This window comes from Burkholderia sp. GbtcB21 (genome assembly GCF_019091065.1).
Lineage (GTDB): Bacteria > Pseudomonadota > Gammaproteobacteria > Burkholderiales > Burkholderiaceae > Burkholderia > Burkholderia pyrrocinia_C.
Genome location: NZ_JAGXKA010000019.1, coordinates 57672 through 113387 on the forward strand (window position 1 = coordinate 57672; position 55716 = coordinate 113387).

56 protein-coding genes and 1 pseudogene (2 of these 57 running past the window's edge) are annotated in these 55716 nt (G+C 67.6%); 35 read left to right on the plus strand and 22 right to left on the minus strand.

Features of this window, described 5'->3' with window-relative positions:
• The 4 genes in view from KVT39_RS31390 to KVT39_RS31405 are tightly spaced (at most 26 nt apart) and all read left to right on the plus strand, a layout consistent with a single transcriptional unit that may run on beyond the window.
• Positions 1-932 carry the 3' portion of a glyoxylate/hydroxypyruvate reductase A gene (locus KVT39_RS31390; RefSeq protein ID WP_034179208.1) on the plus strand. The gene continues 10 nt to the left of window position 1, outside the view, so the window shows 932 of its 942 coding nt (coding positions 11-942); the start codon falls outside the window, past its left edge; it ends in the stop codon at positions 930-932.
• Positions 933-956: 24 nt separating this feature from the next.
• Positions 957-1889, plus strand: coding sequence for a hydroxymethylglutaryl-CoA lyase (locus KVT39_RS31395; protein ID WP_105389565.1), 933 nt, complete (start codon positions 957-959; stop codon positions 1887-1889).
• Between the two features lie 26 nt (positions 1890-1915).
• Positions 1916-2422, plus strand: a complete 507-nt coding sequence (locus KVT39_RS31400; protein ID WP_034179210.1) for a YbaK/EbsC family protein — start codon at positions 1916-1918, stop codon at positions 2420-2422.
• Positions 2419-2625: a DUF1289 domain-containing protein gene (locus KVT39_RS31405; protein WP_034179211.1), complete on the plus strand. Its 207-nt coding sequence runs from the start codon at positions 2419-2421 to the stop codon at positions 2623-2625. The genes KVT39_RS31400 and KVT39_RS31405 overlap by 4 nt, the downstream gene beginning before the upstream one ends.
• A 255-nt stretch (positions 2626-2880) precedes the next feature.
• On the opposite strand, the gene KVT39_RS31410 is transcribed toward KVT39_RS31405, so the two are convergent.
• Complete coding sequence (locus KVT39_RS31410) at positions 2881-3783, minus strand: DMT family transporter (RefSeq protein ID WP_105389564.1); 903 nt, start codon at positions 3781-3783, stop codon at positions 2881-2883.
• 112 nt (positions 3784-3895) lie between these two features.
• Here KVT39_RS31410 and KVT39_RS31415 point away from each other — a divergent pair, with 112 nt between their 5' ends.
• On the plus strand, positions 3896-4387 hold the full coding sequence (locus KVT39_RS31415; RefSeq protein WP_034179213.1) for an Lrp/AsnC family transcriptional regulator: 492 nt from the start codon (positions 3896-3898) through the stop codon (positions 4385-4387).
• Between the two features lie 30 nt (positions 4388-4417).
• Here the strand turns inward: KVT39_RS31415 and KVT39_RS31420 are convergent, their stop codons facing one another.
• Positions 4418-5314: an alpha/beta fold hydrolase gene (locus KVT39_RS31420; RefSeq protein ID WP_105389563.1), complete on the minus strand. Its 897-nt coding sequence runs from the start codon at positions 5312-5314 to the stop codon at positions 4418-4420.
• A gap of 279 nt (positions 5315-5593) precedes the next feature.
• On the opposite strand from KVT39_RS31420, the gene KVT39_RS31425 reads away from it, so the two are divergent.
• Positions 5594-6553, plus strand: coding sequence for a nitronate monooxygenase family protein (locus KVT39_RS31425; protein WP_034179215.1), 960 nt, complete (start codon positions 5594-5596; stop codon positions 6551-6553).
• Positions 6554-6676: 123 nt separating this feature from the next.
• Here KVT39_RS31425 and KVT39_RS31430 read toward each other — a convergent pair whose 3' ends face one another.
• From KVT39_RS31430 to KVT39_RS31440, 3 genes are all read right to left on the minus strand, one after another.
• Positions 6677-7639: a LysR family transcriptional regulator gene (locus KVT39_RS31430; RefSeq protein ID WP_034179216.1), complete on the minus strand. Its 963-nt coding sequence runs from the start codon at positions 7637-7639 to the stop codon at positions 6677-6679.
• Between the two features lie 183 nt (positions 7640-7822).
• Positions 7823-8899 carry a porin gene (locus KVT39_RS31435; RefSeq protein ID WP_105389562.1) on the minus strand — a complete coding sequence of 359 codons (1077 nt, stop codon included), beginning with the start codon at positions 8897-8899 and terminating at the stop codon, positions 7823-7825.
• 344 nt (positions 8900-9243) lie between these two features.
• Complete coding sequence (locus KVT39_RS31440; protein WP_034179218.1) at positions 9244-9738, minus strand: hypothetical protein; 495 nt, start codon at positions 9736-9738, stop codon at positions 9244-9246.
• Between the two features lie 347 nt (positions 9739-10085).
• On the opposite strand from KVT39_RS31440, the gene KVT39_RS31445 reads away from it, so the two are divergent.
• The 6 genes from KVT39_RS31445 to KVT39_RS31470 all read left to right on the plus strand — a co-directional run bounded on the left by KVT39_RS31445 (position 10086) and on the right by KVT39_RS31470 (position 17326).
• The gene (locus KVT39_RS31445) at positions 10086-11120 is read left to right on the plus strand and encodes a bile acid:sodium symporter family protein (RefSeq protein ID WP_217590924.1); all 1035 of its coding nucleotides are present in this window, start codon (positions 10086-10088) and stop codon (positions 11118-11120) included.
• Positions 11121-11511: 391 nt separating this feature from the next.
• Positions 11512-13362 carry a phosphodiesterase gene (locus KVT39_RS31450; RefSeq protein ID WP_217590925.1) on the plus strand — a complete coding sequence of 617 codons (1851 nt, stop codon included), beginning with the start codon at positions 11512-11514 and terminating at the stop codon, positions 13360-13362.
• Positions 13363-13753: 391 nt separating this feature from the next.
• The gene (locus KVT39_RS31455; RefSeq protein ID WP_111015955.1) at positions 13754-14773 is read left to right on the plus strand and encodes a LacI family DNA-binding transcriptional regulator; all 1020 of its coding nucleotides are present in this window, start codon (positions 13754-13756) and stop codon (positions 14771-14773) included.
• Positions 14770-16050, plus strand: coding sequence for an AGE family epimerase/isomerase (locus KVT39_RS31460; RefSeq protein ID WP_105389559.1), 1281 nt, complete (start codon positions 14770-14772; stop codon positions 16048-16050). The genes KVT39_RS31455 and KVT39_RS31460 overlap by 4 nt, the downstream gene beginning before the upstream one ends.
• Entirely contained in the window at positions 16047-16955 is a 909-nt protein-coding gene (locus KVT39_RS31465) for a carbohydrate kinase (RefSeq protein WP_034179223.1), read from the plus strand. The genes KVT39_RS31460 and KVT39_RS31465 overlap by 4 nt, the downstream gene beginning before the upstream one ends.
• A gap of 149 nt (positions 16956-17104) precedes the next feature.
• Positions 17105-17326 (plus strand): hypothetical protein, encoded by a 222-nt coding sequence (locus tag KVT39_RS31470; RefSeq protein WP_034179224.1) that lies wholly within the window; start codon positions 17105-17107, stop codon positions 17324-17326.
• A gap of 25 nt (positions 17327-17351) precedes the next feature.
• Here the strand turns inward: KVT39_RS31470 and KVT39_RS31475 are convergent, their stop codons facing one another.
• Entirely contained in the window at positions 17352-17546 is a 195-nt protein-coding gene (locus KVT39_RS31475) for a DUF2905 domain-containing protein (RefSeq protein ID WP_006484654.1), read from the minus strand.
• Between the two features lie 7 nt (positions 17547-17553).
• Positions 17554-18750 (minus strand): class I SAM-dependent methyltransferase, encoded by a 1197-nt coding sequence (locus KVT39_RS31480; protein WP_217590926.1) that lies wholly within the window; start codon positions 18748-18750, stop codon positions 17554-17556.
• A 13-nt stretch (positions 18751-18763) separates the two neighbouring features.
• On the opposite strand from KVT39_RS31480, the gene KVT39_RS31485 reads away from it, so the two are divergent.
• The 9 genes and pseudogenes from KVT39_RS31485 to KVT39_RS31525 all read left to right on the plus strand — a co-directional run bounded on the left by KVT39_RS31485 (position 18764) and on the right by KVT39_RS31525 (position 25928).
• On the plus strand, positions 18764-19507 hold the full coding sequence (locus tag KVT39_RS31485; protein WP_217590927.1) for an SDR family oxidoreductase: 744 nt from the start codon (positions 18764-18766) through the stop codon (positions 19505-19507).
• A gap of 75 nt (positions 19508-19582) precedes the next feature.
• Positions 19583-19987 carry a dihydroneopterin aldolase gene (locus tag KVT39_RS31490; RefSeq protein WP_217590928.1) on the plus strand — a complete coding sequence of 135 codons (405 nt, stop codon included), beginning with the start codon at positions 19583-19585 and terminating at the stop codon, positions 19985-19987.
• Positions 19984-20976 carry a tRNA 2-thiocytidine(32) synthetase TtcA gene (gene ttcA, locus KVT39_RS31495; protein WP_217590929.1) on the plus strand — a complete coding sequence of 331 codons (993 nt, stop codon included), beginning with the start codon at positions 19984-19986 and terminating at the stop codon, positions 20974-20976. The genes KVT39_RS31490 and ttcA overlap by 4 nt, the downstream gene beginning before the upstream one ends.
• A gap of 134 nt (positions 20977-21110) precedes the next feature.
• Positions 21111-22472: a bifunctional UDP-N-acetylglucosamine diphosphorylase/glucosamine-1-phosphate N-acetyltransferase GlmU gene (glmU, locus tag KVT39_RS31500; RefSeq protein WP_217590930.1), complete on the plus strand. Its 1362-nt coding sequence runs from the start codon at positions 21111-21113 to the stop codon at positions 22470-22472.
• Positions 22473-22526: 54 nt separating this feature from the next.
• Complete coding sequence (gene glmS / locus KVT39_RS31505; protein WP_105389554.1) at positions 22527-24344, plus strand: glutamine--fructose-6-phosphate transaminase (isomerizing); 1818 nt, start codon at positions 22527-22529, stop codon at positions 24342-24344.
• Positions 24345-24474: 130 nt separating this feature from the next.
• Positions 24475-24837: pseudogene (locus KVT39_RS31510) on the plus strand (type II toxin-antitoxin system RelE/ParE family toxin); the annotation flags it as partial.
• On the plus strand, positions 24833-25153 hold the full coding sequence (locus tag KVT39_RS31515) for a DNA-binding transcriptional regulator (RefSeq protein ID WP_034179231.1): 321 nt from the start codon (positions 24833-24835) through the stop codon (positions 25151-25153). The pseudogene KVT39_RS31510 and the gene KVT39_RS31515, both read left to right, overlap by 5 nt.
• A gap of 92 nt (positions 25154-25245) precedes the next feature.
• Positions 25246-25710 carry a hypothetical protein gene (locus tag KVT39_RS31520; protein ID WP_217590939.1) on the plus strand — a complete coding sequence of 155 codons (465 nt, stop codon included), beginning with the start codon at positions 25246-25248 and terminating at the stop codon, positions 25708-25710.
• Entirely contained in the window at positions 25710-25928 is a 219-nt protein-coding gene (locus KVT39_RS31525; protein WP_034179233.1) for a hypothetical protein, read from the plus strand. Before KVT39_RS31520 ends, KVT39_RS31525 begins: the two co-directional genes overlap by 1 nt.
• A 92-nt stretch (positions 25929-26020) precedes the next feature.
• Here the strand turns inward: KVT39_RS31525 and KVT39_RS31530 are convergent, their stop codons facing one another.
• The gene (locus tag KVT39_RS31530; RefSeq protein WP_217590931.1) at positions 26021-26857 is read right to left on the minus strand and encodes an FTR1 family protein; all 837 of its coding nucleotides are present in this window, start codon (positions 26855-26857) and stop codon (positions 26021-26023) included.
• Positions 26858-26869: 12 nt separating this feature from the next.
• Complete coding sequence (locus KVT39_RS31535; RefSeq protein WP_034179235.1) at positions 26870-27202, minus strand: cupredoxin domain-containing protein; 333 nt, start codon at positions 27200-27202, stop codon at positions 26870-26872.
• Between the two features lie 347 nt (positions 27203-27549).
• On the opposite strand from KVT39_RS31535, the gene KVT39_RS31540 reads away from it, so the two are divergent.
• Positions 27550-27750 carry a heavy-metal-associated domain-containing protein gene (locus KVT39_RS31540; protein ID WP_021162112.1) on the plus strand — a complete coding sequence of 67 codons (201 nt, stop codon included), beginning with the start codon at positions 27550-27552 and terminating at the stop codon, positions 27748-27750.
• A gap of 49 nt (positions 27751-27799) precedes the next feature.
• Here KVT39_RS31540 and KVT39_RS31545 read toward each other — a convergent pair whose 3' ends face one another.
• Both KVT39_RS31545 and KVT39_RS31550 read right to left on the minus strand, forming a co-directional pair.
• Positions 27800-29290 carry an aldehyde dehydrogenase gene (locus KVT39_RS31545; protein WP_034179236.1) on the minus strand — a complete coding sequence of 497 codons (1491 nt, stop codon included), beginning with the start codon at positions 29288-29290 and terminating at the stop codon, positions 27800-27802.
• An 83-nt stretch (positions 29291-29373) separates the two neighbouring features.
• Positions 29374-29925 carry a cupin domain-containing protein gene (locus KVT39_RS31550; RefSeq protein WP_034179449.1) on the minus strand — a complete coding sequence of 184 codons (552 nt, stop codon included), beginning with the start codon at positions 29923-29925 and terminating at the stop codon, positions 29374-29376.
• A gap of 413 nt (positions 29926-30338) precedes the next feature.
• Between KVT39_RS31550 and KVT39_RS31555 the strand changes: the two genes are divergently transcribed.
• The 11 genes from KVT39_RS31555 to KVT39_RS31605 all read left to right on the plus strand — a co-directional run bounded on the left by KVT39_RS31555 (position 30339) and on the right by KVT39_RS31605 (position 43252).
• Positions 30339-30563 (plus strand): hypothetical protein, encoded by a 225-nt coding sequence (locus KVT39_RS31555; protein ID WP_072437498.1) that lies wholly within the window; start codon positions 30339-30341, stop codon positions 30561-30563.
• Between the two features lie 292 nt (positions 30564-30855).
• Positions 30856-31641, plus strand: a complete 786-nt coding sequence (locus tag KVT39_RS31560) for a gamma-glutamyl-gamma-aminobutyrate hydrolase family protein (protein WP_105389552.1) — start codon at positions 30856-30858, stop codon at positions 31639-31641.
• A gap of 28 nt (positions 31642-31669) precedes the next feature.
• Positions 31670-33007, plus strand: a complete 1338-nt coding sequence (locus KVT39_RS31565; RefSeq protein WP_034179238.1) for a glutamine synthetase family protein — start codon at positions 31670-31672, stop codon at positions 33005-33007.
• Positions 33008-33045: 38 nt separating this feature from the next.
• Entirely contained in the window at positions 33046-34479 is a 1434-nt protein-coding gene (locus tag KVT39_RS31570) for an aspartate aminotransferase family protein (RefSeq protein ID WP_105389551.1), read from the plus strand.
• Between the two features lie 61 nt (positions 34480-34540).
• Positions 34541-35656: a polyamine ABC transporter substrate-binding protein gene (locus KVT39_RS31575; protein WP_034179240.1), complete on the plus strand. Its 1116-nt coding sequence runs from the start codon at positions 34541-34543 to the stop codon at positions 35654-35656.
• A 188-nt stretch (positions 35657-35844) separates the two neighbouring features.
• Positions 35845-36999 carry an ABC transporter ATP-binding protein gene (locus tag KVT39_RS31580; RefSeq protein ID WP_034179241.1) on the plus strand — a complete coding sequence of 385 codons (1155 nt, stop codon included), beginning with the start codon at positions 35845-35847 and terminating at the stop codon, positions 36997-36999.
• 10 nt (positions 37000-37009) lie between these two features.
• Positions 37010-37996 carry an ABC transporter permease subunit gene (locus KVT39_RS31585; protein ID WP_034179242.1) on the plus strand — a complete coding sequence of 329 codons (987 nt, stop codon included), beginning with the start codon at positions 37010-37012 and terminating at the stop codon, positions 37994-37996.
• Positions 37993-38832: an ABC transporter permease subunit gene (locus KVT39_RS31590; protein ID WP_034179243.1), complete on the plus strand. Its 840-nt coding sequence runs from the start codon at positions 37993-37995 to the stop codon at positions 38830-38832. Before KVT39_RS31585 ends, KVT39_RS31590 begins: the two co-directional genes overlap by 4 nt.
• Positions 38833-38933: 101 nt before the next feature.
• Positions 38934-40508, plus strand: coding sequence for a DUF3138 family protein (locus tag KVT39_RS31595; protein ID WP_217590932.1), 1575 nt, complete (start codon positions 38934-38936; stop codon positions 40506-40508).
• 112 nt (positions 40509-40620) lie between these two features.
• Positions 40621-41925 carry an FAD-binding oxidoreductase gene (locus tag KVT39_RS31600; protein WP_217590933.1) on the plus strand — a complete coding sequence of 435 codons (1305 nt, stop codon included), beginning with the start codon at positions 40621-40623 and terminating at the stop codon, positions 41923-41925.
• A gap of 25 nt (positions 41926-41950) precedes the next feature.
• Entirely contained in the window at positions 41951-43252 is a 1302-nt protein-coding gene (locus KVT39_RS31605) for an FAD-binding oxidoreductase (protein WP_217590934.1), read from the plus strand.
• 121 nt (positions 43253-43373) lie between these two features.
• Here KVT39_RS31605 and KVT39_RS31610 read toward each other — a convergent pair whose 3' ends face one another.
• The 9 genes from KVT39_RS31610 to KVT39_RS31650 all read right to left on the minus strand — a co-directional run bounded on the left by KVT39_RS31610 (position 43374) and on the right by KVT39_RS31650 (position 51402).
• Positions 43374-44039: a DUF799 domain-containing protein gene (locus tag KVT39_RS31610; RefSeq protein WP_034179247.1), complete on the minus strand. Its 666-nt coding sequence runs from the start codon at positions 44037-44039 to the stop codon at positions 43374-43376.
• A 10-nt stretch (positions 44040-44049) separates the two neighbouring features.
• Positions 44050-44493, minus strand: coding sequence for a DUF4810 domain-containing protein (locus KVT39_RS31615; protein WP_111015931.1), 444 nt, complete (start codon positions 44491-44493; stop codon positions 44050-44052).
• Between the two features lie 66 nt (positions 44494-44559).
• A complete protein-coding gene (locus tag KVT39_RS31620; protein WP_217590940.1) occupies positions 44560-45231 on the minus strand; it encodes a CsgG/HfaB family protein in 672 nt (223 codons plus the stop codon).
• Positions 45232-45625: 394 nt separating this feature from the next.
• The gene (gene gor, locus KVT39_RS31625; protein WP_217590935.1) at positions 45626-46981 is read right to left on the minus strand and encodes a glutathione-disulfide reductase; all 1356 of its coding nucleotides are present in this window, start codon (positions 46979-46981) and stop codon (positions 45626-45628) included.
• Between the two features lie 244 nt (positions 46982-47225).
• Positions 47226-47453, minus strand: a complete 228-nt coding sequence (locus KVT39_RS31630) for a hypothetical protein (RefSeq protein WP_034179450.1) — start codon at positions 47451-47453, stop codon at positions 47226-47228.
• Between the two features lie 374 nt (positions 47454-47827).
• Positions 47828-48949, minus strand: a complete 1122-nt coding sequence (locus KVT39_RS31635) for a porin (RefSeq protein ID WP_034179251.1) — start codon at positions 48947-48949, stop codon at positions 47828-47830.
• A gap of 521 nt (positions 48950-49470) precedes the next feature.
• Positions 49471-50193 (minus strand): YoaK family protein, encoded by a 723-nt coding sequence (locus KVT39_RS31640; protein ID WP_034179252.1) that lies wholly within the window; start codon positions 50191-50193, stop codon positions 49471-49473.
• 58 nt (positions 50194-50251) lie between these two features.
• Positions 50252-50779: a chromate transporter gene (locus tag KVT39_RS31645; RefSeq protein ID WP_034179253.1), complete on the minus strand. Its 528-nt coding sequence runs from the start codon at positions 50777-50779 to the stop codon at positions 50252-50254.
• A complete protein-coding gene (locus KVT39_RS31650; RefSeq protein ID WP_217590936.1) occupies positions 50776-51402 on the minus strand; it encodes a chromate transporter in 627 nt (208 codons plus the stop codon). The genes KVT39_RS31645 and KVT39_RS31650 overlap by 4 nt, the downstream gene beginning before the upstream one ends.
• A gap of 96 nt (positions 51403-51498) precedes the next feature.
• On the opposite strand from KVT39_RS31650, the gene KVT39_RS31655 reads away from it, so the two are divergent.
• Both KVT39_RS31655 and KVT39_RS31660 read left to right on the plus strand, forming a co-directional pair.
• Positions 51499-52383: a transcriptional regulator GcvA gene (locus KVT39_RS31655; RefSeq protein ID WP_217590937.1), complete on the plus strand. Its 885-nt coding sequence runs from the start codon at positions 51499-51501 to the stop codon at positions 52381-52383.
• 700 nt (positions 52384-53083) lie between these two features.
• Positions 53084-53416, plus strand: a complete 333-nt coding sequence (locus tag KVT39_RS31660; RefSeq protein ID WP_207921108.1) for a hypothetical protein — start codon at positions 53084-53086, stop codon at positions 53414-53416.
• Between the two features lie 45 nt (positions 53417-53461).
• On the opposite strand, the gene KVT39_RS31665 is transcribed toward KVT39_RS31660, so the two are convergent.
• Together KVT39_RS31665 and flgL are read right to left on the minus strand one after the other, a co-directional pair.
• Positions 53462-54769 (minus strand): solute carrier family 23 protein, encoded by a 1308-nt coding sequence (locus tag KVT39_RS31665; protein WP_175749014.1) that lies wholly within the window; start codon positions 54767-54769, stop codon positions 53462-53464.
• Positions 54770-55040: 271 nt separating this feature from the next.
• Positions 55041-55716, minus strand: partial view of a flagellar hook-associated protein FlgL gene (gene flgL, locus KVT39_RS31670; RefSeq protein ID WP_034179260.1) — the 3' portion only. 560 nt of this gene lie beyond the right edge of the window; only the last 676 of its 1236 coding nucleotides appear in the window; its start codon lies off the right edge, out of view — the gene reads right to left on this strand; it ends in the stop codon at positions 55041-55043.

The window sequence follows — 55716 nt, forward strand, 5'->3', positions numbered from 1 at the left end:
TGTTCTATTCCCCGCACCAGGAAGCCGCCGCGTGGCGCGACGAGATCGCGCACGCGCTGCCGGAAGCCGAACTGCGCGCATGGCAACCGGGCGACACGGCCGCCGCCGACTACGCGCTCGTGTGGCGCGCGCCGCGCGAGTTGTTCGCGCCGCGCGACGGCCTGCGCGCGATCTTCAACCTCGGCGCGGGCGTCGACGCGCTGCTCGCGCTCGACCGCGCGCATCCGGGCACGCTGCCCGCGCACGTGCCGCTCGTGCGGCTCGAGGATTCGGGCATGGCGCAGCAGATGGTCGAATACGTGACGCACGCGGTGCTGCGCTACCTGCGCCGCTTCGACGAATACGACGCGCAGCAGCGCGAGCGCCGCTGGCACCCGCTCGAACCGCATCCGCGCGCAACGTTCACCGTCGCCGTGCTCGGCCTCGGCGTGCTCGGCGCGCAGGTTGCGCTCGCGCTCGCCGCGCTCGGCCTGCCGGTGCGCGGCTACAGCCGCAGCGCGAAGCAGCTCGACGGCATCGCGACCTTCGCCGGCGACGGCGCGTTCGACGCGTGCATCGACGGCGCGAAGGTGCTCGTCAACCTGCTGCCGAGCACGCCCGACACCGACGGCATCCTGTCGTCGCGCGCGTTCGCGCGGCTCGCGCCCGGCGCGTACGTCGTCAACGTCGCGCGCGGCGCGCATCTCGTCGAGGCCGACCTGCTCGACGCGCTCGCGAGCGGCCGGATCGCCGCGGCCACGCTCGACGTGTTCCAGCACGAACCGCTGCCGGACGACCATCCGTTCTGGCGCGCGCCGCGCATCACGATCACGCCGCACAGCTCGGCCGAAACGCTGCGCGCGGAGGCCGTCGAGCAGATCGCCGGCAAGATCCGCGCATTCGAGCGCGGCGAGCGCGTCGGCGGCATCGTCGACTACGCGCGCGGCTACTGAACACAGACAAAACCGGAGACAACCATGAGCTTCCCCACCGCCGTCAAGATCGTCGAAGTCGGCCCGCGCGACGGGCTGCAGAACGAGAAGACCTTCGTGCCGACCGACGTGAAGATCGCGCTCGTCGACCGCCTGTCGCGCGCCGGCTTCCGCAACATCGAGGCCGCGTCGTTCGTGTCGCCGAAATGGGTACCGCAGATGGCCGACGGCGCCGACGTGATGGCCGGCATCGAGCGCCGCGCGGGCACCGTGTACTCGGTGCTCACGCCGAACCTGAAGGGCTTCGAGAACGCGCTCGCCGCACGCGCCGACGAAGTCGTGATCTTCGGCGCGGCGAGCGAGGCGTTCTCGCAGCGGAACATCAACTGCAGCATCGCCGAGAGCATCGCGCGCTTCGAGCCCGTCGCGAAGGCCGCGAAGGACGCGGGCCTGCGGCTGCGCGGCAGCGTGTCGTGCACGCTCGGCTGCCCGTACCAGGGCGAGGTGCCGGTCGCGTCGGTCGTCGACGTCGTCGAACGCTTCGCGGCGCTCGGCTGCGACGAGATCGACATCGCCGATACGATCGGCGTCGGCACGCCCAAGCGCACGCGCGAAGTGCTCTCGGCCGTCACGCGCGTGTTCCCGCGCGAACGCCTGTCGGGCCATTTCCACGACACCTACGGCCAGGCGCTCGCGAACATCTACGCGGCGTTGTTCGAAGGGATCGAGATCTTTCACGCGTCGGTCGCCGGCCTCGGCGGCTGCCCGTACGCAAAGGGCGCGACCGGCAACGTCGCGACCGAGGACGTGCTGTACCTGATGCAGGGCCTCGGCATCGACACCGGCGTCGATCTCGCGCAGGTCGTCGCCGCCGGCGACTTCATCTCGAACGCGATCGGCCGCACGAACGTGTCGCGCGCCGGTCGCGCGCTGCTCGCCAAGGCGCAGAGCGCGGCCGACGCCGCGACCTGCGTCTGACCCCGGCATTCCATGGATTCCTCAACATGACGACACCTGCTTCATTCGATTCCCTCCCCGATTCCGCGCGCAGAGTCGCGCTGCTGCTGCGCGAGCGCGGCCATGCGAAAGGCATCGTGATGCTCGCCGAAACCGGCAAGACGTCGGCCGAAGCCGCGGCCGGGCTCGGCTGCGAGGTCGCGCAGATCGCGAAGTCGATCCTGTTTCGCCGGCAGTCGGACGGCGCGCCCGTGCTCGTGGTCGCGAGCGGCGTCAACCGCGTCGACGAGAAAAAGGTTGCCGCGCAGGTCGGCGAGGTGGGCCGCGCGGACGCGAAGTTCGTGCGCGACAACACCGGCTATGCGATCGGCGGCGTCTGCCCGATCGGCCATCTCGTCGAACCCGTCACGCTGATCGATGCCGACCTGCTCGAGCTCGACAGCCTGTGGGCGGCCGCCGGCCATCCGCACGCGGTGTTCAACCTGTCGCCGCACGAACTCGTGTCGCTGACGGGCGCGCCGGTCGCGGACGTCGCCTTGCGGGACAACGCATGAGCGACGTGCAGGTGCCGGTCGGCACGGTCGCCTCGCCGTGCACGGACGTCTGCAGGATCGATCCGCGCACCGACTGGTGCGCGGGCTGCCTGCGCACGCGCGACGAGATCAAGGGGTGGCGTGCGTCGGACGACGACGCGCGGCGCGCGCTGCTCGCACGGCTCGATGCGCGGCGGCGCATGCTCGCCGGGAGCGGCACATAAAAAAAAAGCCGTTCAGCCTCACGGGCGAACGGCATCGAGATCGGAATCCTGTGAACGTGATCAACGTCACAGCCCGCATGATACGAGCGACGCGGCCGCATCGCATCGGGTGTTTCCCTACAACTTCTTACAGCGTCTTTCGCGCGTGCGCGCGGGCTCATTTCGAGCACAATCCGCGCGCAATCCTCGTACCCGAAATCCGCCGCCGGCGAGCCGCGGCGGTACCCCGTCGCAGCGCCGAATCGTACGACCGTTTCAGTTGCCGACCGCCGTGCGACGCGCGGGCACGATGCGCCAGCCGAGATTCACGCCGGCCGCCGCGAGCAGGATCAGCAGCGCGCCGAACACCTGCGTCCACGCGAGCGTCTGCCCGAACGCAACACGATCGACGACGATCGCGACGACCGGATACACGAACGACAGTGCGCCTGTCATCGCGGTCGGCAGCTTCTGGATCGCGCCGTACAGCAGCACATACATCAGGCCCGTGTTCACGACGCCGAGCACGACGAGGTCGAGCCATTGCCCGGCAGTCGCGGGCAGCGTATCGAAGTGCGCGAACGGCGCGAGCAGCACGATGCCGAGGCCGGCCTGCAGCAGCGCGAGCAGATGCGGCGGCGTGCCCTTCAGATGCTTCGTGACGATCGACGAGATCGCATACAGGAATGCCGCGCCGAGCGACAGCGCGACGCCTTCCAGATATTCGCCCGGCACCGCGAGCACGGCCGGCTCGACGCGCACCACGAAGACAAGCCCGGCGAACGCGAGCGCGAGCCACGCGATCGTCGATGCGGTGATCCGTTCGCGGAACACGATCGCGCCGAGCGCGACGAGCATGAACGGCTGCGTGTTGTAGACGGCGGTCGCCATCGAGATCGACGCGCGCGAATAGGCGGCGAACAGCAGCAGCCAGTTCGCGACGATCGCGACGCTGCCGAGCGTCGCAAGTGCGAGCATCCGCAGCGAGAACAGCGAGCGGCGCAGGAAGCCGAACGCCGCGCAGACGATCGCGAGCGTCGCGGCGCCGAACAGGCAGCGGAAGAACACGACGTTCGTCAGCGGCTGCTGCGACGACATCACGAGCCAGCCGATCGTGCCGGACATCATCATCGCGACGACCATTTCGGCGGCGCCGCGGCGAATTTCATTCGAGGCCATATTGAACTCCGTCGATGAGAGTGGATGACTTCGATTCTAGAAACTTGCTTTCGCCGCAACCATGGCTAAACTGAAGTGAATCAGCCGATTTACCTTCGAAAGCAAAGCGATCATGCCGAAACGCCTTTCCCCACCCGCCGTCGCGTCGCTCGACGCGACCGACCGCGCGATCCTCGCGGCGCTGGCCGACGACGCGCGCATCGCGACCAGCGAGCTCGCGCGGCAGATCGGGCTGTCGGCGCCCGCGACCGCCGACCGCGTGCGGCGGCTCGAGGCGCAAGGCGTGATCGCCGCGTTCACCGTCGAGCTCGACCCGCGCGCGCTCGGCTACACGCTGCAGGCAATCGTCCGCGTGAAGCCGCTGCCCGGCCAGTTGCATCTGGTCGAGGAGTTGCTGCGGCGGATTCCCGAATTCGTCGAATGCGACAAGGTGACCGGCGAAGACTGCTTCATCTGCCGGCTCTACCTGCGCACGATCGCGCACCTGGACGACATCCTGTCGAAGGTGACGGAGCGCGCGGAGACGAGCACCGCGATCGTGAAATCGACGCCCGTGCCGCGCCGCCTGCCGCCGCTCGTCGAGGACGACAGCGCACACCGCTGAGCGGACGGCCCGCGCCGCCCGCCCGCGCCCTCATGCGGCCGGGTCGCGCGCCTCGAAGAACGCGAGCAGTTCGTCGATCAGCGCGACGGGCGCCTCTTCCGGAATGTAGTGCCCGCATTCGAGCCCGCGGCCGCTGACGTCGCGCGCGACGCGACGCCATTCGTCGAGCGGATCGAAGCAGCGGCCGACGATCCCTTTCTCGCCCCACAGCACGCGCAGCGGACACGCGACCTTGTTGCCGCGCTCGAGATCGGCACGATCGTGCTCGAGGTCGATCGTCGCCGATGCGCGGTAGTCCTCGCACATCGCGTGCACCGCGCCCGGCTGCGCGAGCGCGGCGCGGTACGCATCGAGCGCCTCGGGCGCGAACGGCGCGAGCCCGGCGGACCGGTTGCCCATCACGCGCTCGATATACGCATCGGTATGCCCGCCGATCAGCGTCTCGGGCAGCGGCTCCGGCTGGATCAGGAAGAACCAGTGGAAATACGCGGTCGCGAACGCGCGATCGGTTTTCTCGTACATCGCGAGCGTCGGCGCGATGTCGAGCAGCATCATCCGCTCGACGGCATCCGCGTGATCGAGCGCGAGCCGGTGCGCGACACGCGCGCCGCGATCGTGCGCGCACACATGGAAGTGCTCGAAGCCGAAATGCCGCATCACGGCGACCTGGTCGGCCGCCATCGCACGTTTCGAATACGGCGCGTGCCGCGCGTCGCTCGGCGGCCGGCCCGACGCGCCGTATCCGCGCAGGTCGGTGGCGATCACCGTGAAGTGATTCGCGAGCGTCGCGGCAACGCGATGCCAGATCATGTGGGTTTGCGGATGCCCGTGCAGCAACAGGAGCGGCGGGCCCGCGCCTCCTTTGACACCGAAGATGTCGGTGTCCTGCACCGTCACGCGAAACGGTGCAAACGCCTCAAACGACATGGTTTATTTCTCGTTGGTTTGTTATGGCGGCTATTTTAGGAGCGCTCGCGCATCTTCACAGCGGGGCAGCAGCCAGAATCCGTAGAAAGAGAACACTCACTCGATTGCGGCCACACCGCGCATTTTGTTAAGCTCGCGTAGAATCGCACGACCGTTCGTATTAATATGAACGATCTCGTTCCGCAGCTACACTCGAATCATCGTTCGACCGCAAAGCATGGTGTCGGCGTCAACGCGACCGCGCGGGCGCCGGCCCTCCCTGGAGACTGGAGACATCACATGGCATTGCCCACCGTCCTGCAGAACCTGACGCTGCCCGTCATCGCGTCGCCGATGTTCATCGTCAGCTACCCCGAACTCGTGCTCGCGCAATGCAAGGCGGGCATCGTCGGTTCGTTCCCCGCGCTCAACGCCCGTCCGGCCGAACTGCTCGACGAGTGGCTCACGCAGATCCAGTCGGAACTCGCCGACCACAAGGCGAAACACCCGGACGCGGTGATCGGCCCGATCGCGGTCAACCAGATCGTCCACCAGTCGAACGCGCGGCTCGAACACGACGTGCGCGTATGCGTCGAGCACAAGGTGCCGATCTTCATCACGAGCCTGCGCGCGCCGGCGCGCGAGATCGTCGACGCGGTGCACAGCTACGGCGGCATCGTGCTGCACGACGTGATCAACCTGCGCCACGCTCAGAAGGCGCTCGAAGCCGGCGTCGACGGGCTGATCCTCGTCGCGGCCGGCGCGGGCGGCCACGCGGGCACGACGTCGCCGTTCGCGCTCGTCGGCGAAGTCCGCAAGATCTTCGATGGTCCGATCGTGCTGTCCGGCTCGATCGCGAACGGCGGCTCGATCCTCGCCGCGCAGGCGATGGGCGCCGATTTCGCGTACATGGGCACGCGCTTCATCGCGACGCAGGAAGCGCACGCGATCGACGATTACAAGCACGCGATCCTGAACGCGAAATCGTCCGACATCATCTATACGAACCTCTTCACCGGCGTGCACGGCAACTACATTCGCGAGAGCATCGAGAAAGCCGGCCTCGATCCGGAAGCGCTGCCGGAATCCGACAAGACGAAGATGAATTTCGGCGGCGACAAGACGAAGGCGTGGAAGGACATCTGGGGCGCCGGCCAGGGCGTCGGGCTGATGGACGACCTGCCGACCGTGGGTGCGCTCGTCGAGCGCCTGAAGCGCGAGTACGACGACGCGAAGGCGCGGCTCGGCATCGCACGCTGACGGATGCGGCGGCCACAGCCGCCGCATCCGCCACCTCAAATTCCGTCGGATCAAACAAAAAGCGCGAACCGCAGCGGTTCGCGCTTTTTGTTTTCATCGCCCCGCCGCCGCGGGACACGCGGCTCAGCCCGCGCGCTTGATCCGCGTGATCGGCAGCACGCGCAGGCGCGACTCGATCGATGGACACAGCGACTGGCCTTCGAAACGCGCCGCGAGGAAATCGACGAACGAACGCACCTTAGCCGACACGTGACGGCGGCTCGCATACACCGCGTAGATCGGCGCCTCGTGCGGCGGCACCGAATCGAGCAGCACCGGCACGAGTCGGCCGGATTCGATGTCGTCGCCGACCACCTCGGTGCCGAGCAGCGCGATGCCCGCGCCCGCGAGCACGGCCGCACGCAGCCCTTCGAGATGGTTCACGATCAGGTTGCCGTTGAGGGTCACGCGCGATGCGGCCGCCGCGTCGATCACGAGCGAGTCGAGCATCGTCGAATTCGAATCGCGCCGCAGGTAGTTGTGATGCGCGAGATCGGCGATCGTCGCGGGCGTGCCGTGCTTGTCGAGATACTCGGGCGACGCGACGAGCAGGATGTGCGCGGTCGCGATCTGCCGTGCGACCAGCGACGACGATTTCAATCCGTTCGGCGCCGCGCGCACCGCGACGTCGTAGCCTTCCTCGATCAGGTCGACCACGCGATCGGACAGCGTCATGTCGACGGTCACGTCCGGGAACCGGCCCGCGTAATCGGTGACGGCCTGCATCACGTGCCGCAGCCCGAACGCGGACAGCGACGTCACGCGCAGGCGGCCCTGCGGCACCACGCTCGCGGCACCGACGGCCTGCCCGGCTTCGTCGAGTTCAGACAGCGCCTGCACGAGGCGCTCGTAGTATTCGCGTCCCGCCTCGGTAGGCGCGACGCGTCGTGTCGTGCGATGCAGCAGCCGCGCGCCGAGCTGCTGCTCGAGATGCATCACGTGCTTGCTCGCCATCGCAGCCGACATCTGCATGCGCTCGGCCGCGCCGACGAAGCTGCCCACTTCGACGACGTAGCGAAACACATTCATGCTGACGAGGGTATCCATCGAACTAGCTCGTAATGACGGGGGAATGGTCCAATTACGAGATAGGGTAACAAAGGCGAGGAAACAGAAAGGTCAACAAAGGCAAAACGGCGCCGCGGGTGGCGGCGCCGTTTCGGGCGGGAAAACATGCAGCCGGAACGCGCGATTTCCGCGCGCGGCCGGCGCGCCGATCGCGCGTGCGCGTCAGAACTTCGCGCGGATGCCTGCGCCGAACGTGTTGCCGGTCGACAGGCCGCTGATGTGGTCGTTCATGTACGCGGCGTAGACGTCCGTGCGCTTGGACAGCGGGTAGTCGTAGCCGACGGCCCAGGTCTGGCGCGTCTGGTCGAGGCCGCCTGCATCGCGCGAATATGCGTACGACGCCATCGCGTTGCCCACGCCGAGCGGCACCGACACGCCGCCCTGCGCGGTGTTCACGTGCCAGCTGCCCGCGACCTGGTCATTCTTCGTATACATGTACTGGCCGAACAGCTTCACGAGCTTCAGGTCGTAGGTCGCGCCGACCAGCGCGATGCCCTGGCTCTTCATCCCGGCGACGAGCGCGCTCAGGTCGCGCGGGCCGTTGTTGAAGTTCACGTACTGATACATGGCAGTCGCCGCGAACGGGCCGTTCGCATAGTTGAACTGCGCGCTCCACTTCTTCGAGCCGTTGTCGCCGGCCTGGTTGCCGAACGCGTACATCGCGCTGCCATTCAGTCCGCCGAACGAAGGCGACGTGTACGACACCGCGTTGTTCCAGCCCGAATCGCCGACCGCGCCCTGGTCGCTCGGATAGGTCGGGAACGTGCCGAGGCCGAGGAACACGTGGTACACCATCGGCGAGAAGGTGTACGAGTCGTAGAACGGGTTGAACAGGATCGTCGACAGGAACAGGTGCGTCGTCAGGCGGCCTGCCGTCACCGTGCCGTACGGCGAGCTGATGCCGACGTACGCGTTGCGGGCGAAGAACGTGTCGCCCTGGAAGCGGCCGAACTGGCCGTTCTGCGCGCGGAAGAAGCTTTCCAGCGTGAAGATCGCCTTGTAGCCGTTGCCCAGATCCTCTGCGCCGTGCAGGCCCCAGTACGACGTCGACATTCCGCCGCCCGACACGTTCCATGCGCGATCGCCGCCCGGGAACTTGGTTGCGCCGACCCATTCGTCTACCTGCCCGTAGAGCGACACGCTCGATTGCGCATAAACGGGTGCGGCAGCCGCCGCACAGGCGGCCGCGGCGATCAGCTTGACGGACGTGCGCGACGCACGGCGAGCGAATGCTTTCATGGGATCTCCAGGTTTTGTCGGATAGTCGATAAGTGGCGCGAGCGTTGTTTTTTGGAGCCGAGTGCTTGCGTCGTATGGGGCGCAGCCATCTTTACGGATCATTTGTCCGGTCAAAATTGCGCACACTTATTGCTGGTATAGCGCCAGCATTAACTTCGCGGAATCGATACGTGGCCGGATGCACCGCGGCGGCCCCGCGCGAAAGCGGTTGCGCGACGGGACGGCGGCGTGGCGCACGCGAGCCGGGCGCGAAAGATAGCGCAATGCGACGGGAAAATCAGCGGAAATCTGCGCGCGACTGTGGCGAATTCGCATCAGCCGGCATAGGACGAGCGCGCGGGCGCTCAGTTTCGGTAGAACGGGGAGAAATACGGCGAGTGAGAGGGCTCTTCCTGCGAACGGGGCGGCGGCATCGGACGGCCGCCGCGCTCCTCGTTGTAGCGCGCGACGTCGGCGCGGATCGAACCGGCGCGCAGCGGCACGTTGCCGCCGCCCGGCGGGCGCGGCATCTGGCGCGCGTCGGCGCTGATCGGGCGATACGGGCTTTGCGCGGCGTAATGACCGTACGACGGCGTCGGCCGCAGCCCCCAGCGGGAGCCGTAGCTGCTCACGCCGCCAGCGCGTGCACCGGCGGGGGGCGGAACGCGGCGCCAGACGGGCCCGCCACCGAACCCGCCGCCAGCCTGCTGACCGTACGCGCGCATGTCGCCGCCACCGAAACCGTGGCCGCCGAACCCATGACCGCCGTGTGGCGGCTGCGCGAGCGCAAGCGGCATCAACAGCGCGCCGAGCACGCCTGCCACCCATCGTCCGATCTTCCGTTTCACACGTTCCGTCATCGTTCAGTGCCTGTCCACGCCTGCCGCCGGCTCCTTTCGGCCGACGCAAGGCTTTCAGCAGTAATTTATGAGCGGCCCGAAACTGTGTCGAGCCAAAAAGTGTTAGGTCGCCGGCATCGGTGTAACACCATGTTACTGCTAGGTTTTTTCACTTCAGGGCGCGAACGCGACAGAACATTCTTCTGCCGTTTTGCGCATGGCCGGGGCAGGTGCGACAGCCGTTGCTGCATGCAATCGATTCATCAATCGATTCTCACAATGAATTTGTGTAGTGAATGGCCAACCGGGACAATAGCGCCATCCGCGCGCGCGACGCGCGCCTCCGTCGTTTTCGAATCGAGTTCCCGATGGCCCGTCCCCGTTTTCTTCCCGACAACTTCACGCTCGCCCTGGTCGGCACCGTCGTGCTCGCGAGCCTCCTGCCGTGCCGCGGCCCGGCCGCCCACGCGTTCAACTGGGCGACCAACATCGCCGTCGGCCTGCTGTTCTTCCTGCACGGCGCGAAGCTGTCGCGGGAAGCCGTCGTTGCGGGCGCAACCCACTGGCGGCTGCACGCGGTCGTGCTGCTCAGCACGTTCGCGCTGTTCCCGCTGCTCGGCCTCGTGCTGAAACCCGTGCTGCAGCCGCTCGTCACGCCGGCGCTTTATGCGGGCGTGCTGTTTCTGTGCACGCTGCCGTCGACGGTCCAGTCGTCGATCGCGTTCACGTCGATCGCGAAGGGCAACGTGCCGGCCGCCGTGTGCGCGGCATCGGCGTCGAGCCTGCTCGGGATCTTCGTCACGCCGGCGCTCGTCGGGCTGATGATCACGTCGCAGTCGGCCGCCGCGGCGTCGGCGTGGAGCACCGTCGGCAGCATCGTGATGCAGCTGCTCGTGCCGTTCATCGCCGGCCAGTTGCTGCGGCCCGTGATCGGCGGCTGGATCGAACGCAACCGCGGCGTGCTGCGCTTCGTCGACCAGGGCTCGATCCTGCTCGTGGTCTACGTCGCGTTCAGCGAAGCCGTCAACGAGGGCCTGTGGCACCAGATTCCGGCGCGGGCGCTCGGCGGCCTGCTGGTCGTCAACCTCGTGCTGCTCGCGATCGCGCTGCTGCTGACCGCGTTCGTCAGCAAGCGGCTCGGCTTCAACCGGGCCGACCAGATCACGATCATCTTCTGCGGATCGAAGAAGAGCCTCGCGGCCGGCGTGCCGATGGCGAAGGTGATCTTCTCGGCGAACGCGGTCGGCGCGATCGTGCTGCCGCTGATGCTGTTCCACCAGATCCAGTTGATGGCGTGCGCGGCGCTCGCGCAGCGCTGGGGCGCGCGCGACACGAGCGGCGAGCGCGGCGGGCAGGACGGCGCGGCATCGGCGCCTGGCGCGCTGAGCGCGGGCAAGCGGTGACGGGTTGGGAGGCGGGACGGTCACTGGATGGTGACCGCGCCGGCCTTCCGCCTTTCCGCCTTTCCGCCTTTCCGCCTTTCCGCCTTTCCGCCTTTCCGCCTTTCCGCCTTTCCGCCTTCCGCCTTCCGCCTTCCGCCTTCCCGCCTTCCGCCTTCCGCCTTCCGCCTTCCGCCTTCCCGCCTTCCGCCTTCCCGCCTTCCCGCCTTCCCGCCTTCCCGCCTTCCCGCCTTCCCGCCTTCCCGCCTTCCCGCCTTCCCGCCTTCCAAACGCGCACCGGTGCGCGCCCGACGCGATGCACCATCAGCGCCCCTCGCGTCATGAAATCTTCATTCAATTCCCCGCGAGCGCTGCCGTTAAGCCGGACGTCCCGTCGATTCGGCTGCCCTCGCCCATGCCCGCGCTCCACCCCGACTCCGCTGCCGCCAGCATCACGCGCCTCATCGCGGATCGCGCGCTCGCCGCCGTTTTCCAGCCGATCGTCGATCTCGGGTCGGGGACGGTCGTCGGCTACGAAGGCCTGATACGCGGCCCGCGCGGCACCGACCTCGAGCCGCCCGCCGCGCTGTTCGCGCAAGCCGCGCGCGAAGGCGCGACCATCGCGCTCGAACAGGCCGCCGCGCTCACCTGCCTCGACGCGTTCGCGGCGCTCGGCTGCGACGGCAAGCTGTTCCTCAATTTCAGCGCGGGCACGATCCTGCAACTCGCCAGCGAACGCGAGCGCGCGTGCCAGTTCCTCGGCCGCGCGCGGGTCCGCGCCGAGCGCATCGTGATCGAGCTGACCGAGCAGAACGCGATACCGGATGTCGCGCAGATCGGGCCGGCAGTCGCGTCGCTGCGCGATGCGGGCATCCAGTTCGCGCTCGACGACTACGGCACCGCGAACGCGAGCATGAACCTGTGGCTGCGCCTGCATCCGGACGTCGTGAAGATCGACCGCTTCTTCATCCACGACATCGCGCGCGACCCGCTCAAGTTCGAGGCCGTGAGGGCGATGCAGCACTTCGCGCAGGCGAGCGGCGCGCAACTGATCGCGGAAGGCATCGAGAACGAATGCGACCTGATCGTCGTGCGCGACATGGGCATCTGCTGCGTGCAGGGCTTCCTGCTCGGCCGACCGGACGCGCAGCCGTCGCGGGTCGTCGCGCCGGCCGCGCGCGATGCGATCCGCGCGCCGCATATCGCGGTGTTTCCCGGCGCGACGCGCACCGTGCGGCCGGCCGGCACGATCGCCGCGAAGATGCTGGTCCCCGCGCCGGCCCTGCCGCGCGACGCGACCAGCAACGACGTGCTCGACCTGTTCAACCGGATGCCCGACCTGCACGCGGTCGCGCTCGTCGAACGCGGGCGGCCCGTCGCGCTCGTGAATCGCCGCGGCTTCATCGACCGCTTCGCGCTGCCGTATCACCGCGAGGTGTTCGGGAAGAAGCCGAGCCTGCAGTTCGCGAACGATGCGCCGCTGATGATCGACAACGCGACGACGTTCGAGCAGCTCGCGATGCTGCTCGCGAGCCACGACCAGCGTTATCTCGCGGACGGCTTCGTGATCACCGAACACGGCCGCTACGTCGGGCTCGGCACCGGCGAGAGCCTCGTGCGCGCAGTGACCGAGATGCGCATCGAAGCCGCGCGCTACGCGAACCCGCTGACGTTCCTGCCCGGCAACATCCCGATCAGCGCGCATATCGACCGCCTGCTCCAGCGCGATGCCGGCTTTCATGCGTGCTACGTCGACCTGAACCAGTTCAAGCCGTTCAACGACCAGTACGGCTATTGGCAGGGCGACGAGGTGCTGAAGTTCGCGGCGACGGTGCTGGCCGGCGTGTGCGACCCGCAGCGCGACTTTCTCGGGCACGTCGGCGGCGACGATTTCCTCGTGCTGTTCCAGCGCGACGACTGGCACGTGCGCGCGACCGACGCGATCGCGCGCTTCAACGACGGCGCGCAGCGCTTCTACACGCAGGCCGACCGGCAGGCAGGCGGGCTGCGCGGCGAGGACCGACACGGCAACCCGGCGTTCTTCGGCTTCGTGACGATGGCGATCGGCGCGGTCGGCGTGCCGGCCGGCGCGCATGGCGCGAAGCGCTACGGCAGCGACGAGATCGCGTCGGTCGCGGCACTCGCGAAGCGGCGCGCGAAACAGCAGCCGGGCGGGCTCGCGGTCGTCGATCTCGACGCGGGCCGCGCCGCGCTGCGCAATCGCGGCGAACTGCCGGCCGCGGCGGTGACGGTGGCGGCGGACTGAACGGCGGGCAATCGTCGAGCGCGGATACGGCTGCGCTCCGGGCGACGGAGACGGAGACGGAGACGGGCGCCCGCCCGTCAACCAGCCGAATCGTTGCGCATCGGCTGCCGGCCGCCCGTGCAGGTCGCCGGGCACGCTGCGCGGACGATCGAAACAACCCCGCTTTCCGGCCTCTTCCCGCCCCTTTCCCGCCAGTCGCCCGCGCCGCCGGATGCACGCACGACTACCTTGCCTTTTTCGCATTTTGTTTAGTATTTTTAGTAACGGCGTTTTCGCAGATTAGCGCTTAAAAACCCGTTATTCACGGGTATTCCCCGGTTATCCGGCCCGAATTTCGCGATATGTTTTACTATACAATCGCTTTCACCCTAAACAAACCGAACCCCGAACGATGGGCACCACCATTCGCGATGTCGCGCGGGCGGCAGAGGTCTCGATCGGCACCGTCTCCCGCGCGCTGAAAAACCAGCCGGGCCTGTCGGAAGCAACGCGTGCGCGCATCGTCGAGATCGCGCAGCAGCTCGGCTACGATCCCGCGCAGTTGCGGCCGCGCATCCGCCGGCTCACCTTCCTGCTGCACCGCCAGCACAACCGCTTTCCCGCGAGCCCGTTCTTCTCGCACGTGCTGCACGGCGTCGAGGACGCATGTCGCGAGCGCGGCATCGTGCCGACGCTGCTCACGGTCGGCCCGAACGACGACGTGCTGCGCCAGATGCGCCCGCACGCGCCCGACGCGATCGCGGTGGCCGGCTTCATCGAGCCCGAGACGATCGAGGCGCTCGCCGCGACCGGCCGGCCGCTGGTGCTGATCGACCTGTGGGCGCCCGGGCTGCGCTCGGTCAACATCGACAACGCGACGGGCGCCGCGCTCGCGATGCGCCACCTGCTCGCCACCGGGCGCTCGCGGATCGCGTTCATCGGCGGCTCGCCCGCGCACTACAGCATCGCGCAGCGCGCGATCGGCTACCGGCGCGCGTTCTTCGAGGCCGGGCGGCTGTTCGATCCCGCGTACGAGGTGACGATCGACGCGGGGCTCGATCCCGACACGGGCGCCGCGCGTGCGATGGAGCAATTGCTCGATGCGCCGGGCCCGCGCCCCGACGCCGTCTTCGCATACAACGACGCGGCCGCGCTGGCCGCGCAGCGCGTGTGCATCGCGCGCGGCCTGCGGATTCCGGACGACATCGCGATCGTCGGCTTCGACAACATCCCGGCCGCCGCGCACGCGAGCCCGCCGCTCACGACGCTGTCGGTCGACAAGGAAGCGCTCGGCCGCCGCGGCGTCGAACTGCTGCTCGCCGAAGCGCCCGAGCGCACCGAGATCTCCCTGCCCGTCGAGCTGATCGTGCGGGCCAGCAGCCAGCCCGCCGGCTCTCCGGCACTCGATACCGCCACGGTCACCGAATCATGAACATGCCCCCGGTCCAACCCTGCACGGCCGCGCCGGCCGCCCACACGCAAGCCGCGCCGCTCGTCGCGAATTTCCGCGATCCGTCGTTCCTGCTGTCGCATATCGAAGACACGCTGCGCTTCTACGCGACGAACGCGTTCGACCCGACGGGCGGCTTCTATCACTACTTCCGCGACGACGGCAGCATCTACAACCGCACGTCGCGCCACCTCGTCAGCAGTTGCCGGTTCGTCTTCAACTACGCGATGGCGTACCGGCATTTCGGCGATCCGCGCCATCTCGACTACGCGCGCCACGGGCTGCGCTTCCTGCGCGACGCGCACTGGGACGACGAACTGCAGGGCTACGACTGGGAACTCGACTGGCGCGACGGCGCGAAGCGCGCGACGCTCGACGGCACGCGCCACTGCTACGGGCTCGCGTTCGTGCTGCTGGCGGCCGCGCACGCGACGATGGCCGGCATCGACGAGGCGCGTCCGCTGATCGCGGCGACCTACGAGCTGGCCGAGCACCGCTTCTGGGATGCGGCCGCGGGCCTGTATGCGGACGAAGCGACGCCGAACTGGATCGTGTCGTCGTACCGCGGCCAGAACGCGAACATGCACATGACGGAGGCACTGCTCGCGGCCTACGAGGCGACCGGCCACCTCACGTACCTCGATCGTGCGGAAAAGCTCGCAAGCCACGTCACGCAGCGCCAGGCCGCGCTGTCGGGCGGGCTCGTATGGGAGCACTACCATGCGGACTGGTCGGTCGACTGGGACTACAACAAGGAAGACAGCTCGAACATCTTCCGTCCGTGGGGCTTCCAGCCCGGGCACCAGACCGAATGGGCGAAGCTGCTGCTGATCCTCGAGCGGCACCGCCCGCTCGACTGGCTCGTGCCGCGCGCGGCCGAACTGTTCGACGCGGCGCTCACGCACGCATGGGACGCCGATCACGGCGGCCTGTACTACGGCTTCGGCCCCGACTTCACGATCTGCGACCACAACAAGTACTTCTGGGTGCAGGCGGAAACCTTCGCGGCGGCCGCGATGCTCGGCGCGCGCACCGGCAGCGAGCGCTTCTGGGACTGGTACGACGAGATCTGGCGCTATAGCTGGGCGCATTTCGTCGACCACCGCTACGGCGCGTGGTACCGGATCCTCACCTGCGACAACCGCAAGTACAGCGACGAGAAGAGCCCGGCCGGCAAGACCGACTATCACACGATGGGCGCGTGCTACGACGTGCTCGCGACCCTCGCGCGCGCGGCGCGCAGCGAGCCGACGCAATGAGCGGCGGCACGTTTCCGGCTTTCGTGTCGGCGGGCGACATCCTGACCGACATGGTGCGCGCGGGCGATGCGCAGTGGACGTCGGTGCCGGGCGGCGCCGGCTGGAATGTCGCGCGCGCGGTCGCGCGGCTCGGCGTGCCGAGCGCGCTCGCGGGCTCGATCGGCGAGGACTGCTTCTCCGACGTGCTGTGGCGCACGAGCGACGCGGCCGGGCTCGACCTGCGCTTCCTGCAGCGCGTCGCACGGCCGCCGCTGCTCGCGATCGTCCACGAGACGCGCCCGCCCGCGTACTTCTTCATCGGCGAAGCGAGCGCCGATCTTGCGTTCGATCCCGCGCGGCTGCCGGCCGGCTGGACCGACCACGTGAAATGGGCGCATTTCGGCTGCATCAGCCTCGTGCGCGAACCGCTCGCGGGCACGCTGGCCGCGCTCGCGGCCGACCTGCACGCGCGCGGCGTGAAAATCAGCTTCGACCCGAACGTCCGCAACCTGATGACGGCCGCGTACCGGCCGACGCTGGAGAAGATGGCCGCGCTCGCCGACCTGATCAAGGTGTCCGACGAGGACCTGCGGCACCTGTTCGGCGGCGACGGCCCCGACGCGGTTGCGGCGGTGCGCGCGCTGAACCCGCGCGCGGCCGTGCTCGTCACGCGCGGCGCGCAGGCGGCGACGCTCTATGCGGACGGCGACGTGCACGAGGCCAGCCCGCCGCGCGTCGAGGTGGCCGACACCGTCGGCGCGGGCGACGCGTCGATCGGCGGCATGCTGTTCAGCCTGATGGCCGCGCCGCAGCGAGCGTGGCGCGAGCATCTCGCGTTCGCGCTGGCGGCGGGCGCCGCCGCGTGCCGGCACACGGGCGCGCACGCGCCGACGCTCGACGAGGTCGTCGCGCTGATCGAGGGCTGATCGTCGAAGGATGATCGGACGGCGACCGGGCGCTGACCGGCCGCCGCGACCGGCCGCCGCGACCGGACACCGTTCGGTCACCGATAAGCCGCGCTGTACATGCTGCGCCGCAGTGCTACGATGAAGTGTCCTTTTGCGGGAGAGGCACGATGGACACGAACACGTTCACGAAGGGCATCTACACGGCCAAGGCGCATACCCAGCATTCGGCCAACGGGCAGTTCCAGGGTTACGTGATCCTCGCGCGGGACGACGGGGACGACACCGAGAACACGCGCTACGACGTCCACTCGACGAGCCCCAGCGAGGAAGAAGCGTTCGACGAGGCGAAGGCGCTCGCGCACCGGATCCTCGGCGAGATCGAGATGTAACGCACACCGCCCTTTCCGGCGCGGCTCAGAGCAGCCGCGCCACCATCGATACCAGCATCGTCAGCACCAGCGTCGACATGAACGGGAACGGGTAGCGCCGCCCGCCGAGCGTCAGCGTGACGTCGCCCGGCATCCGCCCGATGCCGAGCTTGCCGAGCCACGGCCAGCAGCGCGTCAGGATCATCACCGCGACGAACGACGCCATCAGCCAGCGCAGCATGCCGGCCTCAGAGCGCGTGCGAGCGGTCGCCGCGCGCGAACGCGTCGAGCGTGCCGTCGATGCCGCGCGAAAAAGCGATCACCTTGAACAGCTCGCCCATCTCGGCTTCGGAGATCAGCTTCTGCACCGCGTTCGCGGCCGGCAGAAACTGCCGGATATCCGACGGATCGATCGCGGCCAGCGCGTCGGTGATGCCCGCGTTCAGCAGGAAGCGCGCCTGCGACGTGTAGCCGAGCAGGTCGGCGCCGGCGGCGACGGCCGCGTCGTAGATGCCGGTGAATTCGACGTGCGCGGTGATGTCCTGCAGGCCCGGGTACAGGAACGGATCGTCGTGCGCGTGGTGGCGGTAGTGGCACATCAGCGTGCCGCGGTCGCGCTGCGGATGGTAGTACTCGTGCGCGGGAAAGCCGTAGTCGACCAGCAGCACCGCGCCGCGTGCGAGCATCGTGCAGACGGTGCGCGTGAACGCCAGCGCGGCCTCGTGCGTCTCGGTCACGTAGCCGTCGGCGACATCGTCGATAAGCCCCGCGAGCACCGGCGGCCGGCTGGCCGGCGCGGCCGGCCGGTCCTCGAACACGAACGCGTGCCGCGCGTCGAGCGCGACGCCGCGCTCGTGCCATGTGCCGCCTGCCTTCGCGAACAACCGCACCGGCATCGCATCGAGCACCTCGTTGCCGACCACGACGCCCTCGAACCGCTCGGGCAGCGCGTCGAGCCAGCGCACCTTCGCGGCGAGCGCCGGCGCGGCGGCCGCGATCGTGTCGCGCTGCCGTTCGCGCAGTTCTCCGGACAGGTCGACGATCAGGTATTCGTCGAGTGCGGCGCCGAGCGCGTCGAGCGCCGCGAGCAGCCCGGCCGCGAGCTTGCCCGTGCCGGCGCCGAATTCCATCACGCGGCGCGTGCCGCTCGCCGCGAGCGCTTCCGCGACCGGTTGCGCCAGGGTTTGCGCGAACAGCGGCGACAGCTCGGGCGCGGTGACGAAGTCGCTGCCGTCGTCGGCGCGGCGCCCGAACTTGCGTGCGCCGCCGCTGTAATAACCGAGGCCCGGCGCGTACAGCGCACGCTCCATGAAGCGGTCGAACGGCAGCCAGCCGCCGGCCGCCGCAATCTCGTCGCGCAGTTGCGCGGCAAGGGTTTCGGACTGCGCGAGCGCGTCAGGGCCGGGAGCAGGTAAACTAGCGGGTTCGTGAGCTTTCGGGTTCATCCCGGCATTGTAAATGACCGTTTCAGCCGATACGTCGACCCTGCGCGTGGTGCTCGTCGCGGGCGCCCTGGGCAGCGCGGCCGACGCCGCGTCGATCGGTCGTGCGCTCGCAACGGAATTCGCGCGCCGCGGCTGGGACGTCGCGCTGCAGCGCAGCCACGGCGCGCCGCACGCGGCCGCCGATGCGATCGTCGCCGAAGTCGCGGCGCTCGGCCGCCGCGCGGCCGTGCTCGACGCCGATCTGGCCCTGGAAACCGACGCGGCCGCACTGGTCGCCGCGTGCGGCGCGGCGCTCGGCCGGCCGGCGTGCGCGGTGTTCGTGAGCGCCAGCGCGGGCGCCGACGACGCGCACACGGTGGACGGCGCGTCGCTCGCCGCCGCGCTCGCGCGCAACGTGACGGCGCCGCTCGCGCTGGCCCGCGCGCTCGCCGATGCGACGCCCGACGCCGCGCGCGAACACGAAGCGCTGCGCGCGTGCGCGATCCACGTGCTGGACCAGGCGCTGTTTCACCCGGCGCCGGCGCAGTTGTCGCACGCGCTGATGCAGGCCGCGCTGAACCGCGCGACGTCGGCGCTGGCGCTGGCGCTCGCGCCGAAGGTGCGGGTCGCGGCGCTGGTGCGCGGCCACGCGGCGCACGCGGACGACATCGCGACGGCCGCCTGCTATCTCGCGAGCGCGCCCGGCGTCACGGGCGCGACGCTGACCGTCGACGGCGGCGAGCACCTCGTGCCGCCCGCCGCCGGCCCGAATGAATGAACCGCGGGCGCGCGGCCTGACTGCCGCCGCCCGCGCCGCTTTGCGTGCGCGCACGCCAATTTGACTGGGACGACCATGTTTTCCGCTCTCCTGCACCCCCGCCTCGCGGATTGCCGCAGGCTCTACCTGCGCGATTACGAGGTGCACATCAACATCGGTGCCTTCGAACACGAGAAGCGCGGCGAGCAGCGCGTCGTCATCAACGTCGACCTGTTCGTGCCGCTCGCGCTGTCCACCCCCGTCGACGATCGTCTCCATGAAGTCGTCGACTACGATCTGATGAAGCAGAGCGTCGCGCAATGCATCGCGCGCGGCCACATCCACCTGCAGGAAACGCTGTGCGACGCGATCGCCGCGCACCTGCTGGCGCACGATGCCGTGCGCGCGGTACGCGTCTGTACCGAGAAACCGGACGCCTATCCGGACTGCGGCGCCGTCGGCGTCGAAGTCTTTCGCATCAAGGACGAGGAGCGCGCATGAACGCCCCCCACATGAACGACACGGCGACCGACGCCGCCACCCTCGACGCGGCCGCCCCGGCCGGCCGCCAGGCGCTGACGCGCCGCGAGCAGAAGGAAGCGTACGAGAACAACAAGCTGTTCAAGCGGATCGTGCGCCAGGTCGGCCAGGCGATCGGCGACTACAACATGATCGAGCACGGCGACAAGGTGATGGTCTGCCTGTCGGGCGGCAAGGACAGCTACGCGATGCTCGACGTGCTGCTGCGCCTGCGCGAGCGCGCGCCGATCGACTTCGACATCGTCGCGGTGAACCTCGACCAGAAGCAGCCGGGCTTCCCCGAGCACGTGCTGCCCGAGTACCTGAAGCAGGTCGGCGTGCCGTTCCATATCGAGAACCAGGACACCTACAGCATCGTCAAGCGGCTCGTGCCCGAGGGCAAGACGACCTGCTCGCTGTGCTCGCGGCTGCGCCGCGGGATCCTGTACCGCGTGGCCGGCGAGCTCGGCGCGACCAAGATCGCGCTCGGCCACCACCGCGACGACATCGTGCAGACGCTGCTGCTCAACATGTTCTACGGCGGCAAGCTGAAGGGGATGCCGCCGAAGCTGCAGTCGGACGACGGCAAGAACATCGTGATCCGCCCGCTCGCGTACGTGAAGGAAACCGATCTCGAGAAATACGCGGAGCTGCGCGAATTCCCGATCATCCCGTGCAACCTGTGCGGCAGCCAGCCGAACCTGAAGCGCGCGGAAATGAAGGCGCTGATCCGCGAATGGGACAAGCGCTTCCCGGGCCGCGTCGAGAACATGTTCAACGCGCTCGCGAAGGTCGTGCCGTCGCACCTGATGGATACGACGCTGTTCCCGTTCACGTCGCTGCGCGCGACCGGCGAAGCCGATCCGCAGGGCGACATCGCGTTCGACGAGGAACCGTGCGCGTCGGGCGACGACGCCGCGCCGCCGGGCGCCGCCCAACCGATCTCGATCGTCCAGTTCGACGACCTGTAAGCGGGGTCGGAAGACCCGCCGGAACGGGCCGCCCAGCCCTTTTCCGGCGCTGTCGCCCCGCCGCGACAGGCCCGGAACGACAGGGGCCGCATGCTAAAATGGACGGCTTCGAACTCCTCTGACAAGCTGGCGCCATGAATATCGTGATTTTGGCGGCAGGCACCGGCAAGCGCATGCGCTCCGCGCTGCCGAAAGTGCTTCACCCCCTGGCCGGCAGGCCGCTCCTCTCCCACGTCATCGACACCGCGCGCACGCTGCAGCCGTCCCGGCTCGTCGTCGTCGTCGGTCACGGCGCCGAGCGGGTCCAGGCTGCCGTCGCCGCACCCGACGTCCAGTTCGCGGTGCAGGCCGAGCAGCTCGGCACCGGCCACGCGGTGCGCCAGGCGCTGCCGCTGCTCGATCCCGCGCAGCCGACGCTCGTGCTGTACGGCGACGTGCCGCTCACCCGCGCGTCGACGCTGCGGCATCTCGTCGACGCCGCGCGCGACGGCCGCTACGGAATTCTGACCGTCACGCTCGACGATCCGACCGGCTATGGCCGCATCGTGCGCGACGCGGCAGGCTTCGTCACGCGCATCGTCGAGCAGAAGGACGCGTCGCCGGAAGAGCTGAAGATTGCCGAGATCAACACCGGCATCATCGTCACGCCCACGGCCCAGCTGTCGATGTGGCTCGGCGCGCTGAAGAACGAAAACGCGCAGGGCGAGTACTACCTGACCGACGTCGTCGAGCTCGCGATCGAGGCCGGCTTCGAGGTCGTCACGGCGCAGCCCGACGACGAATGGGAAACGCTCGGCGTGAACAGCAAGGCGCAGCTCGCCGAACTCGAGCGCATCCACCAGCGCACTGTCGCGGACGCGCTGCTCGTCGACGGCGTCACGCTCGCCGATCCGGCGCGCATCGACGTGCGCGGCACGCTGCGCTGCGGCCGCGACGTGTCGATCGACGTGAACTGCGTGTTCGAAGGCAACGTGACGCTCGCCGACAACGTGACGATCGGCGCGAACTGCGTGATCCGCAACGCGTCGGTCGGCGCCGGCACGCGCATCGACGCGTTCACGCACATCGACGGCGCCGAGCTCGGCGCGAACACCGTGATCGGCCCGTACGCACGGCTGCGCCCCGGCGCGCAGCTCGCGGACGAAGCGCACGTCGGCAACTTCGTCGAGGTGAAGAACGCGGTGATCGGCCACGGCTCGAAGGCGAACCACCTCGCGTACATCGGCGATGCCGACATCGGCGCGCGCGTGAACATCGGCGCGGGCACGATCACCTGCAACTACGACGGCGCGAACAAGTTCCGCACCGTGATCGAGGACGACGTGTTCGTCGGCTCCGACACGCAGCTCGTCGCGCCCGTGCGCGTCGGCCGCGGCGTGACGGTCGCGGCCGGCACGACGATCTGGAAGGACGTCGCCGACGGCCTGCTCGTATTGAACGAGAAGACCCAGACGACGAAGAGCGGCTACGTCCGCCCGGTCAAGAAGAAGAGCTGAACCCTTTGCGGGCGCCCCGATGGCGCCCGCGTCGACCTACAGGATTGACCATTCATGTGCGGCATTGTCGGCGCAGTTGCGCAGCGTAATATCGTTCCGGTGCTGATCGAAGGATTGCGGCGCCTCGAATACCGTGGCTACGACTCGTGCGGCGTCGCCGTGCTCGAGCCGGGCGCGCCGAAGCGCGCGCGCAGCGTCGCGCGCGTCGCCGATCTCGACGCGCAGGTGCGCGAATCGCACCTCGAAGGCACGACCGGCGTCGCGCACACGCGCTGGGCGACGCACGGCGCGCCCGTCACGCACAACGCGCACCCGATCTTCTCGTCGGACGCGCTTGCGCTCGTCCACAACGGCATCATCGAGAACTTCGAGCCGCTGCGCGAAGCGCTGCGCGCGAAGGGCTACGAATTCGTGTCGCAGACCGACACCGAAGTGATCGCGCACCTCGTGCACAGCCTGTACCGCGGCAACCTGTTCGACGCGGTGCGCGAAGCCGTGCAGCAGCTGCACGGCGCATATGCGATCGCCGTGATCCACAAGGACCAGCCGCACACCGTCGTCGGCGCGCGCCAGGGCTCGCCGCTCGTCGTCGGCCACGGCGACGGCGAGAACTTCCTCGCGTCCGATGCGCTCGCGCTCGCCGGCAGCACCGACCGCTTCACGTTCCTCGAGGAAGGCGACGTGTGCGAGCTGTCGCTCGACGGCGTGAAGATCGTCGACCGCCACGGCGCCACCGTGCAGCGCGAAATCCGCGTCGTCAGCGCCTACGGCGGCGCGGTCGAGCTGGGCCCGTATCGCCACTTCATGCAGAAGGAAATCTTCGAGCAGCCGCGCGCGATCGGCGATACCGTGCCGCAGACCGAAGCCTTCGACGCGACGCTGTTCGGCGACGCCGCGCCCGCCGCGTTCGCGGACATCGACAGCCTGCTGATCCTCGCGTGCGGCACGAGCTACTACTCGGGCCTCACCGCGAAGTACTGGCTCGAATCGATCGCGAAGATCCCGACCCAGGTCGAGATCGCGAGCGAGTACCGCTACCGCGAATCGGTGCCGAACCCGCGCCAGCTCGTGCTCGTGATCTCGCAGTCGGGCGAGACGGCCGACACGCTCGCGGCGCTCAAGCATGCGCAGTCGCTCGGCCATACGCATACGCTCGCGGTCTGCAACGTCGCGACGAGCGCGATGGTGCGCCTGACCGAGATGCAGTTCCTGACGCACGCGGGCACCGAGATCGGCGTCGCGTCGACGAAGGCGTTCACGACGCAGCTGGTCGCGCTGTTCGTGCTGGCCGCGACGCTCGGCAAGCTGCGCGGGCATGTGGACGCCGCGCAGGAAGCCGAATTCCTGAAGCAGCTGCGCCACCTGCCGGCCGCGCTGAACAGCGTGCTCGCGCTCGAGCCGCAGATCATCGCGTGGTCGGAGGAATTCGCGCGCAAGGAAAACGCGCTGTTCCTCGGCCGCGGGCTGCACTACCCGATCGCGCTCGAAGGCGCGCTGAAGCTGAAGGAAATCTCGTACATCCATGCCGAGGCCTATCCGGCCGGCGAACTGAAGCACGGGCCACTCGCGCTCGTCACGGAAGCGATGCCGGTCGTCACGGTCGCGCCGAACGACACGCTGCTCGAGAAGCTGAAGTCGAACATGCAGGAAGTGCGGGCGCGCGGCGGCGAGCTGTACGTGTTCGCCGATGCCGATACGCAGATCGTCAACGACGACGGCCTGCACGTGATCCGGATGCCGGAACACTACGGGCAGTTGTCGCCGATCCTGCACGTCGTGCCGCTGCAGCTGCTCGCGTATCACACCGCGTGTGCGCGCGGCACCGACGTCGACAAGCCGCGGAACCTCGCGAAATCGGTGACGGTGGAGTAAAACCGGTAGACCGGGATGGCCCCCGCCGGGCCGTCCCGACCGCGTATCGGTGGGAAGCAGGCCATTCGGCCAGGTCGAAATATGTACCACGTAGTGGCATATAATCCTGTGCTAACTCGACCGGCCCGACATGCCTGCTTCCGTACGACGCGTCTTCAAGACGAAGTGGTTTCACAAGGCAGCCAGAAAAGCAGGAATCGCCGATGCCGAACTCTGCCGCGCCGCGCGGGAACTGGCGCGCGGCCAGGGCGTCGAGCTCGGCGGCAACGTCTGGAAAAAGCGCCTGGACGGGAATCGGCAGCGCGGGATCGTGCTGAGCAAGGTCGGGCAGGCGTGGGTTTTCGTGTTCCTGTTCGAAAAACGCGACAGGGACGACATCGACGAACGCGAACTGCGCGCCTTCAGAAAGCTCGCCGTGGATGTCGGGCGCAGCACCGACGCCGATATCGCGACGCTGATCGCACTGAAAGAGCTTGTGGAGATTTGCAATGGCCAAGAGTCGATTCAAGAGCGACGCAACGGAGGCGATCCACAGCGCCGCGTCGGGCCTCTATCGCGCAAACCTGATCGACAAGAAAACGATGCGCGAATACGACGATCTCTGCATCGAAGCCGCCCCGCAGTTCGATCCGCAAGCGATCGCCCGCATCCGCAAATCCGTCAACGTCAGCCAGAGCGTGTTCGCGCTCTACCTGAATACGACGACGTCGACGATCCGCCAATGGGAACAGGGCGACAAACGGCCGAGCGGCATCGCCGCGCGGATGCTCCAGATCGTCGAGAAACACGGGCTCGAGGTGTTCTCCTGAGCCGGCTTCCCCGAATGCGCATAAGCGGCCGACCGAACGCGATCCGCACCGGACACCGCGACGCGAGCCGCAACGAATATGACGGAGAGACAATGGTAAGACTGTTTGGATGCGGATTGCTGGCGCTGACGTTCGCGTCGACGGGCTGGGCCGCCGAGCACTACGTCGAGGTCTGGAACCCGCCCGAGGCGCGGAAGCCGGCGGCGCATACGCCGGAAGCCCGTACACCGGCCGCACACGCGAGCGCCGACGCGCGCGCCGGCAAGAGCGCCGAGAAGCACGCGAGCGCAACGCCGAAAGCCGCCGCGAAGCCGCACAAGCGTCGAGTCACGCAAACCGTGAAAGCCGACTCGCGTCGCCCGCCCGCCGCGGCCGAGGCGCCGGCCGCCCCGCACCCCGTCGCGCAGCCCGCGCCGGGCCGTCTCACGGTGATGCAGCCTGCCGGCCCCGACGAAACGCATGCGCTCAATTTCTCCGACATCCCGCGGCAATACACGCCGGATGGCAACGTGCTGCGGGTCGGCACGCACAACCGCTCCGCGGAGGTGACTCGATAATGGAAGCGCAAACCTACCTCGGCTACCAGATCTGGGGCCACGCGATCCTGCAGCAGGACGAGATCCTGCAGCCCGAACGCTTCGCGGCGAGCGGCACGATCACGCAGAACAACAAGCTCGTCGAAGCGTCCGGCGTGCTCGGCGTATTCGACACCGAGGACGACGCGCGCGAGGCCGGGCTCGAATGGGCCCGCGCGTGGATCGACAGCCACCGCTGACCGGCGCGCAGCCGACCGCGGGCTGACCGCGAGCCGCAAACGAAAGAAGGGGCGTCATGGACGCCCCTTCTATCGTTCAAATCCGGGAAAACTCACGCGGCATGCCGCGGCGGCCTCACCGTCACCTGCGGACGACCGACGAGCCGCATCAGCACGACGATCGCCGCCAGCGTCGCGACGTACGCGGCAATCTGGATGCCCGCCGGACGCGCGGTATAGCCGATCAGCGTATGCAGCGCCTTGCCGACGATGCTCGACTCCTTCAGCAGCCACGACGTGTCCCAGATCGCGTCGCCCCACGACGGCACGAAGCCGGCCGCCAGCAGGAAACCGACGCACTGGCTTGCCATCCCGGCCGCCAGCAGCACGATCAGCCCGTTAGTGACGGAGAACAGCCGCTTCAGCGGAATCTGCAGCAGCCCCGCATACATCGCATAACCGAGCCCGGCGCCGCCGAGCACGCCGAGCAGCCCGCCGACGATCATCTGCGGCGTTTGCCCCGGATCGCCCGCGGCGATGCCGTACAGGAACAGCACGGCCTCGGAGCCTTCGCGCAGCACCGCGACGCCGACCACGATCGCCAGCCCCGTCAGCGGCCGGCTGCCGGCCGCGACGGCCCGGCCGACTTCGCCCATGTGCAGCGCCATCTCGCGGCCGTGCCGGCTCATCCAGATGCAGTGCCAGGCCAGCATCAGCGTCGCGACGAACATCACGCCCGCGTTGAAGACCTCCTGCCCCATGCCGGACGCCCACTGCGAGATCACGTCGGCGAACGCCGCGATCAGGCCCGCGCCGACCACGCCGCCGACGAGCCCGCCGCCGACCCACCAGCCGCGCCGCGGCACGCCCTTCGTGGCGGCCATCACGATCGAGACCACCAGCGCGGCCTCGAGCACTTCACGAAAGACAATCAGCGCGGTAGACAGCATGGCGGGATTCGCTTACTTGACGGTCAGGTGGGTCTTCGACTGCGCTTCGTGATACTCGTCGTGAAACTCGTAGGTACCGGCCTTCAGCGGCCCGACCAGGATCTCGGCCGACTTGCCGGCGGGAATCACCTTCTCGGCCTTGAAGTCGTCGCTCTCGAATTCCGCGGGCGTCGCATCGAGGTTCTTCACGACGAACTTCACTTTCTTGCCGGCCGGAATCGTCACGCCATCGGGCGAAAACTTGTGGTCCTTCAGCGTCAGGTTGACGACGTCGTCGGCGGCGAATGCGGTGGCGGCCGACGCGCCCAGCAGGACAGCGGCGAAACCCAGTGCGAAACGGTTCATGTGTGTAATGAAATGAAATATCGAAGAATATTGATACTAAGATCGATTCGCATTTCCATAACGCGTACCCTTACCGGCATTATGGAGATAGCGCTTCACAAGTGCGTGCCGCGCCTTGCCAGGCAAGGCGCTCATCGCACGGCGACGGCCGCGCATCCGAGTCAATCGGGAAAGATTCCGACTGACACATGCGACTGCCCTTCTATTTGTCTGACCTCACCCTGACGAATCATTTCGCCGCGCCGGGCGACAACGCATGCATCCGGCTGCATGAATGCGCTTGACCTTCCCACCATGGCAAGCTTCATGCTGGCCATGTTCGTCAATCGTCCACTCAGGAGAACACGATGGAATTCGAAGTCCAGGACATGACCTGCGGCGGCTGCGCCAATGCAATCACGCGCGCGGTGACGGCCGCCGATCCCGCCGCGAAGCTCGACATCGACGTCGCGGCAAAGATCGTCAAGGTCGAATCGGCGCAAGGCGCCGAGCGCGTGCAGTCGATCATCGAAGCCGCCGGCTTCCACCCCGCGCTGCGCACCGCATAACGCGGGCTGCGGGCACACTGCCAAACGGCGATGCGCCCGCGGCATCGCGTCAGCGCAGCCGGATCAGCGTCGACTTCAGCTCGGTGTACTTCTCGAGCGCATGCAGCGACTTGTCGCGGCCGTTGCCCGACTGCTTGTAGCCGCCGAACGGGAAGTTCATGTCGCCGCCCTCGTCGTAGCAGTTCACCCACACCGTGCCCGCGCGCAGCCGGCGCGACACGTCGTGCGCGGTCGTCAGGTTCGACGTCCATACGGCCGCGGCCAGCCCGTATTCGGTGTCGTTAGCGATCCGCACGGCCTCGTCGACGTCGTCGAACACGATCACCGACAGCACGGGCCCGAAGATCTCCTCGCGCGCGATCTTCGCGTCGGGCTTCACCTCGAACACCGTCGGCTCGACATAGAAGCCGCCCGTCTCCGCCTTCACGCGCGCACCACCCGTGACGAGCCTGCCTTCGCTGCGCCCCGCCTCGATATAACCGAGCACGCGCTCGAGCTGGATGCCGTCGACGATCGCGCCCATCGACACCGACGGATCGAGCGGATTGCCGGGCACGTAAGCCCGCGCGGCCGCCACGAGCTTCTCGATGAATACGTCCTTGATGTCGCGATGCACGAGCAGCCGCGAGCCGGCCGTGCACATCTCGCCCATGTTGTAGAAGATCGCGCCGGCCGCAGCCTGCGCAGCGCGATCGAGATCGGGACAATCGGGCAGCACGATGTTCGGCGACTTGCCGCCGAGTTCGAGCCATGCGCGCTTCAGATTCGACTGCGCGGCGTACTGCATGATCAGCTTGCCGACCGCCGTCGAGCCGGTGAACGCGATGCAGTCGACGTCGCGATGCAGCGCGAGCAGCTTGCCGGGTTCGCCCGCGCCCGGCACGACGTTGAACACGCCTGCCGGGATGCCGGCTTCGTACGCGAGCTGCGCGACGCGGATCGCGGTCAGCGGCGATTTCTCCGACGGCTTCAGCACCACGCTGTTGCCGGCCGCGAGCGCGGGGCCAAACTTCCATGCGGCCATCAGGATCGGGAAGTTCCACGGCACGACGGCCGCCACCACGCCGACCGGCTCGCGCGTGACGAGGCCGACGAGGTGATGATCGGCCGGTGCGACTTCGCCGCCGACCTTGTCGATCGCTTCCGCAAACCACTCGACGCAATATGCGGCGCCCGGCACGTCGACCGTCGTCGTGTCGCCGATCGGCTTGCCCGCGTCGAGCGTCTCGAGCAGCGACAGCTCGTCGAGATGCTCGTGCATCAGCGCGGCCCAGCGCAGCAGCACTGCCTTGCGCGCACGCGGGTTCAGGCCGGCCCACACGCCCGCGTCGAACGCGCGGCGCGCGGCCGCCACCGCCGCGTTCACGTCGGCTTCGCCGCATTCGGCGACCTTCGCCAGCACGCGGCCGTCGATCGGGCTCACGCAGTCGAATGTCTTGCCGCCGTGCGCGTCGCGCAACGCGCCGTCGATGAATGCGCGCCCTTCGATCTCGAGCGACGCCGCCTTGTCCTGCCAGTCAGCCAAAGTCAACTTGTTCATCAGGATGCCTTATGTTGTGGCATTCGCGGTGCGACGCGCCGCGCGCATCATGCGCGGCCGGCCGCGAATGCGGTGACGCGCGGTCAGAAGGTTGCCGGCGAATTGGCCGAGACGACCTCGCAGATCTGTTCCGCGCTGGGATTGCGAAAACGGTGCGGCAAACGGCTTTCGAAGTAGTAGCCGTCTCCGGGGTCGAGCAGCCACGTCGCGCCGTCGACGGTCAGCTCGAGCCGGCCCGACACGACGACGCCGCCCTCGTGCCCCGCGTGCACGAGCATCTCGGGCCCCGTATCGGCATGCGGCTGGTAGATCTCGCGCAGGATGCACATGTTGCGATCCTTCACGCTCGCGCCGACCAGATGAAACGCGAGCGTGTCGTTGCCGAGGTTCGGCATCTCGTCGCGACGCGATACGACCGTGCGCGATTCGACGAGCTCGAACGTGAAGAACTCCGCGAGACTCATCGGGATGCATTCGAGCAGCTTCTTCAGCGAGCCGACCGACGGGCTCACGCGGCCCTGTTCGATCAGCGAGATCGTGCCGTTGGTCACGCCGGCGCGCTTCGCGAGTTCGCGCTGCGACAGGCCATGCTTGTTGCGCACGAAACGCAGGCGCTCGGCGACTTCGGTGGACATCGATTCGGTTTCGGACACGATAAGTGCGATGACAAAGTGAAACGACGCGGTGGACAGCCGTTGAATATTCTAATCACTTTATGCCGTGCATCAGCGGGGAAAACCCTGAAAGGCGTTCGAAATAATGAACACCTTGCCGATTATTCCTTTTGCGAATCTTTTGTTTTCACTGCTCGGGAAAGCCCTGATACGGGACCGTTAAAAAACATTTGACGCCGTTTTTGGCTCGTATATGCTGGCTCTCAGGTCAGCGTCATTTGGCTTTCACAGGCAGCAAAACGCGTTATTGCAACGCAAAAATTGATGCCCATCAATGTAAATGACGCGTAACCGGCGCCTTGATTATTTTAAACGCCCAGCGCGTCGAAACGGTCAGGTGTTCAATACTTTCAACAACCCAGTCGAGTGTAATCGTGAGAGTCCGTGGCCCTCTGGTGAGGTGGGATCGAAGCGTGGCGCGAAGTTCGCGCAGCGCGGCGTCCCCTTCCGATGGCAGTTGCGGCTGGCATAGTCCTCGCCTGCAGCATCTGTCGATCTACACCATCCTGTCCCGTCGTTCCGTTCGGCGCCACAACGCCGTTTCCGCACGCGCATTCGTCGCCGTCGATACCGACGAAGTGGCGTCGCTGCTGCCGTAGCGCCTCTCCTTTCTTTACGTCGTTCGTTTCGTCTGCCGATTCGCCAACCGCATCGTCCATGCGGTGACGGAACGCGTTCGCGCATTCGTTGCCGCGTCGCCCGCGTCACGTATCGCAACCCAACGAACGACGGCCTGATCGTCGCGCGCAGCGCGGATCGCCACGTCATCCTGCTGCGCCCATTCACCAGCGGCCTTGCGCTCTGCGCCAGGCTGCAGGGCCGTGTCGCGCCTGCGTTTTGCAATATCCGAAACGACGCACGCCACAGCCCTACGGATTACTGAGTGACGTCATGGAAAGGAAACCCCTCGTCGGCATCACCGCCGACCACACGCAAATCGGCGCACACGCGTCGCATACGGTCGGCGACAAATATGTCGCCGCGATCGTCGACGGCGCGCAGGCGCTCGCGATGGTGCTGCCCGCGCTCGGCGAGCGCCAGTCGGCTGACGACATCCTCGACACGGTCGACGGCCTGCTGTTTACCGGCAGCTACTCGAACGTCGAGCCGCACCTGTACGGCGGCGAGCCGAGCGCACCCGGCACGAAGCACGACCCGGCACGCGATGCGACGACGCTGCCGCTGCTGCGCGCGGCGATCGCCGCAGGCGTGCCGGTGCTCGCCGTCTGCCGCGGCTTCCAGGAGCTGAACGTCGTCTACGGCGGCACGCTGCATCAGCGCGTGCACGAAGTGCCGGGCCTCGCCGATCACCGCGAGGACAACGCCGCGCCGATGGACACGCAATACGGCCCCGCACACGTCGTGCACCTGACGCCCGGCGGCAAGCTGCATGCGCTCGCCGGCGGCCGCGATGAAGTGCGTGTGAACTCGCTGCACCAGCAGGGCATCGCGCAGCTCGGCTCCGGCCTCGCCGTCGAGGCCGTCGCGCCGGACGGCCTGATCGAGGCCGTCAGCGTCGCCGATGCCCCGGCTTTCGCACTCGCCGTGCAATGGCACCCGGAATGGCGGCATGCGCAGGATCCGCTGTCGAGCGCGATCTTCCGCGCCTTCGGCGACGCCTGCCGCGCCCGCCGCACTGCCCGCACGCGCGCCACGGCCGCCGCCGCGCTCGCCTGAGCGCGCCGACCCACTTACGAGAACAGACATGCAAGACATCGAAAGTTTTCTGAAGCAACACCGGATCACCGAAGTCGAGGCGATCATTCCCGACATGGCCGGCATCGCGCGCGGCAAGATCACGCCGCGCAACAAGTTCACGTCCGGCGAGTCGATGCGGCTGCCGCAGGCCGTGATGGTGCAGACCGTCACCGGCGAATATCCGGAAGACGGCTCGCTGACCGGCGTGACCGATCCCGACATGGTGTGCGTGCCCGACGAGTCGACCATCCGCCTGATCCCGTGGGCCGTCGATCCGACCGCGCAGGTGATCCACGACTGCGTGCACTTCGACGGCTCGCCGGTCGAGATCTCGCCGCGCTACGTGCTGCGCCGCGTGCTCGAGCTGTACAAGGCGAAGGGCTGGAAGCCCGTGGTCGCACCGGAGCTCGAGTTCTATCTGGTCGACATGAACAAGGACCCCGACCTGCCGCTGCGCCCGCCGGTCGGCCGCACGGGCCGCCCCGAAACGGGCCGCCAGTCGTATTCGATCGAGGCCGTCAACGAGTTCGATCCGCTGTTCGAGGACATCTACGAGTACTGCGAAGCACAGAACCTCGACATCGACACGCTGATCCACGAAGTCGGCGCCGCGCAGATGGAGATCAACTTCATGCACGGCGACGCGCTGTCGCTGGCCGACCAGGTGTTCCTGTTCAAGCGCACGGTGCGCGAGGCCGCGCTGCGTCACAACATGTACGCGACGTTCATGGCCAAGCCGATGGAAGACGAGCCGGGTTCGGCGATGCACGTGCACCAGAGCATCGTCGACGAGGAAACGGGCCAGAACCTGTTCACGTCGCAGGAAACCGGCGGTGCGACGTCGATGTTCTACAACTACCTCGCGGGGCTGCAGAAGTACACGCCGGCGCTGATGCCGATCTTCGCGCCGTACATCAACTCGTATCGCCGGCTGTCGCGCTTCATGGCCGCGCCGATCAACGTGCAGTGGGGCTACGACAACCGCACGGTCGGCTTCCGCATCCCGCACTCGGGCCCGTCGGCGCGCCGCATCGAGAACCGCATCCCGGGCGTCGACTGCAACCCGTATCTCGCGCTCGCCGCGACGCTCGCGGCCGGCTACCTCGGCATGACGCAGCGCCTGGAGCCGACCGAGCCGCTCGTCAGCGACGGCTACGACCTGCCGTACCAGCTGCCGCGCAACCTCGAGGAAGGGCTGACGCTGATGGCCGCGTGCGAGCCGCTCGGCGAGATCCTCGGCCACAAGTTCCTGAAGGCGTATTTCGCGCTGAAGGAAACCGAATACGAAGCGTTCTTCCGCGTGATCAGCTCGTGGGAACGCCGCCATCTGCTGCTGCACGTCTAAGCGCGCGCACAACCGCCATACGGAATCACGGAGGAAACATGACTTACCGCAACGAATCTGCCTGGATCCAGCCGGCCGCGCCGGCCGCCGCGCCGCGCGCGACGCAGGCACGCTCGACCGCCGAATACCGCGCGCTCGACGCCGCGCACCACATCCACCCGTTCTCGGACATGGGCGCGCTGAACCGCGCGGGCAGCCGCGTGATCGTGAAGGCCGACGGCGTCTACCTGTGGGACTCGGACGGCAACAAGGTCATCGACGGGATGGCCGGCCTCTGGTGCGTGAACGTCGGCTACGGCCGCAAGGAACTCGCCGACGCCGCGTATCGCCAGCTGCAGGAACTGCCGTTCTACAACACGTTCTTCAAGACGACGCACCCGCCGGTGATCGAGCTTTCCGCGATGCTCGCGGAAGTGACGCCCGCCGGTTTCAACCACTTCTTCTATTGCAACAGCGGCTCGGAAGGCAACGACACCGTGCTGCGCCTCGTGCACCAGTACTGGCGCGTGCAGGGCAAGCCGCAGAAGAAGTACGTGATCTCGCGCAAGAACGGCTACCACGGCTCGACGATCGCGGGCGCCACGCTCGGCGGCATGGGCTATATGCACGAGCAGATGCCGTCGAAGGTCGAGCACATCGTGCATATCGACCAGCCGTATTTCTTCGGCGAAGCGCAGCCGGGCGAAACGCCCGAGGCGTTTGGCCTCGCGCGTGCGCAGCAGCTCGAAGCGAAGATTCTCGAACTCGGCGCGGAGAATGTCGCGGCGTTCATCGGCGAGCCGTTCCAGGGCGCGGGCGGCGTGATCTTCCCGCCGTCGACGTACTGGCCGGAAATCCAGCGGATCTGCCGCAAGTACGACATCCTGCTGGCCGCCGACGAGGTGATCGGCGGCTTCGGCCGCACCGGCGAATGGTTCGCACACCAGCACTTCGGCTTCGAGCCGGACCTGATCACGATGGCGAAGGGCCTCACGTCGGGTTATGTGCCGATGGGCGCGGTCGGGATTCACGAGCGTGTTGCACGCCCGATCATCGACAACGGCGAATTCAACCACGGCCTCACGTACTCGGGCCATCCGGTCGCCGCGGCCGTCGCGGTCGCGAACCTGAAGCTGCTGCGCGACGAAGGGATCGTCGAGCGCGTGAAGAACGACACGGGCCCGTACTTCCAGGCGCTGATGCGCGAAACCTTCGCGCGTCACCCGATCGTCGGCGAAGTGCACGGTCACGGCCTCGTCGCGAGCCTGCAGCTCGCCGAAGCGCCGGCCGAACGCCGCCGCTTCGCGAACGGCGGCGACGTCGGCACGATCTGCCGCGACTTCTGCTTCAACGGAAACCTGATCATGCGTGCGACCGGCGACCGGATGCTGCTGTCGCCGCCGCTCGTGATCTCGCGTCAGGAAATCGATGAACTCGTGTCGAAGGCGAAGAAGGCCGTCGATGCAACCGCCCAGCAACTGGGTATTTCGTAACGGCCTTGCCTACAGGCGTGCGGCGGGCGCCGCACGCTGCCATAACCAGGGGAACTCCACCATGCGTGCCTGCTTTCTTCGCCAAGCCTGTTCCGTTGCCGCCCTCGCCGCCGCGGCAGCGTTCACGTCGGTCGCCAGCCCGTCGGCGCGTGCCGATGAGCTGAATGTCTACAACTGGTCCGACTACATCGCACCGGACACGATCCCGAACTTCCAGAAGCAGACGGGCATCCACGTCAAGTACGACAACTACGACAGCGACGATACGCTGCAGGCGAAGCTGCTTGCCGGCAGTTCGGGCTACGACATCGTCGTGCCGACGTCGAACTACATGGCCAAGCAGATCCAGGCCGGCGTGTACCAGAAACTCGACAAGTCGAAGATCCCGAACCTCGCGAACCTCGACCCGCTGCTGATGAAGATGATCTCCGATGCCGATCCGGGCAACCAGTACGGCGTCCCCTGGGCCTACGGCACGGACGGCATCGGCTACAACGTGCAGGCAGTGAAGAAAGCGCTCGGCGACAACGCGCCCGTCGACAGCTGGGCACTGGTGTTCGATCCGGCCAACATGGCGAAGCTGAAGGGCTGCGGCGTGTCGTTCCTCGACCAGGCCGTCGACGTGTTCGCCGCCACGCTGCAGTACATGGGCAAGGATCCGAACAGCAAGAACCCCGGCGACTACCAGGCTGCATTCGAAGTCCTGAAGAAAGTCCGCCCGTACATCACCCAGTTCAACTCGTCCGGCTACATCAACGACCTCGCGAACAACGACGTGTGTGTCGCGCTCGGCTGGTCGGGCGACATCGGCATCGCGCACCGCCGCTCGTCGGAAGCGAAGCGCTCGTACGACATCAAGTTCTCGAACCCGAAGGAAGGCGGCCTGCTGTGGTTCGACGTGATGGTGATCCCGAAGGATGCGCCGCACCCCGAGGCCGCGCTGAAGTGGATCAACTACGTCTCCGACGCGAAGGTCAACGCGGCGATCACCAACACGGTGTTCTACCCGACCGCGAACAAGGCCGCGCACCAGTTCGTCACGCCGGCCGTTGCGCAGGACCCGACCGTCTATCCGCCTGAAGACGTGCTGAAGAAGATGGTGCTGATGAAGCCGATGCCGGCCGACATCCTGCGCCTCGAGAACCGTCTGTGGGCGCAGCTGAAAACCGGCCACTGATCGCCATGCATCACGGCGGCGCAGGCATCGCTCCACACCTGCCCGCCTGAGATACGCGGACCTCCGTCCGCCCGCGCGCGCCGCGCGCACTGTTCCATCCGGCACGAGCCGTTGTCCGCGAGTCGCGTTGCGCGCCTCGTGCGGGGACGCTCACGCCTGCAATCCGAGAAGAACGAATGGTGACTCCCATGCAATCGATACCCTCTTCCGCTGCTGCACGACAGATTCAACCGGCCGCCGCGGCCCGTACGCAAAACGACGCCTTCGTGCGCATCGAAAACGTCGTGAAGAAATTCGGCGACAGCACGGCCGTCGACAACGTGAACCTGACGATCGCGAAGAACGAATTGTTCGCACTGCTCGGCAGCTCGGGCTGCGGCAAGTCGACGCTGCTGCGCATGCTCGCCGGGCTGGAAACGGCGACCTCCGGCAAGATCTTCGTCGACGGCGAAGACCTCGCGTCGCTGCCGCCGTACCGCCGCCCGGTGAACATGATGTTCCAGTCGTACGCGCTGTTCCCGCACATGACGGTCGAATCGAACGTCGCGTTCGGCCTGAAGCAGGAAGGCACGCCGAAGAACGAGATCAAGGAGCGCGTGGCCGACGCGCTCGCGCTCGTGCAGATGAGCAAGTACGCGAAGCGCAAGCCGCACCAGCTTTCCGGCGGCCAGCAGCAGCGCGTCGCGCTCGCGCGCTCGCTGGTCAAGCGCCCGAAGCTGCTGCTGCTCGACGAGCCGATGTCCGCGCTCGACAAGAAGATCCGCCAGAAGACCCAGCTCGAACTCGTGAACATCATCGAGAAGGTCGACGTGACCTGCGTGATGGTCACGCACGACCAGGAAGAGGCGATGACGATGGCGAGCCGCCTCGCGGTGATGAGCGAAGGCAGGATCGTACAGATCGGCTCGCCCGGCGAAGTGTACGAATTCCCGAACAGCCGCTTCTCGGCCGAATTCATCGGCTCGACGAACCTGTTCGAAGGGCGTGTCGTCGAGGACGAACCCGATCACATCTTCGTCGAAAGCGACGATCTCGAAGCGCGCATGTACGTGAGCCACGGCGTGACCGGCCCGCTCGGGATGCCGGTCGGCATCTCGGTGCGCCCGGAGCGCGTGCACGTATCGCGCGACAAACCTGGCTCGAAGCACAACTGGGCGCGCGGCGTCGTCACCGATATCGCGTACATGGGCAGCTACTCGCTGTATCACGTGCGGCTGCCGAGCGGCAAGACGGTGGTGTCGAACCTGTCGAGCTCGCACCTGATGACCGACAGTGCGCCCTCCTGGAACGACGACGTGTTCGTGTCGTGGTCGCCGGCCAGCGGCGTCGTGCTGACGCAATGAGGACGACACGATGAGAACCTCCGCTTCCACTCCGTCCGCGCCGGTGTCGACCGGCGCCGCGAGCACCAGCGCCGGCCGGTCGCGTCCGGGCCGCTTCGCCGCGCTGTCGCGGTTCCTGCCGTCGGGCCGCAGCGTCGCGATCGGCGTGCCGTTCCTGTGGCTCGCGGTCTTCTTCGCGCTGCCGTTCGTGCTGGTGCTGAAGATCAGCTTCGCCGATCAGGTGATGGGCATTCCGCCGTACACGTCGCTCGTCGAGTTCAAGGACGGCGTCGTGCACTTCGCGCTGCAGCTGTCGCACTATGCGTTCCTGCTGAAGGACGACCTGTACATCGCGACCTACCTCAGCTCGCTGAAGATGGCCGCCGTGTCGACGGTGCTGTGCCTGCTGATCGGTTATCCGATGGCGTACTACATCGCGCGCGCCGAGCCGAACCGGCGCAACGTGCTGATGATGGCCGTGATGCTGCCGTTCTGGACGTCGTTCCTGATCCGCGTCTATGCATGGATCGGCATCCTGAAGGATGACGGCCTGCTGAACCACACGCTGATCGCGCTCGGCATCATCCACACGCCGCTGCGGCTGTATCACAGCGATGCGGGCGTCTACATCGGGATGGTCTATTCGTACCTGCCGTTCATGGTGATGCCGCTGTACGCGCACCTCGTGAAGATGGACCTCACGCTGCTCGAAGCCGCGTACGACCTGGGTGCCAAACCGTGGGTCGCATTCACGCGGATCACGCTGCCGCTGTCGAAGAACGGGATCATCGCAGGCAGCCTGCTGGTGTTCATCCCGGCGGTCGGCGAGTACGTGATTCCGGAGCTGCTCGGCGGTGCCGACACGCTGATGATCGGCCGCGTGATGTGGGATGAATTCTTCAACAACATGGACTGGCCGATGGCGTCCGCGGTGACGGTCGCGATGGTGATGCTGCTGCTGGTGCCGATGGCGCTGTTCCAGTACTACCAGGTCAAGGAACTGGAGGACGCGAAATGATCAAGCCGAGCAAACCGCTGTCGACGGGCGTTCTCGCCTTCGGCTTCCTGTTCCTGTACATCCCGATCATCAGCCTGGTCGTGTACTCGTTCAACGAGTCGAAGCTGGTGACGGTGTGGTCGGGCTTCTCGCTGAAGTGGTACGCATCGCTGTGGCAGGACGACGAGCTGCTGAGCGCCGCGTGGCTGTCGCTGAAGATCGGCCTCTTGACGGCCACCGCGTCGGTCGTGATCGGCACGTGGGCAGGTTTCGTGCTCGCGCGCTTCGGCCGCTTCAGGGGCTTCACGCTGTACACGGGGATGATCAACGCGCCGCTGGTGATTCCGGAAGTGATCCAGGGCATCTCGCTGCTGCTGCTGTTCGTTGCGCTGGAGCAGATGTTCGGCTGGCCGAAGGGCCGCGGGATGGTGACGATCTGGATCGGCCACGTGATGCTGTGCGTGTCGTACGTGGCGATCATCGTGCAGTCGCGCGTGAAGGAGATGAACAAGTCGCTGGAAGAGGCCGCGCTCGATCTGGGTGCGACGCCGCTGAAAGTGTTCTTCGTGGTGACGCTGCCGCTGATCTCGCAGGCGCTGCTGTCGGGCTGGCTGCTGTCGTTCACGCTGTCGATCGACGACCTGGTGCTGTCGGCATTCCTGTCGGGGCCGGGTTCGACGACGCTGCCGCTGGTGGTGTTCTCGCGCGTGCGGCTCGGGCTGAACCCGGAAATGAATGCACTGGCGACGCTGTTCATCACGGCCGTGACGATCGGCGTGATCGTCGTGAACCGGATGATGATCGCGCGCGAACGGCGCCGCGTGGCCGACATGAAGGCGGCGTTCGCGGTGGCGTGAGCCTCCCCTTTTCTTTTCCTCGATAACAAGACCCGCGCGCCGCACCCTGCGGCGCGCGAACCGATCGCACTTTGACTGGCGCACGACAAGGAGAATCCGCAATGAAGAAGAAACTGATCTGCCTGCTGGTGGCCGGCGCGTTGCCGGGCATCGCGCTGGCCGACTCGACATCCGCCGAGATCAAGGCGCTGCAGGCGCAGGTCGCGGCGCTGCAGAAACAGATGAAGGCCATGCAGGCGCAGCTCGCCGCGAAACCGGGCGGCGCCGCTGTCGCGCAAGCCGGTGCGAAGACCGGCGCGGCACCGGCTGCGGCGGCCGTCGATCCGGGCTCGCCGGACTACGGCAAGGCGCAGGCCACGCTGACCAACGACGAGGTCAGCGACATGAAGCAGCAGATCGCGAACCAGCAGCTGAAGGTCGACTCGCTGACCGACGCGGCCAGCACGGGCCCGCTCGCCGGCCTGTCGGTGACGGGCTACATCGATCCGACCTACATCTACAACCGCGCGGCCGGCACGTCGTCGTTCCTGTTCGCGAACCACGAGAACGCGTACAACTACTTCAACAGCACGTTCGGCGATCTCTACCTCGACATCAAGAAGACCTTCGGCGTCGGCCCGATGGCGCCGTCGGCCGAGATCACGCTGATGCCGAACCGCGGCAACGGCATCACGCTGCTGCAGAATTCGCGCGGCTCGATCACCGACAACCTGCTGAACACGGCGGTCATCAACGTGCCGATCACCGCCACCACGACGCTGGTCGCCGGCCTGATCCCGAGCTTCGGCGGCTACGAGGTGCAGCAGTCGAACCAGATGCTCACGCTCACGCACAACCTGCTGTACGATTTTTCGGATCCGGGCAGCTACGTCGGTGTCGGCGCGAACTACACGAAGGGCAACTGGGCGTGGAAGTTCTTCCTCGGCAACGAGCAGTACCGCACGTACGGTTCGGTCACGCAGACGGGCACCAACGCGCTCGGCGATCCGATCAGCACCAGCAACAAGGTGCCGACCTTCACCGCGCGCGCGGACTACACGTGGTCGAGCGCGCTCGATATCGGCGGGTCGTTCAACATCGGGCGGCAGACGCTGGCGAGCGCGATCGACGATCAGGGCGTCGTCCACTACGGCCCGGGCGGTGCGGCACCGAGCGCATACGGTTCGTTCTTCTTCGGCGAACTCGACGCGACCTACACGCTTGCCGATATTCAGTACAACGCCGAAGTCGACTACGGCCGGCAGCAGCATGCGGCGTTCAACGGCGGGCTCGCGCAGTGGTACGGCCTGTCGCTGCTCGCGCACCGCAAGTTCAACGCGCCGGTGGTCGGCCGCATGGGCGTGACGCTGCGCTACGACCTGCTCGCCAACACGAAGAACGGCGGCGGCGGCGGCGGTATCGCGCTGAACGGCAACGGGATGGATCCGAACAACGGCTTCGGCGTCGACGCGGACTGCCTCGCGATGTCGAAGGCCGGCGGCGGCCTGGGCTTCGAGTGCAAGGGGGCCGTGCGCCAGGACGTCGCGCTCGACCTGCTGTTCTATCCGACCCAGCAGATCACCGTGAAGGTCGAATACCGGCACGACTGGGCGAACAACAAGGTGTTCCTGCGCAACGACGGTTCGTACGGCAAGTCCAACGACCTGCTCGCGACGCAGTTCATCTATTCGTTCTGACGCAGCACACGCGGGACGCCGTGCCGCGCGCACGGCGTCCCGCGCCGTTTTTGCCGGCCGGATCGCGGTGCGTCGCGCACCGTCCGCCGGTCGTAAAGAGGGAGTCGATTTGATGACGCAGTCTTTCACCCGCCGCGCCGATGCACTCGCGCGCGACTCGTACTACGAAGCGACGGTCACGCGGCCCGTGGTCGACGATCCTTCGCTCGACGACACGATCGACGTCGACGTCTGCGTGATCGGCGCCGGCTTCGCGGGCCTGTCGACGGCGCTCGACTGCCGCGCGCGCGGGCTGTCGGTCGCCGTGATCGATGCGCACCGGCCCGGCTGGGGCGCATCGGGCCGCAACGGCGGCCAGGCGATCACCGGCTTCGCGAAGGACGAGGAGATCGAGCGGCAACTCGGCGCCGACGGCGCGCGCGCCGCGTGGGCGCTGTCGCTCGACGGCGTCGCGCTGATCGCCGAGCGGATCGCGCGCTACGGGATCGACTGCGACTTCACGCGCGGCTACCTGACGGTTGCGACGAAGCCGCGCCGCATCGACGACCTGCGCGCGTGGATGGACGCCGCGACGTCGCGCTGGGGCCATCCGCCGCTCGCGTGGCTCGACACCGGCGAGATCCGCGCGCGCATCGCGTCGACGCGTTACCTGGCCGGCGTGCACGATCCGCTGTCGGGCCACCTGCATCCGCTCAAGTACTGTCTCGGCCTCGCCGATGCCGCGCGCCGCGAAGGCGTCGCGCTGTATGCGCACACGCCCGCGCTCGACATCGTGCGCGGCGCGCGGCCCGTCGTGCGCACGCCGTCGGGCGAGGTGCGCTGCCGCTACGTCGTGTCGTGCTGCAACGCGGGCCCCGGCGGCGTGCTGCCGGCCGCGACCGCCGCACGCATCGCGCCGATCGCGTCGTACATCATCGCGACCGAGCCGCTCGGCCAGGCACGCGCCGACGCACTGATCGCGCGGCGCGAAGCCGTGTGCGACAACAACTTCTTCCTCGACTATTTCCGGCTGTCGGCCGACCACCGGATGCTGTTCGGCGGCCGTGCGAATTCGGCCGGCGCGTCGCCCGCGACGCTCGCCGAAACGATCCGGCAACGGATGGTCGGCGTGTTCCCGCAGCTCGGCGACGTGCGCGTCGACCACGCGTGGGGCGGCTTCGTCGACGTCACGCGCAACCGCGCGCCGGATTTCGGCGCGCTCGATCCAAACTTCTTCTACGTGCAGGGTTTCAGCGGGCACGGCGTCGCGCTCACCGGCATCGCCGGACGCGCGGTCGCCGGCGCGATCGCGGGCGACACGCGCGCGTTCGACCTGTTCGCGCGCATACGCCACCGGCGCTTCCCCGGCGGCGACGCATGGCGGCAGCCCGCGCTCGAACTCGGGATGCTGTACCACCGCGTGCGCGAGCTGTTCTGAGCCCTCTTTCTCCGTTCTCCTGACCATGCAGACATTCGCCAACCAGCCGCACGTCGCGTCCTATTACGCGGCGACCGCCAACGATACGACCCGCCACGCGCCGCTCGCCGGCACGACCGACGCCGACGTGTGCGTGATCGGCGCGGGCCTCACGGGCCTGTCCGCCGCGCTCAACCTCGCCGAGCGCGGCCACTCGGTGACCGTGCTCGAAGCGTCGCGGGTCGGATGGGCGGCGAGCGGCCGCAACGGCGGCCAGTTGATCGGCGGCTTTGCGTGCGACATCGACACGTTCGGGCAATTCATGCCGGAAGGCGACGTGAAGCGCATCTGGGACATGGGGCTCGAAACGCTGTCGCTCGTGAAGTCGCGCATCGCGCGGCACGACATCGACTGCGCGCTGATGCCCGGCTACCTGACTGCCGCGAACACCGAGCGCGACGCCGATGCGCTGAAGCGCTGGCGCGACGAAGCCGCGAAGCGCTTCGGCTACGACCGCTTCCATTTCGTCGAAGCCGACGAACTCGGCGACTACGTGCAGTCCGCCCGCTATTGCGGCGGCCTGTACGACCCGGACAGCGGCCACCTGCATCCGCTCAACTACACGCTCGGCCTCGCCCGTGCGGCGACCGGCGCAGGCGTGCGCATCCACGAGGACAGTTGTGTGACGCGCGTGCGCGACGTCGCGGGCGGCCACGTCGTCGAGACGAGCGGCGGCAACGTTCGCGCGCGTTTCGTCGTGCTCGCATGCAATACCTACGTCGGCACGCTCGCGCCCGCGCTGTCGAAGAAGATCATGCCGGTCGGCACCTACGTGATCGCAACGGAACCGCTCGGCGAAGCGCGTGCCGCCGCGCTGATGCCCGCGCAAGCGGCGATCTGCGACAGCCGCTTCGTGCTCGACTATTTCCGGCCGGTGCCCGACACGCGGCTCGTGTGGGGCGGCAAGGTCAGCTATTCGACGCGAGAGCCGCGCGATCTCGCGGCCGCGATGCGCGCGGACATGCTGAAGACATTCCCGCAGCTCGCGGACGTAAAGGTCGACTACGCATGGGGCGGCTTCGTCGACATCACGATGAACCGCGCACCGCACTTCGGCCGCGTCGCGCCGACGATGTACTTCGCGCAGGGATTTTCGGGGCACGGCGTGAACACGACCGCGCTCGCGGGCAAGCTGATCGCCGAGGCGATCGACGGACAGGCGAGCCGCTTCGACCTGTTCGGCAAGATCCGGCATCGCGACTTCCCCGGCGGCGCGGCACTGCGCATGCCGGCGCTGGTGCTCGCGATGAGCTGGTACCGGCTGCTCGACGCGTTCGGCGTGCATTGAGCCGCTGCGCGGCGCCGGCCGCTTTCCGCATTTTTCCGGCCGCATCGACGCAAAACGGCCGCGCACGTTACGTGCGCGGCCGCTTCGTTTCTATGCCCCTATAGCGGGCAGCCTGCGTCGATCAGTCGGTGCCGTACTTCGGCGAATGCGGCCCATACAGCAACCCGTTCGGCGGCCCGGCCGACAACAGCCGGTTGCTCGTGAACGCGGCGATGTCGTGACTCTGATCCATCAGCGTGTTCGCGATCTGCTTGACCGCGGCCACCACGAGCATGCCGATCAGGCCGCCACCGCCGTTGTTGCCGCCCTCGTCGCTGCTCGCGCTCGCCCGGCCCTGCCACAGCACGTCGCCCGTGCGCAGGTCGACGAGCTTCGCCGACGCGGACACGACCGTTGCGCTCGCGAGAATCCGGTACACGGTGCCGTACTGCGAGACCTTCGAATACAGCGCGGCGTCCGCGCCGAAGATCTCGCGCAGCTTCGCGGGCGGCGTTCCCTGGATCTCGGCCGCGTTGGTCAGGCCGTTCTGCTTGAACGTCTCGTCCATCACCGCGACCGGCACCACGTAATAGCCGGACTCGGCGAGCGGCAGCGTCATTTGCGACAGCACCCCGTAGGTGGCCGCGACGTCGGAGGTCTCGTTGATCGGCGGCAGCACGAGGATCGAGCGCGGCTGGCTCTTCTTGAACGCCGTGTAGTCGGGTCGTTTCACCGGCTGTGCGCACGCGCTCAGCAGCGCGACGATCGACAGCACGGACATCAGCTTGAATGAGAGTGTCTTGAACATGGCGGGCGCGTCACTGTTTGGCGGAATTCGAATCGGCGTTCTTCTGGCCGGCGATCGTCTGGCCGGCGGCGCTCTGCCCGGCAGCCTTCTGATCCGCGGGCTTCGCTGCGCCGGTTTTCTTCTTCAGCAGGAAATCCATGAAGGTCGACGATTCCGGGAACAGCTGCTTCTCGGCCTGCAGTTCCTGCTCGGCCTGCTGCTCGTTGCCGACGCTCGCGTACAGCATCCCGAGATGCGCATGGAAGCCCGGCGGCGGCGTATGGCCCTTGCCGCGGATGTCCTGCAACGCCTTTTCGAGCGCGTCGATCTGCTCCTGCGGCGACTTCTGCCCCTTGAAGTATTCGTACACCTGCGGCTGGTAGCCCGTCCACTGATAGAGCGGCGGCGTGGAGCTCGCGCAGCCGGCGAGCAGCAATGCGGCGGCCGTCGCCGGCAGCCAGTTACCCCGTTTCATGGTCTTTTCTCTTTGATGTCGTGGTGAATCGATCGCATGCGGCGCCGGCCCCGGCGCCTGCAGCGCTTACTTCGCGGTCTTCAGCGCACCGGCGTCGACCTGTTCGGCGAGATGGTTCACGGCTTCCTGGATCGCGAGGTCGAGCACCTTGCCGTTGAGCGTCGAGTCGTAGCCGGCCGTGCCGCCGAAGCCGATCACTTCGCGGTTCGACAGGCTGAACTCGCCCGCGCCCTGGCTCGACGCGACGACTTCCGACGTCGTCGTGTCGACGATGTTCAGGTTGACCTTCGCGTACGCGACCTGCGTCTTGCCGCGGCCGAGGATGCCGAACAGCTGGTGATCGCCGACGTCCTTGCGGCCGAATTCGGTCACGTCGCCCGTCACCACGTAGTTCGCGCCCTTCACCGCCTGCGCCTTCTTCATGAAGCCGGCTTCCTGCTTGATCTCGTCGAGGTTCTCGCGATCGAGCACGTTGAAGCGCCGGCTCTGCTGCAGGCGCGTGACGAGAATCGTCTTCGCCTGTCCGCCGAGGCGGTCGATGCCGTCGGAGAAGATGCCGCGCATGTAGCTCGAGCGGTTGTCGAACTTGCCGACCGCGATCGCAACGGGCTTGCCCGCATAAGGCTTCTGCGCGCTGCTCACGGCCGGCACGTCGAGCGTGCGCGACGATTCGGTCGCGCAGCCGGACAGCGCTGCGACAACCGCTGCCGCCACGAGTACGGTGCATCGTGTCTGGATTTTCACTGCTGGTCTCCTTGCGTGGAAAGTTTGCCCGGAACGGGCGTGTCGGTGCGGACGTGCGCGCATCGATGCGACGCGCGCGCGGCCTGATTCATCGCCGGACTGGCGACTACGACATTCGAAGGAAAGGTGCGCGCAACAGGCGTGTTGCGGCGAAAAGCGGAAAGGCGGCAGAACACGCGACATGCGCGTGCGCGCCCGTTACCCCGTTATTGCGGATGCTGCGCTGTTGATCGCGCATGATACGGCCCCCCCGTATGGTTTTGCGCGATGATACCAAACGTGTTTATCGAGACGGAACGTCTTTTAGACAAATGAAGAAATTTTGTGTGGCGGCAGCACGGCGGCGGCGATCGCCCGGAATCGACCCTGGACGAACCCGGTCGCCGCGCTAGTCGGCCACCTTCTGCCGCATCGTCACGAATTCCTCGGCCGCGGTCGGATGGATGCCGATCGTGTCGTCGAACTGCGCCTTCGTCGCGCCCGCGCGAATCGCGATCGCGATCCCCTGGATGATCTCGCCCGCATCGCGGCCGACCATGTGCGTGCCGATCACGCGCTGGCTGTCGCGCGCGACGACGAGCTTCATCAGCGTGCGCTCGTCGCGGCCCGACAGCGTGTGGCGCAGCGCCTTGAACGACGTGCGGTAGATGTCGACGTCGCCGTACGCGCGACGCGCATCGGCCTCGGTCAGGCCGACCGTCGCGACCTCGGGCTGGCTGAACACGGCCGACGGCACCCATTCGTGATCGGCCGCGACGCGCGCCCCGCCGAACAGCGTGCGCGCGAGCAGCCCGCCGTCGCGCGTCGCCACCGGCGTGAGCTGCGGCCGCGACGTGACGTCGCCGATCGCATGGATCGACGCGACCGACGTCGCCGAATACGCATCGACCGCAATCGCGCCGCGTGCGTCGAGCATCACGCCCGCCTGCTCGAGCCCGAGCCCGTCGACATTCGGCACGCGGCCGGTCGCATAAAGCACCGCGTCGTACGGCCCGTGCTGCGCATCGCCGACGCGCACGCTCAGCGTGCCGTCGTCCGCGCGGGAAATCGATTCGACCACCGTGCGCGCGTGGATCGCGACGCCCTGCTTCGTCATCTCGTCGGTCAGGAATTGACGCACGTCGTCGTCGAAGCCGCGCAGGATCTTCTCGCCGCGATAGAACAGGTCGACGTGACTGCCGAAGCCGTTGAAGATGCCCGCGAACTCGACCGCGATATAACCGCCGCCGACTACCACGATGCGCGTGGGGCACGTCTCGAGCGACAGCGCCTCGCGCGACGTGATCGCGTGTTCGATGCCGGGCCGATGCGGCAGCGACGGACGCGAGCCGGTCGCGATCGCGATGTGGCGCGCCCGGATCGTGCGTTCGCCGATCGCGACGGTATGCGCATCGACGAGCGTCGCGCGCCCCGCGTGCATCTCGACGCCCGATTGCCGCAGCAAATTGATGTAGATGTCGCTCAGCCGATTGATCTCGCGATCCTTCGCGGCGATCAGCGCGGGCCAGTCGAGCGTGCCGGCGCCGAAGGTCCAGCCGAAGCCCTTCGCGTCCTCGACTTCGTGCGGGTAGTGCGATGCGTAGACGAGCAGTTTCTTCGGAATGCAGCCGCGCAGCACGCAGGTGCCGCCGATCTGCTCTTGTTCCGCTATGCCGACGCGCGCGCCGTATGACGCCGACATCCGTGCGAGCCTCACGCCGCCCGAGCCGGCCCCGATGACGAACAGGTCGTAGTCGAAATCCATCGCATTGCCTCATCGCAGTTCGGATGACGGCACGATAGCAAGATTCCGGAATTCTTGCGGCGCACGGCACGACCCGGCGCGCGCCCAATAAAAAACGGCGAGAAGCGTCGCCTCTCGCCGGTCAAACCAGCTGCCGGGTGTGCCATGCGTCACCGATCGACCACATGCCCGGCCTGCCGGCCGCGCGGCACCGGTCCGCCCGGGCGCGCGAGGAGCGCGCCAGCGGCCGAACCGGCCGCCATGCTCATGCCTGCGACGTGTCGCTGCCGTCCGTCGCCTGCGTATCGTCTGCCGCCTGTTCGGGCTGCTCTTCCTTCTTCTCGAGCATGCCCTCGATCGCTTCGGCGCCCTTGAAGCCGGCAACGGCCGCTGCCGCCTTGGTCAGCAGGCCCGCATCCGGATCCAGCTTTTCCGCGGCTTCGACTGCCGCCACTGCACCGGCGATTTCGCCCACGGTGTTCAGGATACCCATCGTCATCCCCTTTCAAGAAATCGTGAAGCCGATCGTCCCACGAAAAAAACCGGCAGACCGTGTCTGTCATCACCGGATACACAAGTTACGCACCAGGCCGGCCGCGCTCGGCAAGCGCCACCGGAACGACGCACGCGCATGCACGACGGCACGCGGCGGGCGATGCACGCAGCGTAGCGGAAAGCCTTCGCGCGTACTGTAAAAGTATGTTCTGGAATGCCGACGGATCGCTTACGGCGCGGGGAATCCGTGATGAAGCGATTGCCGAATAGTCGTGTGCGCATATGAATGCCGCATGACGAAAAAAAGAGGCTCCTTGCGGAGCCTCTTCGATGCGTGCCGGACGAATGCCGGCGCGTGCGTTCCGACGTTCGTCAGAAGATATTGCGCAGGCCGATCGCGATGCCCGTCTGGTTGCTGCGGCCCGGCAGCTCGACGTTCGCCGCGCCGTTCGTCTTGTTGAAGTCGACGGTGCCGTAGATTTCGGTGCGCTTGCTCAGCGCGTACTCGGCGATGCCGACGATCGCGTAGCGGTTGCCGCTCGCGAGCGTGCCGTTCGCGGTCATCGCATTGCGCATGTGGTCGTAGTAGAACGCGCCCGTCAGCGTCAGCGGCGTGCTGACCTGCCAGCTCACGCCCGCGAACGGACCGTCGTCGATCCGGCCCGTGCCCTTCGCGACCGGAATCGTCTGCTGCGCGAGCAGGCTGTCGACGAAGCCGGTGTCGTCCTTCGAGCGCAGGTAGCCCGCGTAGACCTTCGCCTTGCTGAACGCGTACACGACGTTCGCGTGGTAGATGGTCTGCTTGCGCGCCGAGTTGTCGCTGTTCTGCTGCGCGCCGGCCGCGATGCTGAGCGGGCCCATCACGTACGACAGCGACACGCCCCACGCATTACCCTTGCCGAGCGAACCCGGAATCTGGCCCGAGAAGCCGCCGGCGCCGGTCGATTCGTAGTTGGTGCCCGTCGAGTACATCGCCTTCGCGGTCAGGCCCGCGAACTTGCCCGTGTACTTGATCTGGTTGTCCGCATACAGGCCGCCGCCGAGTGCGACCGGCAGCCATGCATTTTCGAGGTAGTTGCCGACCGTCAGCGGATCGTAGGTATCCGACAGCAGATCGAACAGCGGCGTCTTCTGGCGGCCGAGGGTCACCGTGCCGTACGGGCTCTGCAGGCCGACGTATGCCGCACGGTTGAACAGGCGGCCGCTGTCGGCAAATGCGCCGTTCTGCAGGTTCACGCCGCTTTCGAGGTTGAACACGGCCTTCAGGCCGCTGCCGAGGTCCTCGGTGCCGTAGATGCCGAAGCGGCTGTTGGTGATCGCGCCGTTGGACATCGACAGCAGTCCGTCATTCTTGGCGTTCGCGTTGGTCAGGTAGCGGACGCTGACGTCGGCGACGCCCCAGAGCGTGACCGAGCTTTGTGCGGCCGCGTACTGGCTGGCGAATGCGAGCGCGGCGCCCCCTGCGATGACTGCGAGTCGGGTGGTCTGCTTCATGAGCTTTCCTTTTTGTAGGTGTCTCCGTTCATTGCCGGCCGCGTGCGCAGCCGGGTGGCGATCGCACACGTTTTTGGCGCGCGCGATGTGGCTTGAATCATATGACGACTGCAATCTCTGAAAGAAATTGAAACGCGCGGTAATCGCGTGACTGTCGCCCGGGAACAACGTTTCCCGCGCCGCGCCGCGCCGCGCCGGGCATGCGTCGCGCGGCGGCGGGACGGGTCGCGACGGTGTCGGCGTGTGCGCGCGGTGCTGTAAGGATCGACGAGGGTGCGGCGCGGTAAAGGGGCGTGTCGCGGCGGGCCGGTTGGTGTGGTCGATGCAACCGGAATGTGTCGCGAACGCCTGCAGCGGGCGCGGCCGGTGCAACCGGCCCGCGTTCGGGTGCGCCGGCGGATCGGTGGATCGGTGGATCGGTGGATCGGTGGATCGGTGGATCGGTGGATCGGCGTGTTGATGAAGCGGCGACGCGGTAAATCCGGAACGCGGCACCCACGGCTGCCGGGTGATGCACGCAGTCAGGCCGTCTGCGCCGCCCCGTCTTCGTCGCGACCACCATCGCCGCCGTTCCCCGCGCGACGCCACGCGCGCCGCACGATCTCCGCGAACGCACCGACCAGCAGCAGCACGGCCCCCCACAGCGCGACGTCCGGCGCAAGCCGCGTCACGAGGCCGCCGGCCACCGCGCCGGCCAGGAAGCAGAAGCTGATCGTCGCGAGCAGCGCCGAGTCGTGCAGCGCACCCGCGTCATAGCGCGGGATCAACCCGACGAACAGCTTCTGCGCGGCACGCCGCAGGTTGCCGGTCGTCATCACCGACGTGTACGACAGTTCCTCGAGATGGGTGAACGACAGCGTCTGCAGCGTCGCGACGAACGAGATGCCCGGAATCAGCCACGCGCTCGACGCGCCGACGAGGCCGCTCGCGGCGACGCCGAGAAACGCGATCTCGACGATCAGGCTCGCGAACGCGGTGTGCCGCATCCAGCCGCGCTGCGCGGCGAGACCGAGCAGGTGCGCGACGAATACCGCGATCACGAAGCCGACGAGCGGCGGCACGTGATGCAGCGCGGCAGCCCATTCGCCGGCCGACAGGTTGATGCCTAACAGCGCGACGTTGCCGGTCATCGTGTTCGCGAACACGTGGCCGTGGCCGACATACGTGTATGCGTCGAGGTAGCCGCCGGACAGCGTCAGCAACGCGGCGACGGTGAGATTGCGGCTGGCGCCGTCGAGATCCATCGATCCTCCCGTGAATATTCGCGCCAGTATGCGGGACGGGAGATGGCTTGTCCTTCGTTCACTGCCCGAAGCCGGTGAGCCCGATCAGCGCGCCGCCCGCGAGCAGCCACAGCGGATGGATGCGCGTGCGCCACGCGAGCAGCGCGCATGCGGCCGTGATGCCCCACTGGATCGCCGTGCGGTTCGACGCGTCGGAGATCAGCACCGCGCTCGCCGCGACGAGCCCGGCCGTGACGGGCATCATCCCCTGCTGCACGTAGCGGCGCCACGGCCGGTCGCGAAAACGCTCCCATGCATGCAGCGCAAGCACCGTGACGATCGACGACGGCCCGAACTTCGCGAGCGACGCGACGAGCAGCCCGGCCCAGCCGGCCACGTGCCAGCCGACCAGCGACACGATCATCATGTTCGGCCCGGGCGCCGCCTGGGCCAGCGCGAACAGCGCGGTGAACTCGTGCGCGCTCATCCAGTGATGCACGTCGACGACCTGCCGCTGCATCTCCGGCAGGATCGTATTGCCGCCGCCGAACGCGAGCAGCGACAGCTGGCTGAAGATCGTCGCGATCGCGACCAGCGTGTCGTTCATGGCCGGCCTCCGGGCTGCGCGTCGCGCGCGGCCGCCTGCGCCGGCTGCGGCGTGCCCGCATCGCGGCGCCGCGACGCGAGCCAGACGCTGACGGGCGTCAGCACGAGCATCGTGGTCGGCAGCGGAATGCGCAGCACCGCGATCGCGACGAACGCGAGCGCCGCGATGCCAGCCGCCGCGCGCGCGTGCCGCAGCGGCTTCGCGACCTTCACGGCCATCGCGACGAGCAGCCCGGCGGCCGCGGCGGCGAGCCCCGCGAACAGGTGCTGCACGTGCGGATCGTTCTGCGTCTTCGCGTACAGCACGCCGAGCGCGACGACGACGAGCGTCGGGCCCGCGATCAGCCCAAGAATGCCCGCGAACGCGCCGGCGATGCCGCGAAAGCGCATGCCGACGGCGACCGACAGGTTGATCACGTTGCCGCCCGGCAGGAACTGGCACAGGCCGAGCAGATCGGTGAATTCGTCGGCGGACAGCCACTTGCGCTCGTCGACGATCGTGCGCCGCGCGAACGGCAGCGCGCCGCCGAACGACATGAAGCCAAGCGACAGGAAGCCGGTGAACAGCTCGGCGAGACCAACGCTGCGAGGTGACGCGGCAGGCTGCGGGGAAACGGATTGCATGGGGCTCCTCATCAAACGGTCAGCCGAGGTTACCGCCGTTCAGGATCCCGGCAAAACGATTTTATCGGCGCGCCCTTGTGATCTAGAATCACAAGCATGGCACGCGATCTCCCGCCCTTTTCCGCGCTTCGGGCCTTTGAAGCTGCGGCACGACATGAAAGCTTCAGCGCCGCCGGCGACGAGCTACATGTGACTCACGGTGCCATCAGCCGGCAGATCGCCGCGTTCGAGGCGTGGCTCGGCAAGCCGGTGTTCCACCGCTACGGCAAGCGCGTGAAGCTGACCGACGAAGGCCGTCGTTACCTGGACACCGTGCGTGCGGCGTTCGACAGCATCGCGCACGCGACCGAGCAGTTGCGCAACACGGGTGCCGCGCGCGTGCTGCGCATCAATGCGCTGCCGACCTTCGCGATGAAGTGGCTGCTGCCGCGCCTGTCGCGGTTCCAGCGCGACGTGCCGAACGTCGAACTGAAGCTGTCGACGTCGAACGCGCCGCTCGATGCGCTCGACGGCTTCGATGTCGCGATCCGCCGCGGCCCCGGCCACTGGCCGAACTGCACGAACGGCCACTTCCTCGACGAAAGCGTGATTCCGGTCTGCAGCCCGGCGCTGCTCAAACGCGCGCCGATCGCGCGCGCGGACGACCTCGCACGGCACGTGCTGCTGCATTCGGATACGCGGCCGGAAGGCTGGCGCGACTGGTTCGCGGCGGCCGGCGTCGCGATGAAGGGGCGCAAGCGGCAGTCGTTCGACCACTTCTACCTGGCGCTGCAGGCGGCCGTCGACGGGCTCGGCGTCGCGCTCGGCCCGCTGCCGCTGATCGACGACGAGCTCGCGAGCGGCCGGCTCGTGATGCCGCTGCCGGGGCCGCGCATCGCGACGCGCAGCTACTGGTGGATCACGCCGCGCGCGCCGGCCGACGATCCGCTCGTCGCGCAGTTCTGCGCGTGGCTGGAAGCGCAGTCGAATGTGAACGCATGACGCGCCGCGCACCCGACGCCTGATCGAAACGGCAGCGATGCGCCGCCGCCCCTCCCCGCACGCGTTGCAAGACTGAAACCGTTCCGCATGCGGCGCGTCCGTTTCTCCTGCGGAATCGCCGTCGCGCCGCACCTGCGATCCCCCGTCGGTCCGGCCGTTCCGCACCAGGCCCGGCGCACCGCCGACCGGCTCCGCCGCCGCAGGTTTCACGCCTGAAACATTGCCGCCTCCGACCCATTGCACGGCTGCAGGCAGCGACCGCTCAGCCCCTGTCCGCGCGGCAATCCGCGCGGTGGCCCGCTGCTTGCTCATACAGCCGTGCAGACAAAAGCAACTGCACGGCCGAGCGGCTCGATGCAGGCGACAAACAATCAAGAAGTCGGGGAAATCATGTCGAAAATCATTTCGGCCGTCACACGGCTGCTGTCTCGCATCACAGCTCCTTTCACTGCTCCTGTCACGCATCCACTGATGCCGACGGCGCGACTTCGCACCGTCGAGATCCGATGCGCCGACACGGTCCGCACCGTCACCCGATGCCGCGACGCGTCGATTCGATAGGCGAACCCCGGTAAACCCCTGCCGCGCGCATACGCACCACGACGACGCCCCGCGGCGCCGAGGCCAGGGCTGCCGAGCCCCAGGCGCCGCGACGGTCCAGGCGTATGCGCGGATCAAGGCGACCAGTCCGACCCAGCTCGTGGTCGCGAACAAGGACACGAGCATCGGCAACCTGAGCGTGCCGAACGCCAACAACCCCGCCGGGACGACGCTCGCGGTCCAGACCAACGACCGGGCCGGGTACACGGTGCTGGTGCAGGTTGCCGCCGCCAGCCAGTCGCAGTTCAGCTCGATCGAGATCACTGGAATCGGCGGCAAGGTCGTGCTGCCGGCGACCGGCGGCAAGATCGCCGTGCCGTATACGGCGCTGAACACGACCTTCACGGTGACCTATCGCTTCGTGTTCGCATCGAAGGCGAAGGACGGGGCCTTCGCATGGCCGATTACGTTTTCGGTGCAGCCCAACCCGTGACGTGCGACGCTCGCCGGGGCTCGCGGCCATGATCCGCGCGGCGGCTCACAGCACCGGGCCCGGCTCCTTTTCCTTGCGCAGGATCGCGTACAGGATGATCGCGCCGAAGGTCGCGGTGCCGATCCCGCCGAGCGCGAAGCCGCCGAACTTCAGCGAGAAGTCGCCCGCGCCGAGCACCAGCGTGACGGCCGCGACGATCAGGTTGCGGTTGTCGGAGAAGTCGACCTTGTTGACGACCCAGATCCGCGCGCCCGTCACCGCGATCAGCCCGAACACGACGATCGACACGCCGCCGAGCACCGGGCCCGGGATCGTCTGGATCACCGCGCCGAATTTCGGCGAGAAGCCCAGCCCGATCGCGATCAGCGCGGCGACCGCGAACACCAGCGTCGAATAGATCCGCGTGACGGCCATCACGCCGATGTTCTCCGCGTAGGTGGTCACGCCCGTGCCGCCGACGCTGCCCGACACGATCGTCGCGAGCCCGTCGCCGATGAACGCACGGCCGACGTAGCGGTCGAGGTTTTGCCCCGTCATCGCGCTGACGGCCTTGATGTGGCCGAGGTTCTCGGCGACGAGGATCACCGCGACCGGCGCGAGCATCAGCATCGCGTGCGGGTCGAACACCGGCGTACGGAACGCCGGCACGCCGAACCACGCCGCATGCCCGACGATCGCGAAGTCGATCGGCTTGCCGAGGCCCATCCCGTTGGTCGCGATCGCGTAGATCGCGTACGCGATTGCAAGCCCGACGAGGATCAGCAGGCGCTGCATCATCCCGCGCGCGAACACCGCGACGCCGCCGACGCACAGCACCGTGACGAGCGCCATCAACGAATCGAAGGTCGACGCCGACACGCCCTTGACCGCGATCGGCGCGAGGTTCAGCCCGATCACCGCGACGACCGCGCCGGTCACGACGGGCGGCATCAGCGTCTCGATCCAGCGCGTGCCGATCGCCTGCACCAGCGCGCCGAGCGCGACGTACACGACGCCGCACGCGACGATCCCGCCGAGCGCGACCGGAATGTTCGGGTTCGGGCCGCTGCCGCCGTAGCCCGTCACCGCGATCACGAGGCCGATGAACGCGAAGCTCGAGCCGAGATAGCTCGGCACGCGCCCGCCGACCAGCACGAAGAACAGCAGCGTGCCGATGCCCGACATGAAGATGCACAGGTTCGGGTCGAAGCCCATCAGCAGCGGCGCGAGCACGGTCGAACCGAACATCGCGACGACGTGCTGCACGCCCATCGCGACCATCTGCGGCCACGCGAGGCGCTCGTCGGGGCCGACCACGCGCGAGGCCGCGCCGGTCGGTTGGACCCGCCAGCGCGGGAAGTAGGAATCGGACATGGGGAAAGCGCTCCTGTCGGTCTGTCGCCGGCTGCGGAGGGCGCGCCGGTCTGGAATCTGGCGCGAGTTTACGGAGCGGGAATGTGGCTGGCAAGCGCGGCAAGCCCGAACGGGCCGCCGGAAAGCTCGGGCGCGGCTCGCCGCATGCGCGAACCGGTGCGCGGCCGCGCGGCCCGGTGAAGCAGCCGCCCATGCGTTGCGCGCGGGTGGCGGCGGATGGCGCCGGCGGCGATGCAAGCGTGCGCTCGCATCGTCGCCGGCGCGCCGTGCATCACGGATTGATGTACTGGAACAGCGACAGGTTCTGAAGCTGCGCGTAAGCCTTCTGCGAGCCCGTCAGCGCGTTCTGCATCTGCAGGAACTGGCTGATCGTCGACACCATGTTGGTGCTCGTCAGGTCGGCCAGGTTGCTGGTGACCTGCAGCGTGTTGGTCTGGTTCACCGTCTGCATCGCCTTGATTTCCTGCTCGCGGCCGCCGACCGACGCCTGCACGGTGAGGACGTTCGTCATCATGTTGTTCAGCTTCGTCGTGCCGGTGGTCATCGCGTTCGCGAGCGCGGCCGCGACAGTCGTGTTGCTGCTGATCGGCACCTTCAGCGCGGCGATCATCGTGTCGAGCGCCGCGAACACGTCGGTGCCGGCCTGCGGCGCGGGCGTGACCGTGAACGTGTCGCCGGGCGCGGGCGTGCCCGACACCGGCACCGACAGGCCGCTGCCGAGCGCGATCCCCGCGCCGGCCGAATACGGCTGTGCGGCGGTCGTGGTCGGCGGCACGACGGAATTGTCGGTGACCGTATAGGTCGGCGCGGCCGCCGTGCCGGCGAACGCGATCGTGAACTGGTGCGTGTTGGTCGCGGCCGACGGGCTCGTGATCGACACCGCACCGATCGTGCCCGTACCCGTGTTGCCCGCGCCGGCGAGCGGCACCGGCTGGCTGCCGAGCATC

Excerpts from the sequence above, each read along its gene's own strand:
- KVT39_RS31395 (WP_105389565.1), top strand. The coding sequence starts at position 957 with ATGAGCTTCCCCACCGCCGTCAAGATCGTCGAAGTCGGCCCGCGCGAC.
- KVT39_RS31400 (WP_034179210.1), top strand. The coding sequence starts at position 1,916 with ATGACGACACCTGCTTCATTCGATTCCCTCCCCGATTCCGCGCGCAGA.
- KVT39_RS31405 (WP_034179211.1), top strand. The coding sequence starts at position 2,419 with ATGAGCGACGTGCAGGTGCCGGTCGGCACGGTCGCCTCGCCGTGCACG.
- KVT39_RS31410 (WP_105389564.1), bottom strand. The coding sequence starts at position 3,783 with ATGGCCTCGAATGAAATTCGCCGCGGCGCCGCCGAAATGGTCGTCGCG.
- KVT39_RS31415 (WP_034179213.1), top strand. The coding sequence starts at position 3,896 with ATGCCGAAACGCCTTTCCCCACCCGCCGTCGCGTCGCTCGACGCGACC.
- KVT39_RS31420 (WP_105389563.1), bottom strand. The coding sequence starts at position 5,314 with ATGTCGTTTGAGGCGTTTGCACCGTTTCGCGTGACGGTGCAGGACACC.
- KVT39_RS31425 (WP_034179215.1), top strand. The coding sequence starts at position 5,594 with ATGGCATTGCCCACCGTCCTGCAGAACCTGACGCTGCCCGTCATCGCG.
- KVT39_RS31430 (WP_034179216.1), bottom strand. The coding sequence starts at position 7,639 with ATGGATACCCTCGTCAGCATGAATGTGTTTCGCTACGTCGTCGAAGTG.
- KVT39_RS31435 (WP_105389562.1), bottom strand. The coding sequence starts at position 8,899 with ATGAAAGCATTCGCTCGCCGTGCGTCGCGCACGTCCGTCAAGCTGATC.
- KVT39_RS31440 (WP_034179218.1), bottom strand. The coding sequence starts at position 9,738 with ATGACGGAACGTGTGAAACGGAAGATCGGACGATGGGTGGCAGGCGTG.
- KVT39_RS31445 (WP_217590924.1), top strand. The coding sequence starts at position 10,086 with ATGGCCCGTCCCCGTTTTCTTCCCGACAACTTCACGCTCGCCCTGGTC.
- KVT39_RS31450 (WP_217590925.1), top strand. The coding sequence starts at position 11,512 with ATGCCCGCGCTCCACCCCGACTCCGCTGCCGCCAGCATCACGCGCCTC.
- KVT39_RS31455 (WP_111015955.1), top strand. The coding sequence starts at position 13,754 with ATGGGCACCACCATTCGCGATGTCGCGCGGGCGGCAGAGGTCTCGATC.
- KVT39_RS31460 (WP_105389559.1), top strand. The coding sequence starts at position 14,770 with ATGAACATGCCCCCGGTCCAACCCTGCACGGCCGCGCCGGCCGCCCAC.
- KVT39_RS31465 (WP_034179223.1), top strand. The coding sequence starts at position 16,047 with ATGAGCGGCGGCACGTTTCCGGCTTTCGTGTCGGCGGGCGACATCCTG.
- KVT39_RS31470 (WP_034179224.1), top strand. The coding sequence starts at position 17,105 with ATGGACACGAACACGTTCACGAAGGGCATCTACACGGCCAAGGCGCAT.
- KVT39_RS31475 (WP_006484654.1), bottom strand. The coding sequence starts at position 17,546 with ATGCTGCGCTGGCTGATGGCGTCGTTCGTCGCGGTGATGATCCTGACG.
- KVT39_RS31480 (WP_217590926.1), bottom strand. The coding sequence starts at position 18,750 with ATGAACCCGAAAGCTCACGAACCCGCTAGTTTACCTGCTCCCGGCCCT.
- KVT39_RS31485 (WP_217590927.1), top strand. The coding sequence starts at position 18,764 with ATGACCGTTTCAGCCGATACGTCGACCCTGCGCGTGGTGCTCGTCGCG.
- KVT39_RS31490 (WP_217590928.1), top strand. The coding sequence starts at position 19,583 with ATGTTTTCCGCTCTCCTGCACCCCCGCCTCGCGGATTGCCGCAGGCTC.
- ttcA (WP_217590929.1), top strand. The coding sequence starts at position 19,984 with ATGAACGCCCCCCACATGAACGACACGGCGACCGACGCCGCCACCCTC.
- glmU (WP_217590930.1), top strand. The coding sequence starts at position 21,111 with ATGAATATCGTGATTTTGGCGGCAGGCACCGGCAAGCGCATGCGCTCC.
- glmS (WP_105389554.1), top strand. The coding sequence starts at position 22,527 with ATGTGCGGCATTGTCGGCGCAGTTGCGCAGCGTAATATCGTTCCGGTG.
- KVT39_RS31515 (WP_034179231.1), top strand. The coding sequence starts at position 24,833 with ATGGCCAAGAGTCGATTCAAGAGCGACGCAACGGAGGCGATCCACAGC.
- KVT39_RS31520 (WP_217590939.1), top strand. The coding sequence starts at position 25,246 with ATGGTAAGACTGTTTGGATGCGGATTGCTGGCGCTGACGTTCGCGTCG.
- KVT39_RS31525 (WP_034179233.1), top strand. The coding sequence starts at position 25,710 with ATGGAAGCGCAAACCTACCTCGGCTACCAGATCTGGGGCCACGCGATC.
- KVT39_RS31530 (WP_217590931.1), bottom strand. The coding sequence starts at position 26,857 with ATGCTGTCTACCGCGCTGATTGTCTTTCGTGAAGTGCTCGAGGCCGCG.
- KVT39_RS31535 (WP_034179235.1), bottom strand. The coding sequence starts at position 27,202 with ATGAACCGTTTCGCACTGGGTTTCGCCGCTGTCCTGCTGGGCGCGTCG.
- KVT39_RS31540 (WP_021162112.1), top strand. The coding sequence starts at position 27,550 with ATGGAATTCGAAGTCCAGGACATGACCTGCGGCGGCTGCGCCAATGCA.
- KVT39_RS31545 (WP_034179236.1), bottom strand. The coding sequence starts at position 29,290 with ATGAACAAGTTGACTTTGGCTGACTGGCAGGACAAGGCGGCGTCGCTC.
- KVT39_RS31550 (WP_034179449.1), bottom strand. The coding sequence starts at position 29,925 with ATGTCCACCGAAGTCGCCGAGCGCCTGCGTTTCGTGCGCAACAAGCAT.
- KVT39_RS31560 (WP_105389552.1), top strand. The coding sequence starts at position 30,856 with ATGGAAAGGAAACCCCTCGTCGGCATCACCGCCGACCACACGCAAATC.
- KVT39_RS31565 (WP_034179238.1), top strand. The coding sequence starts at position 31,670 with ATGCAAGACATCGAAAGTTTTCTGAAGCAACACCGGATCACCGAAGTC.
- KVT39_RS31570 (WP_105389551.1), top strand. The coding sequence starts at position 33,046 with ATGACTTACCGCAACGAATCTGCCTGGATCCAGCCGGCCGCGCCGGCC.
- KVT39_RS31575 (WP_034179240.1), top strand. The coding sequence starts at position 34,541 with ATGCGTGCCTGCTTTCTTCGCCAAGCCTGTTCCGTTGCCGCCCTCGCC.
- KVT39_RS31580 (WP_034179241.1), top strand. The coding sequence starts at position 35,845 with ATGCAATCGATACCCTCTTCCGCTGCTGCACGACAGATTCAACCGGCC.
- KVT39_RS31585 (WP_034179242.1), top strand. The coding sequence starts at position 37,010 with ATGAGAACCTCCGCTTCCACTCCGTCCGCGCCGGTGTCGACCGGCGCC.
- KVT39_RS31590 (WP_034179243.1), top strand. The coding sequence starts at position 37,993 with ATGATCAAGCCGAGCAAACCGCTGTCGACGGGCGTTCTCGCCTTCGGC.
- KVT39_RS31595 (WP_217590932.1), top strand. The coding sequence starts at position 38,934 with ATGAAGAAGAAACTGATCTGCCTGCTGGTGGCCGGCGCGTTGCCGGGC.
- KVT39_RS31600 (WP_217590933.1), top strand. The coding sequence starts at position 40,621 with ATGACGCAGTCTTTCACCCGCCGCGCCGATGCACTCGCGCGCGACTCG.
- KVT39_RS31605 (WP_217590934.1), top strand. The coding sequence starts at position 41,951 with ATGCAGACATTCGCCAACCAGCCGCACGTCGCGTCCTATTACGCGGCG.
- KVT39_RS31610 (WP_034179247.1), bottom strand. The coding sequence starts at position 44,039 with ATGTTCAAGACACTCTCATTCAAGCTGATGTCCGTGCTGTCGATCGTC.
- KVT39_RS31615 (WP_111015931.1), bottom strand. The coding sequence starts at position 44,493 with ATGAAACGGGGTAACTGGCTGCCGGCGACGGCCGCCGCATTGCTGCTC.
- gor (WP_217590935.1), bottom strand. The coding sequence starts at position 46,981 with ATGGATTTCGACTACGACCTGTTCGTCATCGGGGCCGGCTCGGGCGGC.
- KVT39_RS31630 (WP_034179450.1), bottom strand. The coding sequence starts at position 47,453 with ATGGGTATCCTGAACACCGTGGGCGAAATCGCCGGTGCAGTGGCGGCA.
- KVT39_RS31635 (WP_034179251.1), bottom strand. The coding sequence starts at position 48,949 with ATGAAGCAGACCACCCGACTCGCAGTCATCGCAGGGGGCGCCGCGCTC.
- KVT39_RS31640 (WP_034179252.1), bottom strand. The coding sequence starts at position 50,193 with ATGGATCTCGACGGCGCCAGCCGCAATCTCACCGTCGCCGCGTTGCTG.
- KVT39_RS31645 (WP_034179253.1), bottom strand. The coding sequence starts at position 50,779 with ATGAACGACACGCTGGTCGCGATCGCGACGATCTTCAGCCAGCTGTCG.
- KVT39_RS31650 (WP_217590936.1), bottom strand. The coding sequence starts at position 51,402 with ATGCAATCCGTTTCCCCGCAGCCTGCCGCGTCACCTCGCAGCGTTGGT.
- KVT39_RS31655 (WP_217590937.1), top strand. The coding sequence starts at position 51,499 with ATGGCACGCGATCTCCCGCCCTTTTCCGCGCTTCGGGCCTTTGAAGCT.
- KVT39_RS31665 (WP_175749014.1), bottom strand. The coding sequence starts at position 54,769 with ATGTCCGATTCCTACTTCCCGCGCTGGCGGGTCCAACCGACCGGCGCG.